This is a genomic window from Streptomyces sp. CNH189, from assembly GCF_000527195.1.
Map to the genome: position 1 here is coordinate 1 of NZ_AZUS01000010.1, position 57,671 is coordinate 57,671.

Consider the following 57,671-nt stretch of genomic DNA (forward strand, 5'->3'; position numbering starts at 1 on the left):
GTGTTGCTGCCCATCCGCGCGAAGATCAGCGCCAGTCCCGTGTTGAACAGGAACTGCAGCGCCAGCGCCGGCACCACCAGCAGCCACGACAGGCTCGGGTAGCTGCCGAAGCCCACCATGATCACGACCAGCACGATCATCGAGAACAGCAGCTGCTGGAGCTGCTGCAGCGCNAACGAGACCGGCAGCGACGCCCGCGGGAAGTGCAGCGCCCGCACCAGCCCCAGGTTCCCCGAGATCGCCCGCACGCCCGCCAGCACCGAGCTCTGCGTGAACGTGAACACGAACACGCCCGTCACCAGGAACGGCACGTACACGTCGCTCGGAATGCCCCGCCGGGCGCCGAGCAGCAGGCCGAAGATGAAGAAGTACACCGCCGCGTTCAGCAGCGGCGTCGCCACCTGCCACAGCTGGCCCAGCTTGGCCCTGCTGTACTGGGCGGTGAGCTTGGCCTGCGAGAAGGCCAGGATGAAGTGCCGCCTGCCCCACAGCTGACGGACGTACGCGCCGAGAGGCGGGCGGGCGCCGCTGACCGTGAGGCCGTGCCGGGCGGCGAGGGCCGCGAGGTCGTCCTCGCCCGGTGCCGGGCTCGCCTGCGCGGCGGGCGGTGTGTGGAGGGCCTGACTCACATCCGCTGCTTTCGCTAGAAGGGGGGTGGGCAACGGGTCCGACGTCGGAACGGGACCGTATCGTCGTGTCGTGAGCGTAGGTCGAATACACGTCGGAACGCAACCGTTTCGTCGATACGGGGGCGGCCTATGCTGGACCACATGACGAACGCAGACGAGCCCGAGCCCCGTCCGCGCCGCCGGGCCCCCGCCGGGGCCGCCGTCCTGCGCGAGGACGTCACGGAGGCCATCCGTGCGGCCGTCTTCGAGGAGCTCGCCGCCGTCGGCTACGCCCGGATGTCGATCGAGGGCATCGCGCGCCGCGCGGGCGTCGGCAAGACCGCCGTGTACCGCCGCTGGCGCTCCAAGCTGCACGTGGTCCTCGACCTGGTGTCCGCGCTCGCCGTCCAGGGCCTGCCGGTGCCGGACACCGGCTCCCTGGAGGACGACCTGCGCCTGCTGTACGAGGTCACCTCCCGTGCCCTGCGTCACCCCGTCGCCTCTCAGATCCTCCCCGACCTGCAGGCCGAGGCCGCCCGCAACCCCGACATCGCCGAGGCCGTGCAGAAGGCTTTGCGCGAGGGCCAGGACGGGGTGGCCAAGGGCATCGTCACCGCGGCGCAGGCCCGGGGGGAGATGCGCGCGGACGCCGACCACGGCCTGGCCCTCGACCTGGTCTCCGGGCCGCTCTACTGGCGCTCGGTGGTCATCCGCAACCCGAAGCTGCCCAAGGGCTACCTGCCCGCACTGGCCCGCGCCACGGCCCAGGCCCTCAAGGCCCTCTGACCCGGGCCCGGGTCCTCACGGCCCTCTGCCCCCCGGCCCGGCGTACGGGCCACTGGCCCGGACTTCGGACCCGCCGGTCCTGGCCTGGTCTCCACGCCCCAGGACCCCGGTCCGGGGTGCGGGCTCGCCGACACGGCCCCGGATTTCAGGCCCGCCGACCCGGCCCGGATTTCCGGTCCGCCGGCCCCGGACCCCTGCTCAGGCCCGTCGGCCCTCGGTCCTCACCCCGTGCCCGGCAGCAGGCGGCGTAGGCGGCCGCGTAGGACGTGGGTGGTGGCCTGGGCGCCGGCCGTCACCCGGAGGGACAGTGCGCCCGCGTGTGTGGCGTAGGGGCGGATCAGGACCACCCCGTACCGGCGGCTCGGTACGGCGCCGGGGCGCAGCAGGCCGGGGCCGGTGAGGGCGTGGGCCGAGACGGTCCGGACCGCGCCGTTGCGGAAGCGCAGCCGCAGCCGCAGGTCCCAGGCGCCGGTGGCCAGGGCGGCCAGCCGGTCGAAGGGGACGGGGACCAGGGCGGTCCACAGGGTGTCGGAGGACGGCCGCAGCGGCAGGGTGCGGCGCAGCGCCGTGCCGGGCCGGTCCCGGTGGCGCCACTCGACCTCCACCTCCACCGGACCGGCCCGCGCCACCGCGCCGTACAGCTCGTGCAGGCGCAGCCGCAGCAGGCGGGTGCGCGGGCGCAGCTCCGCGTCGACGGCGAGCGGCAGCAGCCGGGTGGGCCGGGCCGGCAGGGACTCCAACGAGACCCCGGGCAGGTCCTCCGACCAGCACGGTGTGCCGTCCCGCGCGCGGGCGTACGGCGGGCACAGCCGGGCCGGGCGGGCGGCCAGCTCCCGCAGCCGGGGCAGGTCGCAGGGTGCGGGCGAGGCGAGCAGCACCCGGGCGATCAGCGTGCCGGGGGAGACCGGGTCGCGGGCCAGGTCGGCGGCGTCGTACCCGGCGAGGTGGTCGCGGGTGTGCGCCCACCACTCCCGCCGGTAGGCCTCGTCCCGCAGTGGCAGCTCGCGCGCGTACATCCGCAGGTCGTGGTCGAGGAACTTGGCCCGGGCGGCGCGCGCCAGCCGCTTCTCCCCGGCGTCCAGCAGGATCGTGTGGGCCGTACGGCAGGCGTGCGTGCGGGCGCGCCAGTTGGCGGCGTCCGCCCGGTCCAGCGAGATCGACAGCCGGGGCGCGGACCGGCGCACGTGCCAGACGTACACCCGGTCGGGGACCAGGGCGACGCGCGGTCCGGCGGCCCACACCCGGGCGGTGAACACGAAGTCCTCGTAGGGGAAGCGGCCGTCCGGGAACCGGATGCCGTTCTCGCGCAGGAAGGCCGTGGCGTACAGCTTGTCGACGCTCAGGGTGTCGCGGACCAGGCGGGGGCGGTCGGCCGGGTGGGCGAGGACGGCGGGGGAGGCGTACAGGGCGGGCTCCCACGGCACCTCGCGGCCCGAGGGCAGCTCGCGGCGCACGCACAGACCGCCCGTGACCTGCGCGTCCGCCCGCGTCGCGGCGGCGAGCAGCGCGTCCACCGCGCCGGGCGGCAGCACGTCGTCGCTGTCCAGGAACATCACGTACGGCGTGCGCACCGCGTCCAGGCCGGTGTTGCGCGGGGTGCCGCAGCCGCCGCTGTTGACCGGCAGCCGGATCACCCGCAGCCGGGGCTCGCCCGCGGCCAGCCGCTCGAGCAGGCCGGCGCTGCCGTCCGTGGAGCAGTCGTCCACGGCGACGACCTCGCGCACGGCGGGTCCCTGGGCGAGCGCGGAACGCACCGCGTCGGCCACATGGGCGGAGTCGTCGTGGCCTATGACGACGACGGAGACGGCGTCGGCGTCGGCCGGTGCGGGGTCGGGGTGCATGGCTTCCTCGGGGCGCGCTGCGGGGAGGTCCCGTACAACGTCACCCGCGCCGCGCCGATCCGCACCCCGTGGGCGTCCCCGCGGGCGTCAGGCCCCTTCGGCTGCGGCCTTGTCCAGCGCGGCGGTCAGCTGCGCGAGGGTGGTGCTCAGGGAACGCATCTCCTCGGCCCGCAGTCCGGTGGCGGCGGAGATCCGGCGCGGCACCTCCACGGCCCGCCGGCGCAGCGCGACGCCCTCGTCGGTGAGCCTGACCTCGACCGACCGCTCGTCGCGCGCGCTGCGCTCCCGGTGCACGAGACCGGCCGTCTCCAGCCGCTTGAGCAGCGGGGAGAGCGTGCCGGAGTCCAGGCGCAGGCGTTCGCCGAGCGCCTTCACCGGCAGGGTGCCGTGCTCCCACAGCACCAGCATGACCAGGTACTGCGGATAGGTGATGCCGAGGTCCTTGAGCACCACCCGGTAGACGCCGTTGAAGGCGCGCGCGGCGGCGTTGAGGCTGAAGCAGATCTGCTGGTCGAGGCGGAGCCAGTCGTCCGTGACGGCCGGCGCGTCCGTCGCGGCCGGGGGGCTGGGTGTGGCTGTCATGCGTCCAGGGTAACGCCGGGCGGGCCATTTGGTTGTGCCCAACTAAATTGTGTGCTCTACTTGAGTGCACGGAGGCCGGGTCCCCAGGAACCGGCCGGTCACCCGCCGAAAGGAAAAGTTCCCCATGGACGCGCTCTACACCGCAGTCGCCACCGCCACCCACGGTCGCGAGGGCCGCGCCGTCACCTCCGACGGCAAGCTGGACCTCGGACTGAGCGCCCCCGCGGAGCTGGGCGGCGACGGCAAGGGCACCAACCCCGAGCAGCTGTTCGCCGCCGGGTACGCGGCCTGCTTCGGCAGCGCCCTCGGCGCCGTCGGCCGCGCCGCGAAGGTGGACGTCAGCGAGGCCGCGGTGACCGCCGAGGTCGGCATCGGCAAGCAGGGCGAGGGCTTCGCGCTCGCCGTGACGCTCCGCGTCGAGCTGCCCGACGGCCTCGACGAGGAGACCGGCCGCAAGCTGGTCGAGCAGGCCCACCAGGTCTGCCCCTACTCCAACGCCACCCGCGGCAACATCCCGGTCGAGCTCGTCATCGAGTAGTCCCGCCGCCCGCTGCCGACCCGCGCCAGCACCTCGCCGGTCCGCCGGCTCCAGGCCACCACCACCGCCTCCTCGGGCACCCGCTGCCGGGGCGTCAGCAGCAGCCAGCGCACCCGGTACCGGCGGACCACCGTGTCCCGCACGGCCCGGGTCGAGGCGGGGTCCAGGTAGGCCCGCACGTCGGTCAGCCGCCGCAGCCGCTCCCGTTCGTCCAGCGAGGCGTCCGGCCAGGCGGGTGCGGCGAGGTTCGGTCCGTACCCGGCGATGGCGTGGACGGCGTAGTAGCCGTCGGTGATCACCACCTCGCCCGGGGCGATGTGCCGTGCGGCCCAGTCGTACGAGGGCCAGTCCGGGGGCTGCCGGAAGCCGGCCGACGGCGGCAGCAGCGCCCCGGCGTGCACGGTCAGGAGTCCCGCGACGGCCCCCGCCGCCGCGACCCCGCCCAGCAGCCGGCGCCACACCGGCCACGGGCGGGGCGCCGCCAGCTCCACCGCCAGCGCGAACTGCAGCGGCACCAGGGTCAGCCCTAGGGCCCGGCCGTAGGTGTAGTGGCCGCTCACCCAGCCGTACGCCACCACCAGGCAGTCCAGCGCGAACATCAGCACCAGCGGGTCGCGCCGTGAGCGCCGGACCCGCAGCCACAGGGCCGGCAGGCCGAGCAGCGCCAGGCCGAACTGGCCCGCCAGGTCCAGGTACAGCCGCCGGTGCATCGCGTCCACGCTCGTGTCCCCGGCCAGTGCGAACACGTCGAAGTACGGCCAGCACACCGCCACCAGCAGCGCCACCGCGCCCGTCAGCGCCCAGCGCCCGGCCAGCGCCGGCGACCAGCGCCGCTGCCACCCGGCGACCAGGGCCAGCGCTCCCAGCGCCGCCGCGACCGCGGTGATCGGGTGCACCAGCAGGATCAGCCCGTACAGCAGGCCGAGACCCGCGTAGCCGGACAGCGGGCGCAGCCCGCCCGGCCCCACGTACCGCACGGTGCCCGCGTCCCGGGCCCGCGCGCCCGTCAGCGCCCAGGCCCAGAAGGCCAGCCCGATCGCGAACGCCGACGGGTAGGGCAGGTTGCCCGTCATCGACATCAGGTTCAGGTAGCCGCTCCACCAGGCCCGCTCCACCCCCCACAGCAGGGTCATCGCGGCCAGCGCCAGCACCGGCGCCCAGGGGCGCGGGGTGAGCACGCGCACGAAGCGGCCCAGCCCGGTGAGCAGCACCAGCAGGTTCAGCGGCCCGGTGAGCCGCAGCACCTCCCAGCCGCCCAGCCCGGTCAGCCGGGCCAGCACGCCCTGCGCCACCGCGTACGGCGAGTAGTACGGGCTGCCCCGGCCCGGCAGGTCCGCCATCGGGTGCCGGGGCCGCAGCAGATCCTCCTTCAGGCGCTCCACCACCGCCGCGTGCTGACCGGCGTCGCAGCACAGCGGCACCCGCCAGAACGCCAGGGACATCACCAGGAAGAACAGGAAGCCGGCGCACTGGTACGGCGTGGGGCGCCAGGACCCGCCGCCGCGCAGCGCCGTGGCGCCGTCCACCGTGCGGCGCCGGACGAGGACGCCGGCGCTCACCGGACGAGAAGGGAAAGGGGCATTCGAGGCATTTGCCCAATGTTCCCGGCCCGCGCGCCGGACTGACCTTCCCTCACCTCTTCGAGTGACCCCCGGTCAGCCCACGGGTTCCACGGCCGCACCCCGCGCGGGCACCACCGCCCGCCGCAGCACCGGCTCCAGCAGCAGCGGCACCCCCAGCACCGGCAGCAGCCAGGCCAGGGTGATCAGCCGGTCGCCCCAGATGTTGATGTCCGGATGCCCCGCCTGGTTCAGCAGACCCGTGCAGGCCGCCCCGGCCAGGAAGACGCCGAACGCCGGCCGCCGCAACGCCCCCAGCGCGCCCGCCGCCAGCGCCGCCACGAACAGCGGCTCCCACATCTGCCGCCGCGCCCATTCCATCCAGAAGTTCCCCTGAAGCTGGAAGAACTCCGCCCACGGCCGCTCCCGGTCGGGGCGGGCGAAGTGGTCGGTGAGCAGGTCCTGCACGCTCTCCGAGGTCGACGGGTAGTCCAGCAGCCGGGCCAGCAGCAGCGTGCCGAGCGCCCCCGCGCATCCCACCGCGGCGAGCGCCACGGGACCGCGCCCCGACGGCACGCCCCGCCACCGGCGCCGTACGGCGACCGCCGCGCCCGCGGCCGCCAGGCACAGCCCGAGGAACAGCGCCTGGGAGTGCTTCACGGTGAACAGCGCGAGCAGCGCGCCGCCCACCAGCGCCAGGCCCGTCCGCGGCCGGGTCCCGCCCAGCACCAGGGCGCAGCCCCACAGCGCGGCCAGGGTGAGGTCCAGCAGCAGTCCCTCGGTCATCGGGCGCATCGCCGTCGTCCCGCACGGCAGGACGAGGAACAGCACCTGTCCGGTGAGCGCGAGCGGCACCGGGACCGCCAGGGCGCGCAGCACGAGGTACGCGAGCACCCCGCCCGCGCAGGTGATCACCACGCCCGCGGCCCACACCCCCCAGGTCACCCCGAGCAGGGTGACGAACGGCAGCAGGAACACCGGGTAGCCGGGCCGCACCTCGAAGATCCGCATGAACCGCTCCGGCATGAACGGCACCGTGTGCCCGGCGGTGTCCTCGGCCGCCAGGCGCGCCTTCACCTGCCGCCACTCCTGCTCCCGGCACTCCTGAAGGACCCGGGGCGCGGGATCCGGGGCGTGGAAGCGCACCACGTCCACGTTCTGCGCGCGGTGCGCCATCGCCGCCCGGCCCGCGCAGTAGTGGTCGATGGTGGCCTCCGCCGCCTCCCGCTCGTCCGCGCCGCCCAGACTCAGCGCGTACGACACGTAGTTCTTGCTGTCGGGGGTGTCGCGGCCCTCCACGTTGGCCAGTTGCAGCAGCGCGAACAGCGCCGCCAGCAGCAGCACCCAGGTGCGCGGCGTCACGACGGCGTCAGCAGGTCACGGCCGCCGGCCTGGGCGGGCAGCAGGCCGGGGCCGGCCGGCGGGTCGGGCATCGGCTCGCCCAGCATCAGCGTGCGCACCACCCGTTCGGCGGCCCCGCCGTCGTCGAACTCGCAGAACCACTCCCGGAACGCCGCCCGCAGCCGCGCCGACTCCGCGTCCGCCCAGGTCCCGGACGCGAAGAGCCACGCCAGCTCCCGGTAGGTACGCGTCACATGGCCGGGTGCCTCGGCCGTGACGTCGACGTACGCGCCCCGGCTCGCGCGGAAGGCGTCCCAGTCGTCGGCGTGGATCACGATCGGCCGGTCGAGCAGGGCGTAGTCGACCATCACGGCCGAGTAGTCGGTGACCAGGACGTCGGCCGCGAGCAGCACGTCCTGCACCTCCGGCTCGTCCGTGGCGTCCACCAGCACGCCCCGCCGGTGCAGCTCCGCGAGACCCAGCCCGCGGGCCGGCCCGTCGGCGAGCGAGGGGTGCAGCCGGACCACGAGGGTGCGGCCCTCGCCCAGGTCGGCGGCGAAGCGGGCCAGGTCGATCCGCTCCACCAGGCCGTCCCTGCGGTAGTCCCGGCGGGTCGGCGCGTACAGCACCACCGTGTCGCCGTCGGGGACGCCGAGCCGCTCCCGCGTCGCGCGGGCCCGCTCCTCGTCCCCCCGCACCAGGACGTCGTTGCGCGGGGAGCCCGACCGCAGCGAGGTGAAGTGGCAGGGGAAGGCCCCCTCCCACACCCGCTCGGAGTGGCGGTTGGCGACCAGGCTGTAGTCCCAGCGGTCGGCCCGGCGCAGCATCCGCGGCACGTCGAAGTGCAGCCGGGCGCCGGGCTTGCCCAGCAGATCGGCGCCCATGTACTTCAGCGGGGTGCCCTGGTGGGTGTGGACGTGCACGCTCCCCGGGCGTTTGGCGAGCGTCCACGGCCAGTTGACGTTGTTGACGAAGTAGGTGGCCCGCTCCGTCACCCGGCGGTAGCCGGGCGAGTCGAGCAGCACGTACGGGGTGTCCGGCGGCAGGGCCGCGGCCCGCTCCTCGTCCGCGACCACCCACACGCCCCGGACGTGCGGGGCGAGTTCGCGCGCGGCCCGGTAGACGGCCGCCGGGTCGCCGTACATCCCGCGGTGCGAGAACGCCGAGTACACGGCGAGGTCCGGATCCAGCGGGCGGCGCAGCCGCGACCGGGCGCGCACGGCCCGCGCCGCCGTCGCCGCCCGCACCTGCCCGGCCCGGCGGGCCAGGTCCCGGCCGGTCCGCTGGGCGCGCCGCCGCAGCACGTAGCCGGCGTAACCGCCCTCCAGCGCCCGCAGTTCGGCGGGGATCCGGACGCCGGGCGGCCGGTGCGCGTGGAACATCTCGGCGGTGCGGCGGAAGAACTCCGCCCGGTCGGACGGCGGCAGCCGGTCCGGCTTGGACAGGATGTCGAGGCAGTGCTCGCCCATCTTGGCGTGCAGGAACGGCCGCCAGTGCGCCAGCGCCGGGCGGGCGTCGACGAAGCGGAACACCCGTGCGTACTGCTCGTGCACGTCGAAGTGCTTGCGGCTGGTGGTGGACAGGATGTTCCCCTGGCGGCGCTGCCGGTAGTACAGGCAGATCCGGTCCAGGGTGGCGATGCGCTCCGCGCTGAGCAGCACCGGGAAGGTCCAGGGCGTGTCCTCGTAGTAGCCGGGCGGGAAGGTGAAGCCCTCCCGCTCCACGAAGTCACGGCGGTAGACCTTGTTCCACACCACCATCAGCAGTTCGAGGATCCCGGGCCGCTCGGCCGCCGTGAAGGTGTTCCCGGCGGCCTCGGTCAGCACGTGGGACAGGACGTTGCGGCGGGTGCCGCCCCACCAGTAGGTGCGGGCGTAGTCGAAGACCAGCACGTCCGGGTCGCCGGTCTCGTCGAGCCGGTCCGCCAGGGCGCGCAGCGCGCCCGGGGTGAGGGTGTCGTCGCTGTCCAGGAAGAACAGGTAGTCGCCCGTGGCGTGCGGCATCGCCGCGTTACGGGCCCGGCCGAGGCCCACGTTCTCCGGCAGGTGCAGCACGTGGAGGCGTTCGTCGCGGGCCGCGTACGCGTCGAGGATCTCCCCGCAGGCGTCCGGGGAGCGGTCGTCGACGGCGATCACCTCGATGTCGCGGTACGACTGCCCGAGCACCGAGTCGAGACAGGCGTGCAGATACGCCTGCACCTTGTACACGGGGACGATGACGCTGAAGCGGGGCACGTCAGCTCCTCACCAGGGTGGCGGCCGCGGGGGCGGGGACGCGCTCCCCGAGCGGGATCACGGGCGGCAGGGCCTCGGGCGGCTCACCGAGCAGCACCCGGCGCACGACCCGCTCGGCGGCCCGCCCGTCGTCGAAGGGGCAGAACCGCTCCCGGAACGCCGCCCGCAGCGCCGCCGACTCCGCGTCCGCGTACGTGCCGTCCCGGAACACCCGGGCCAGCTCCTCGGGCGTCCGGGTGACCGGGCCCGGCGGAGCGGCCGTCAGGTCGAAGCAGACGCCCCGCGTCTCCCGGTACACGTCCCAGTCGTCGGCGTGGACGACGATCGGGCGGTCCAGGTTGGCGTAGTCGAACATGATCGACGAGTAGTCGGTGATCAGGGCGTCCGCGGCCAGGCACACGTCCTCCGAGGAGCGGTGGCCGGACACATCGATGACGCGGCTGACGCGGCCGGCCCGGCCCCCTGCCCCGGGCCCGCCCCGGTCGTAGAAGTAGTGCGCGCGCAGCAGCACCACCACGTCCTCCCCGGCCGCCTCGCAGAACGCCTCCAGGTCGAGGCCGGACTCGAACCCGGTGTGGTGGTCGCGGTGGGTGGGCGCGTACAGCACGGCCCGCGCGCCCTCCGGGACGCCCAGCTCGGCGCGGATCCGGGCCACGTCGTCGGCGCCGGCCGTCACGTACACGTCGTTACGCGGATAGCCGTACTCCAGGTGCTCGTACGAGCCGGGGAAGGCGCGCTCCCACACGCGGGTGGAGTGCGGGTTGGAGGAGAGGTTGTAGTCCCAGCGGTCCACCCGGCCGAGCAGCTTGGTGAAGCTGCCGGTGGCGGCCGCCACCACCGGGTACGTCGACTGGTCCACGCCCATGGTCTTCAGCGGGGTGCCGTGCTGCGTCTGCAGGTGCACGCTGCCGGGGCGTTTGACCACGCCCTCCGCGAAGTTGGCGTTGTTGACCAGGTACGTGGCGCGGGCGAGGAGCTCCCAGGCGCGGTGGCTGCCGAGGACCGCGTACTCCACGCCGTCGGGCACGGTGTGCGCCTGGTCGGCCTCCACCAGGAACACGCCCCGCAGGTGCGGGGCGAGTTCCCGGGCCTTGGCGTGGATCGCGGCCGGGTTGCAGGCGTAGCCCCGGCCCCAGTACGCGCAGTAGACGGCGAGGTCCGGGTCGAGGGGGCGGCGCAGGTGCAGGCCGTAGTGCAGCCGGGTGCGCAGGCCGCGGGGGCGGGGCAGCGCCGCCGCCGCCCGGGCGGCGGCGCGCCGGGTGTCGCGCAGCGCGGCGAACGCCTCGTAGGACCCGGCCGCCAGCAGCCGGTGCTGCACGCCCAGGCTGCCGCCCGGCGGCCGGTAGCCGTCGGGGCGGTGGCGGCGGTGGAGGGCGCTCGCGCGGTGGAAGAACGCCCGCCGTCCGGCGGGCAGCCGCCGGGGGTGGGCGGCGGTCTTCAGCACGGTGGCGAAGAGCTGCTCGAACAGCGGCGCCGACCGCTCGGCCGGCAGGGCCGCCGCGGCGGCGAGGTCCAGCACCCGCTCGGCCTGGTCCAGCAGGTCGGCGTGGTGCGGCCCCGGCAGCCGCAGCCGGTCGCCCTGACGGCGCGCCCGGTGCCGCACCAGCACCCGGCGCAGCACCGCGAGGCGCTCCGCGTGCAGCATCGCCCGCCCGCCCCAGCCGATGTCGGTGAAGTACCCGGGCGGGAAGACCAGTTCGTGTTCGGTGACGAAGGCCCGGCGCCAGGCCGTGCTCCAGGCGGGCAGCCGCACCCCGGTGAGGTGCGGGGCGCGGGACGGGGCGAAGGCGCCGTCCGGGGCGCCGGCCAGCAGGGGCGCCGCGGGAAAGGCCGGCTCCCCCTCCCACCAGGGCACCCGCTCGTGCTCGAAGGGCAGCACGTCCACCGGGCCGGTGTCCGCCAGCAGGGCGTCCAGGGCCGCCAGGGCGCCCGGCAGCAGCAGGTCGTCGCCGTCGAGGAACAGCAGATACGTCCCGGTCGCCGCCCGCACGCCCGCGTTGCGCGCCCCCGCCAGCCCCTCGGACGGCGGCGCGTGCACGGGCGCCACCCGGGAGTCCCGCTCCGCGTGCCCGGTGGCGACGTCGGCCGCCGGGGACCCGGCCGTGTCGCAGACCGGGATCAGCTCGAAGTCTCCGAACGACTGGGCGAGGACCGAGTCCAGCGCCTGGCCCAGCCGGCCTGCGACCCCGTGGGTCGGGACGATGATGCTGAAGCGGGGCATTCTGCTCTTTCCGTTGACGGGGGCGTGACGGCGGCCGCTCAGCGGGCGGGCCGCCGCCCGGGCCGCCCCGTCGGCCGCCGGGCGGGCGGCCGGGCCGGGGCGGGCCGCGACGAGCCGGGGGGCATGGGTACTCCCAGTGGGGCAACGACGGCCGGCGGGGTCGGTGACGGTCAGAAGACGGCCGGTTGCGGTGGCAGCGACACCGCAGCGGCCTCCAGCGCGGCCGCGGCCGACGGCACCGGGCGCCGCCGCTCCGGCGGGACGGGAGGTGCCGACTCCGTCTCCCCGCACAGCACCCGGCGTACGACCCGCTCGGCGGCGCGCCCGTCGTCGTGCGGGCAGAAGCGGTCCCGGAACGCCGCCCGTTGCCCCGCCGAACGGGCCCCGCACCAGCGGCCGCCGGCGAAGATCTCGATCAGCTCGTCCTCGCTGTCGGCCACCGGGCCCGGCGGGAAGGTCCACGGATCGACGTAGAGGCCGCGGGCCGCCGCGTACGCCTCGCGGTCCCCGGCGTGCAGCACGATCGGCCGGTCCAGGCCCGCGTAGTCGCACATCAGCGGGGAGAAGTCGGTGACCAGGGCGTCCGCGGCCAGGCACAGCGTCGTCACGTCGGGGTGCGCGGAGACGTCCACCACCCGGTCGGAGGCGGCCTCCAGCGGCCCGTCGTGCGGCCGGACCGCGCGGGACAGGATCACGAACCGCGGACCGAGCCGCCGGGCCACCCGCTCGAGGTCGAGCAGCGGGAACGGGGTGCGGCGGTAGTCGCGGGGAGCGGGCGCGTACAGGATCGCCACCGCGCCCGCGGGCACGCCCAGGCACTCGCGCAGCACGGCCACGTCCGCCGAGGTCGCCGTGTGGAACCGGTCGGTGCGCGGCCTGCCGTACTCCAGGGTGGTGTAACGGCCCGGGTACACCCGCTCCCAGGTCAGCGTGGAGTGCCGGTCGCCGGAGACCACGTGGTCCCACTGGTCGACGCCCCTGAGCAGCCGGGCGAAGTCCGTGTCCCGGGCCGCCGCCGGGCGCTCCTGGAGGTCGATCCCCGCGTGCGCCAGCGGGGTGCCGGGCGGCGTGTGCACCAGGACCTGCCCCCGGCGCTTGACCAGCCCGGGCACCACCTCGCGGTCGGTCACCAGGTAGGCGCTGCGGGCCAGTGCGGTGAGATGCGCGGCCGTGCCCGGCACGATCCGGCGGGTGGCGGTGGGCAGGGTGTGGTGGAGCGCGGGGCGGGTGACCCAGGCGGTGCGGACGTGCGGCGCGTGGTCGCGCACCGCGGACTCCAGGGCCGCCGGGTCGCCGCCGTAGGGGCCGTCCTCGCGGACCGTGAACAGCACCCGCCCGGTGTCCAGCGGCAGCAGCCGCTGGACGCGGTAGTGCGTCCGCAGCAGGGCGGCGCGCACGGCGCGCAGCGACCGGCGGGACAGTCGGCGCGCCCGGCGGCCGAGGGCCGCGGCCAGCCGCAGGGCCCGGTAGGTGCGGTGCAGGCCGAAGCGGACCAGCGCGTGCCGCACCCGGGCCCGCGCGGGGACGGAAGGCCCGGGCGTCCGGTGGCGCCGGTACTGGTCGCGGGCCCGCCGTAGGAATGCGGCGCGTGAACCGCGGGGCAGCCGGTCCGGGCGGGTGTACACCGTCAGCAGGTGGTCGACCATGCGCCGGAACAGCACCGGCCGCCAGCGCTCCAGGGCGGGGTGCCCGTCGAGGTGCGCGAAGACCCGGTCGTACTGGTCGAAGACCTCGAAGTGGCGTTCGCTGGTGGTGTGCAGGATGCCGCCGGTCCGCCGCTGCCGGTAGTGGACGCACACCCGGTCGAGGGTGGCGACCGTCTCCGCCGTCATCAGCACCGGGTAGGTCCACGGGGTGTCCTCGTAGTAGCCCGGCGGGAAGGCGAATCCGGCGCGCTCGACGAACTCCCGCCGGTAGGCCTTGTTCCAGGCCACCGCCAGCAGGTTCAGCAGCCCCGGCCGGTCGGCGAGCGCGAACGGCGCCGGGCCGTGCTCGGTGAGCTCGGCGGCGACCTGGTTGCGCACGGTCTCGCCCGTCCAGTAGGTGCGGGCGTAGTCGTAGACCAGGACGTCCGGGTCGCCGGTCTCCTTCAGCCGGTCGGCGACGGCCAGCAGCGCGTCCGGGGTGAGGGTGTCGTCGCCGTCCAGGAACACCAGGTAGTCCCCGGTGGCGCGGGCCGCCCCCGCGTTGCGGGCCGGGCCCAGGCCGACGTTGGCCGGCAGGTGCACCGGACGCACCCGCGGGTCGCGGGCCGCGAACTCGTCGATCACCGCTCCGCAGGCGTCCGGCGAGCAGTCGTCCACGGCGATCAGTTCGAGATCCGGGTACGACTGGGTCAGCACCGACTCCAGGCACTCGCGCAGATACGCCTGAACCTGGTACGCGGGGACAATGACACTGAACCTGGGCAAGGGGCATCCAACGGTCGGTGCGGGCGTTCTGCCCGGCAACGCCCGTTGGCCCGGCTTGGTTACGCCGCCTGCGGCATCCGGGGGAATCCGGTAGCACGAAGGGGCGGACCTTTGCCGGTCCGCCCCTCAACTTGGTGCTTCGTGTGCCTACTTGACGGCGCCCGCCATCACACCGGAGACGAACTGCCGCTGGAAGGCGAAGAACACCACCAGCGGGACCACCATCGAGATGAACGCGCCGGGTGCCAGCACGTCGATGTTGTTGCCGAACTGCCGTACCTGCGTCTGCAGGGCGACCGTGATCGGCTGGTTGGCCGAGTCGGTGAAGATCAGCGCGACCAGCATGTCGTTCCACACCCACAGGAACTGGAAGATGCCGAGCGCCGCGATCGCCGGCCCCGCCAGCGGCATCACGACCCGGACGAACAGCCGGAGCTCACCGGCGCCGTCCAGCCGCGCCGCCTCCAGCAGTTCCCGGGGGATCTCCGCGAAGAAGTTCCGCAGCAGGAACACCGCGAACGGCAGGCCGAAGCCGACGTGGAACAGCACCACACCGGTCAGCGATCCGAAGATTCCCAGGTTGCCGAAGAGTTCGGCGATCGGGATCAGCGCCACCTGCACCGGCACCACCAGCAGGCCCACCACGGCGAGGAACCACCAGTCGCGGCCCGGGAAGTCCATCCAGGCGAAGGCGTACCCGGCGAGCGAGCCGATCACCACCACCAGCACGGTCGCCGGGACGGTGATGTACGCCGTGTTCAGCAGCGAGCCGGTGATGTCGTCGTTCTCGAGGAGGGTCCGGTAGGCGCCGAAGGTGAGCTGGGAGGGCTCGGTGAACACCGTCCACCAGCCGTCGGCGGCCATGTCCTCGGGGGTGCGCAGACTGGCCAGCAGCAGCCCGAGCGTCGGCACCAGCCAGAACAGGCCGACGACGATCAGGAAGACACGGACCGCTCCACCGCTCACCCACCGCGCGAGCCGGGACCCGAGGGACTGCCGCGCCTCGACGGGCACGGCGGGGGGCACGCCCGCCTTCGTGACGCTTCCGGCGTCCGCGCTCATCGCCGCACCTCCCGCCTCAGCCGCCGTACGTTGAACCACATCACCGGGATCACCAGCAGCAGCAGGAACACCGCGATGGCGCTCGCGATGCCCGGCTGGTCCTCGGAGAAGCCCTTGCGGTACAGCTCAAGGGCGAGGACGTTGGCGTCGTCCTGCGACGAGCCCGGCGCGATGATGAAGACCAGGTCGAACACCTTGAGCACGTTGATCATCAAGGTGACGGTGACCACCGCGAGGACCGGCGCCAGCAGGGGCACCGTGACCCGCCGGAACACCTGCCACTCGTTGGCGCCGTCCACCCGGGCGGCCTCCAGCAGCTCCCGCGGCATGCCCGCGAGACCGGCCGCGATCAGCACCATCGCGAACCCCGCCCACATCCAGATGTACGAGCCGATGATGGCCGGCGTGACCAGCGACGGGCCCAGCCAGTCCAGGCCGTTGTACGGCTCGGTGAAGTTGTCCGCCGGGAGCCGCAGACGCGCCCCGTCGGCCTTCGACGAGAACGAGAAGGTGCCGTCGCCGGCGGCCGTGGCCGTCTCCACCACCGAGCCGTCCTTCACGGCCTCGATCCGCATCCCGGCGTACCCCAGTTCGGCGGAGTCCACCTGGTTCAGCGTGCCGACGCCCTCGCCGCGGGTGAAGTCCTGCCAGGTGCTGCCGGTGATCCGGTCGTCCTCCGGCTTCGGCGCCGCCGCGGGCTTCGCGCCGTCCGGCATCAAATCCGGGGCGACGCCCACCAGCGGCAGCGTGACCGTGTCGCCGGCGCTCACCGTGTCCTTGGTGACGAACGCGCCGCCGCCGGCCGGCTCCAGCGGCGACTCGCGGCCCGGGTGCGCCTTCGGGAACGCCGAGGACTGGGCGAAGGTGTCGTGCACCCCCACCCAGACGGCGTTCGCCACGCCCTTGTCCGGGTCCTGGTCGTACACCAGGCGGAAGATGATGCCGGCCGCCAGCATGGAGATCGCCATCGGCATGAAGACGACCAGCTTGAACGCCGTCCCCCAGCGCACCCGTTCGGTGAGCACCGCGAAGACGAGGCCGAGCGCGGTCGCCACCGTCGGCGCGAACACCACCCAGATGATGTTGTTCTTCAGCGCGGTGCGGATGCCGTCGTCGGTGAACAGCGCCTGGTAGTTGTCGAATCCGGCGAAGCCGTCGCCGGACTGGTCGTAGAAGCTGCGCACCACCGAGTACCCGATCGGGTAGACCACGAGCGCCCCGAGCAGCACCAGGGCCGGCAGCAGGAACAGTGCCGCCACGGCCTTGCGGGTGCCGGTGACGCTCTTGCGCGACCTGGGGGCGGCAGGGGCCGTCTTCCGGGCCCCCGCCGCCGTGTCCGTCGTCATCGCCGGATCAGTTCCCGTACGCCGCGGCCGCGTCGGCCTCCAGCCTGGCCTGGGTGCCGGCGACGTCCGCCGGGTTCTTCAGGAAGTCCTGCAGCGCCTTCCACTCGCCCTTGCCGGGGGTGCCGCCGAAGGCCTGCGGGGCCTGGTCGGACATGTCGAAGCGGAAGTCGTCCCCGGCGTCGATCAGTGCCTTGGCCATCTTCCGCTGGACCTCGTTGGGGTACGCCGAGGCGGGCACGTTCTTGTTCGGCGAGAGGTAGCCGCCCAGCTTCGCCTGGACGCTCGCCGCGTCCGGGGAGGCCAGGAACGTCACCAGCGCCTGCGCCGCCTCGGAGTCCTCCAGGATCACCGCCGCGTCGCCGCCGGACACCACCGGAGGGGTGTCACCGACCGCGGGGAACGGGAACACCTTCGCGTCGGTGCCCACCTTCGCCTTGGTCTCGCCGATGTTGACCTGCACGAAGTCGCCCTCGTAGACCATGCCGGCCTTGGGCTGGTCACCGCCGGTGAAGGTCTGCGTCACGGACGCCGGGAACTCCGTCTGGAGGGCGCCGTTCGGGCCGCCGGCGAGATAGTCCTTCTTGCCCCAGACCTGGGCGAGGGTGGTCAGGGCCTCCTTGACGGAGGGGTCCGTCCACTTGATCTCGTGCTTGGCCAGCTGGTCGTACTTCTCCGGCCCGGCCTGGGAGAGGTAGATGTTCTCGAACCAGTCGGTGAGCGTCCAGCCGTCGGCCCCGCCGACCGAGAACGGGGTGACGCCGGAGTCGTAGACCATCTGCGCGGTGTTGAGCAGCTCGTCCCACGTCTTCGGCTCGGCCGCGCCCGCGTTCTCGAAGACCTGGGCGTTGTACCAGATCAGCGACTTGTTGGCGGCCTTGTAGTAGACGCCGTACTGCTTGCCGTCGACCTTGCCGATGTCCTGCCAGCCCTGCGAGTAGTTCTTGGTGAGCTCCTTGGTGGCCTCCGGGCCGAGCGGCTTCGCCCAGTTCTTCTCCACGGCCTGCTTGACGGCGCCCGGCTGCGGCAGCATCGCCACGTCCGGCGGGGCGCCGCCCGCGATCTTCGAGCCGAGGAAGTTGATGATCGGGTCCTGGGCGGGCACGAAGGTCACCTTGGCACCGGTGCGCTTCTCGAACTCCGCGAGGACCTGCTTGAAGTTCTTCTGCTCCGCACCGGTCCACACGGCGGCGACCTCGAGGGTCTGGCCGTCCAGCTTGGGCAGGGTGACGGTGGTTCCGGTGTCGCCGGACCCCTTGTCCCCGGCGTCACCGCCGCCGCCCTCGTCGTCGCCTCCGCAGGCGGTGAGGGAGACCGCCAGCACACCCGCGGCCAGGGCCGCGGCGGCCCTGACGGCCCGTCGGGTGGGGGGAGGTGTCACGTGGTGGTCGGGCGACCTGCGTATCCGGATGATCCTGCTCGTCCTGCGCATCACTGCCCCGTTCTCGTACTCCGTCGTACTCCGCCGAACGTTCGAGCGCTGTCCCGTGCGGTCTGGTCTACGCCCGGGGCGTGGGGGTGGCAAGAGTGCGTCCCGTGTCAAGTCGGCGATCGTGACCACGTCGTGACCAGGCGTCACATGCGGTGCGGGGGCGGCGGGCGGCCGGCCTCCGCGGCGCCGGGTGCGGGCGGTCCGCCTCCGCAGCGCCGGGTGCGGGTGGTTCGTGGCTGGGTGCGCAGTTCCCCGCGCCCCTGGGGGCGCTGCCACCATGGCCGCTGCGAGGGCCCCGCTGCTTCGGGCGGGCGGGCAGGCACGCCGCCGCTGCGGGCAGTCGTGCCGCTGGGGCGGCACGGGTGGGCGCAGCGGCACCTCTGCAGCGCCGGGTGCGGGTGGTCTGTGGCTGGGTGCGCAGTTCCCCGCGCCCCTTGGGGCGCTGCCACCACGGCCGCTGCGATGGCCCCGCTACTGCGGGCGGGCAGGCACCTCTGCAGCGCCGGGTGCGGGTGGTCTGTGGCTGGGTGCGCAGTTCCCCGCGCCCCTGGGGTGCTTGCGGCTGCGGCGCGGGTGGGCGCAGCCGCACCCTGTCAGCGCCGGGTGCGGGTGTCCGTGGCTGGGCGCGCAGTTCCCCGGGCCCCTGAGGGGGGCTTCCGCCGCGCCCCCTGCAAGGGCAAGGTGTCCTACAGAAGCGACGGCACCCGAGGTGACGCGACCTGGCGGGCCGCCCGGTCGAGGGCGCTGGCGAGGAGCGCCAGGTCCGTGGGGCCGTTGCCGAGTTCGCGGACCTGGCGGCGGGCCGGCGGGTCGCCCATGCGGTGCCACTCCAGGGGCACGACCGTCGGCCGCAGCGTCGCCGTGCGCGGGATGCGGCCGGTCACCCGGCCGCCCTGGAACGCCGTCTCCCGTCCGTCCCGGTGGGCCAGCCGGCCGCGCCCCGGCGCGGGATCGTCCGGCCCGCGCCCGACGACCGGCGCGTCCAGCGCGACCCGCAGCGACGCCTGCTTCACCGGCTCGGTCTGCGCGGTCCGGGGACACGGCGCGGTCGCCGCGACCAGATGCACCCCGAGCCGCTCGCCGTCCCGGGCCACCGCCTCCAGCGCACGCATCACCGACCCGGCGGCCGGCCGCCCCGGCGAGCCGAGCGCGGGGGAGACCAGCGCGTCGAGGTCGTCGACGACCACCACCAGCCGGGGCAGCGCGGGCGCTGCCTCCGTCTTGCGGCGGTCCGCGCCCGGCCGCAGCCGCACGGTGGCGCTGGGCGGGCTGTCCAGGTCGCCGTTCCCCTCGGTCCCGGCGGCGGCACCGGCACGGGAGGCGGCGGTGCGCTGGGCGACCATCCGGTCCGCCAGCTCGCGCCCGGTGTGCCACTCGGCGAAGTCGGAACGGCCCAGCAGCTCCGCCCGCCGCTTCAGCTCGGCGCTCAGCGACTGGGTGAACTCCCGCATCCGCACCGGGTCGTCGGCGCCCAGGTGGGTGCTGACGTGCGGCACGTCGGTGCACACCCGCAGGCCCTCGCCGTGCCCGGTGCCGGTCACCGGGCCGTTCCGGCCGTCGACCAGGACGATGCCGAGCCGGTCGGGACGCTCGGCCGCGGCCAGCGAGGCGACGACCGCGCGCAGCAGCTCCGTACGGCCGCTGCCGGACGGGCCCTCGATCAGCAGGTGCGGTCCGTCGGCGGCGAGGTCGGCGGTGACCGGGCCGCGCGGTCCGGCGCCCAGTATGGCGGTGGCGCGTCCGCCGAGCGCCCGGGTGTCGTCGGCCGCGTCCGCCCAGCGGGCCATCAGCGAGGCGGGGGTGGCGCGGGCCAGGCCCAGTTCGTCCAGCAGCCGCGCCGACGGGGGCAGCGGCGCCGACACGCGCGCGTGCGGCCCGCCAGCGGGCCCGTCGGTGCGCAGTGGCGCCAGCGCCCGCGCGAACCGCTCGGCCCAGGCCGCGGAGACCGCGTCGACGGTGGCGAGGGTGCCGTGCCCGACCGGTCCGGGCGCCGTGCCGTCGCCCGCGCGGGCCACCCGCAGCAGCCTGAGCGCGGTCGCCACGTCCCCGCTGAGCAGGGCGACGGCCCCGCAGTCGCGGAACGCCGGCGCCACCGCGCAGGCCGCCTCGTACGTCTCCGTCACCGGGGACGCGGGCGAGGCGGCGGGCGTCTCGGCGAGACACAGCAGGTGGATCCCGGCCCGTGGCCCGTCCGCCGCCAGCCGTGCCAGCGCCCCCCGCACGTCGGCGCCGCCGGGGTCGCCGTCCACGACGACCACCGTGTACGGGCCCGCGCCCGCAGGGGCGGCCGTGTGGTCGTGGTCGGCGAGGCGGCGCAGCAGTTCGTCGGTGCGGGCCGCGGCCTGCTCCCGGTCGTGGGCGAGGAGCAGCCGGCAGTCCTGGCCGTGTCCCGGGCGCAGATGCGGCAGCCAGCCCAGCCAGGACCACTCCTCGGTGCGCTCCGCCGACGGGCGGGCGGGATCCGCGGCGACCAGCACGATCTCCAGGGAGTCGGGGGAGTGCAGCGCGGCGAGCTGGGCGAGCACCGCGCGGGCCAGCCCGGTGAGGCGCTCGCGCGGGCCGGCCAGCCCCAGCGTGCCGACCTCGCGCAGACCCACGGTCACGGGGACGACGGGCAGCAGACCGGAGCCGTCCGGCGCGGGCCGGTCCGCCGTGCCGAGCCGCACCGCCAGCGCCTCCGGGTGGTCCGGCCCGCGCTCCCACAGCCGGGAGCCGGGGCCGAGCGCGGTCAGCAGCAGGGTGGCCGGGTCCGGCCAGGTCTCGGGCCGTAGGGGAGCGAGGGGGAGCGGCGCGTGCTCAGGCTCCTCCTCGTACGTGTCGTAGGGGGCCGTGTCGGGCTCGCGCTCCTGCCGTCCGCCGGTGAGCCGCCGTGCCCAGGCGCCGATCCCGCCCCGCCTGCGCGCACGCGGGGGCTCGGGGACGTCGGTGCCCCGTACGGGGGTGCCCTTGCGGGTGCCGCCGAGGGCGTCGTCGTAGGCGTCGGGGTGGGGGTCGGGATGGACGTCGGGCTGGACGTCGAGGTGGGGGCCGGCGGTGGTGCCGTCGCCGTAGCGCCCGTCGCGGGCGTCGCCGGTGGTCCGGCCGGTCGGTCCGGCGGGCGGGGGTCCGGCAGGGGCGGTGGGGGCCTCGTCCCGGGCCGCGTCGTGCACGGGGTCGGCGTACAGGGGCGACGCGTGTCCCTGGCCGGCGTGCGTCTCGTCGGCCGGGCCGGGCCGCGACACCCGCCGTCCCTTGGGCATCCGGGGCACGTCACCGTGTGTCGCGATCCGCACGGTGCGCGGTGCCGGGGCCGCGCCGCCACGCCGCTCGGCCTCGGGCGGGCCGCTCTGCTCCGGCACCAGCGGAACGGGTCCGGGCCCGGCGGTGGTGCGGCCGTCGGTGCGCGCGGGGGCGGCCCGGTCCGCGGAACCGTAGGCGTGGTGGGTGCGGCCGTGCGGCCGGGATTCCCGCGCGCCGCCCGGGAGGCCGCCCGTACCGTCCCCGGGACCCGGCGCCCCCACGGCGCCGCCCCCGGCCGAGGTCCGCCCATCGGCGACTGCGTCCGTACGGTCCTCCGTGTCCGCCGCGCGCGGCCCCGGCACCCGTACGTGCCCCTCGCCGTCCGGGGTGGTGGCCGTCCGCGCCGACGGGCCCTCCGCCGGGGTCAGCCGCAGGGCGGACTCGCCGATGCGCAGCAGCGCGCCCGGGGTGAGCCGCACCGGGCGGGGGCCCACGGGACGGCCGTCCAGGGTCGTGCCGTTGGTGGAGCCGAGGTCGGCGACCGCGACGCGGCCGTCGGCGCCGACCGTCACCGCGCAGTGCAGCCGGGAGACGTCCGGGTCGTCGAGCGGCACGTCGGCGTCGGCCGAGCGGCCTATGCGGATCTCCCCGCCGTGCAGCAGATGCACCCCGCCCGCGTCGGGGCCGGCGACGACATGCAGCCGGGTCGGGGTGGTGTCCAGCTCGGGATGCGGCTCGGGATCGCCCGGGGCGCCCACCGCCAGCACCGCGCCGTCGATCAGCGGGGGCTCGCCCAGCGTGCAGCGCTGGGCGTCCAGGCGCTGGTCACCGGCATGGAACACGGGCGCGCCCGACGAGCCGGAGGTGCCGTCGCCGCCGGAGACCGCCGAGGCCAGCGCGGAGGCGACCGCGGCGAGTGCCGTGCCCGCGGGCGCCGTGACCAGCACGTCGCAGCTCGTGGCCCGCTCCCGGACGGGGGAGGAAGGGCCCAGCGGGTCTACGACGGTCAGCCGGATCTGCATCGCCGTCAGCGGTCCCTTCTGCGCGGGCGCCCGCGACACGGGGGACGAAGCCGCCCCGCGGTCCCCCTCCGCGGACTTCCCCCACCGCCACACGCGCACGTACGGCCAGTACTGCCCGCATCCTCGCACCTGTCACCGACAGCGCGCCCGCCCCCGAGCGTCAAATGATCTTGATTGGTCGGCTCTGCCCGTAAAAATGCCTGACCAGTGACGTCCGGATGATCACTCCGGGCCGACTTGAGATCGGTCACGTCCGACCCGCGGCAACCAACGGACAGAGTCGGGCGTCTTTCCTGCAGACTCCGCGCACAGGCGGAAACCGCAGAACCGTCGAACAGGAACGGGAACCGGTGCGTAAGAACCAGCACAGGACGACGCAGAAGTCGGCCGGCCGGTATCCCGTGCGGCGGCACTACAGTGGGTCGGAACATTCCGCAGCAGGGTGGACCACGGTGTACGCCAGCCAGGCAAGCAGCAGGGAGCGCATGACGTGCGGCCGGTAGGGAGCAAGTACCTGCTCGAGGAGCCGCTCGGACGCGGCGCCACGGGCACCGTCTGGCGAGCGCGCCAGCGGGAGACCGCGGGCGCCGAGGCGGCCGTGCCGGGCCAGCCCGGCGAGACCGTGGCGATCAAGGTCCTCAAGGAAGAGCTGGCGGGCGACGCCGACATCGTGATGCGCTTCCTGCGGGAGCGCTCGGTTTTGCTGCGGCTGACCCACCCCAACATCGTCCGGGTCCGCGACCTGGTGGTCGAGGGTGAGCTGCTGGCCCTGGTCATGGACCTCGTCGAGGGCCCCGACCTGCACCGTTACCTGCGGGAGAACGGCCCCCTCACCCCCGTCGCCGCGGCCCTGCTGACCGCGCAGATCGCCGACGCGCTGGGTGCCAGCCACGCCGACGGCGTCGTGCACCGCGACCTGAAGCCCGCCAACGTCCTGCTGAAGCAGCAGGGCGACGAGCTGCACCCGATGCTCACGGACTTCGGCATCGCGCGCCTCGCCGACTCGCCGGGCCTGACCCGCACCCAGGAGTTCGTCGGCACGCCCGCGTACATCGCGCCGGAGTCCGCCGAGGGCCGCCCGCAGACCTCCGCCGTCGACATCTACGGCGCCGGCATCCTGCTGTACGAGCTGGTCACCGGCCGTCCGCCGTTCGCCGGGGCGTCCGCCCTCGAGGTGCTGCACCAGCACCTGAGCGCCGAGCCGCGCCGCCCGTCCACCGTGCCCGACCCGCTGTGGACGGTCATCGAGCGCTGCCTGCGCAAGAACCCCGACGAGCGGCCCAGCGCCGAGAACCTGGCGCGCGGCCTGCGGGTCGTCGCCCAGGGCATCGGCGTGCACGCGAACTCGGCGCAGATCGCGGCCGCGGAGAGCGTCGGCGCGCTCCTCGTCCCCGACCCCACGCCCGCCCAGGTGCCCGGCGTCCCCGGCGCCTCGGACCCCACGCAGGTGCTGCCGCAGAACCCGAACGGCGCCTACGACCCCAACGCGGCGACCAGCGTCCTGCCGCAGACCGGCCCGCCGCCCGGCGCCGCCGACCCCACGGCCGTGATGCCTCCCGTGCCGCCCGGCCCGCCCGGCCCGCCCGGACAGTCCGGCGGTCCCGAGGACCCGCACCCGTGGCAGAACCAGCTCCGCGCGGCCCGCGACCGCAACGAGCAGACCCAGGTCCAGTACCTCGACCCCGGCCAGGACCCGCTGCGCCGCCGCCCCCAGCGGCAGGTCGCCCGGCCCCCGCAGCAGCCGCCGCAGCGCCAGTCGCAGCCCCAGCCCGGCCCGGGGTACGGCTACCCGCAGCAGCCCCAGCCCCAGCAGTACGCCCCGCCGCCGGAGCGCCAGCGGCGTCAGCAGCCCCAGCCGCCGCAGCGGTACGCGCCGCCGCCGGAGCCGCAGCGCCCCGTGCGGGAGCCGCGCCAGCCCCGGCAGCGCGGCGCCAACCCGATGCGCATCCCCGGCCTGGGCTGCCTCAAGGGCTGCCTGTTCACGCTGCTCATCCTGTTCGTGGCGAGCTGGCTGATCTGGGAGCTGAGCCCGCTGCAGGACTGGATCGGCGCGGGTAAGGGCTACTGGGAGCAGCTCAGCGACTGGTTCGGCTCGATCACGGGCTGGATCGAGGACCTGGGCGGGCCCTCCGACCCCACGAACTGAGCGGGCCTGCCGATTTGTCGACACCTGGGGGCCGATTTCCGGGTCTCCGGTGAAGGTCACCTGTCCGGACGCGTAGCTTTGGCGACAACACGCGTCGGTAGGAGCAGTCTTGGCACGGAGAATCGGCAGCCGGTACACCGCCCATCAGATCCTCGGGCGGGGCAGCGCCGGCACGGTGTGGCTGGGCGAGGGCCCCGAGGGGCCCGTGGCCATCAAGCTGCTGCGTGAGGATCTCTCCTCGGACCAGGAGCTCGTCGGCCGCTTCGTGCAGGAGCGGACGGCGCTGCTCGGTCTGGAGCATCCGCACGTGGTGTCCGTGCGGGACCTGGTGGTCGACGGCAACGACCTCGCGCTGGCCATGGACCTGGTCCGGGGCACGGACCTGCGCACCCGGCTGGACCGGGAGCGCAGGCTGGCCCCCGAGGCGGCGGTGGCGATCGTCGCCGACGTCGCGGAGGGGCTGGCGGCGGCCCACGCGGCCGGGGTGGTGCACCGGGACGTCAAGCCGGAGAACGTGCTGCTCGACATGCAGGGCCCGCTCGGCCCCGGTGGCTCGCACCGCGCCCTGCTCACCGACTTCGGTGTGGCCAAGCTCATCGACACCCCGCGCCGCACCCGGGCCACCAAGATCATCGGCACGCCGGACTACCTGGCCCCGGAGATCGTCGAGGGCCTCCCGCCGCGCGCGTCCGTCGACATCTACGCCCTCGCGACGGTCCTGTACGAGCTGCTCGCGGGCTTCACGCCGTTCGGCGGCGGCCACCCGGGGGCCGTGCTGCGCCGCCACGTCACCGAGACGGTCGTCCCGCTGCCCGGCATCCCGGACGAGCTGTGGCAGCTCCTCGTGCAGTGCCTGGCGAAGGCCCCGGCGTCCCGGCTGCGCGCCTCCGAGCTGGCCGCCCGGCTCCGGGAGCTGCTGCCGCTGCTGGCCGGGATGCCGCCGCTGGACGTGGACGAGCCGGACACCGAGGCGGCGGAGGAGGCCGCGGAGGAGCTGTCCGGCGCCGCCCCGGTGACCGGCCGGCCGGTACGCCGCCGGGGCGCGGTCCCGCTGGTGCCGGGCGCGAAGCCGTCCGACTCCAACCGCGACACGCACACGTCGATGCGGGTGCCGGCGCCCGACGAGCTGGCCGGGGGAGCCCACGGCACGGCCCGGGCCCCCCGCGCGGCCGGCGCCCCCCGCCCCGGCTCCGCCCGCAACCGCGCGGTCACCCGCCGACGCCGCCTGGTGGTGGCGGTGGCGGCGCTGATCCTGACGGCCGCCGGAGTAGGCACCTACCTGGCCACCTCGAACGACACCACCCCCCCACCCCCCGACACCCAGACTTCGGCCCCGGCCGTCCCGTAGCCCTCCAGGGGCGCGGGGAACTGCGCAACGGGGGTCCGGGGGCAGAGCCCCCGAAACGTGAGGGCAAGGGGCGGCACCCCGCCCGCCCCCGCCCGCTCCTGTGACGCAGGTGAGGTGACTCCCCCCCCAGGGGCGCGGGGAACCGCGCAACCGGGGTCCGGGGGCGGAGCCCCGAAACGGGAGAACGACGGGCGGTACCCCTCCCGGCACGCCTCCGCCCGCCCCCAGCCACGCGGAGGAGGCGACTCCCCCAAGGGGCGCGGGAAACCGCGAACGGGTCCCCAGGGGCCGAGCCCCCGGAAGACGGGCGGGAGCCGGGCGCCCCCCGCCCGGCATGGCCCACGGCGGGAAACCGTTACGCTGGAGGGCGTGGCAGTCGTCGATGTATCCGAAGAGCTCAAGTCCCTCTCCTCGACCATGGAGTCGATCGAGGCCGTCCTGGACCTCGACAAGCTGAGGGCAGACATCGCCGTGCTCGAGGAGCAGGCGGCCGCGCCGTCCCTGTGGGACAACCCGGACGAGGCGCAGAAGATCACCAGCAAGCTCTCCCACCTCCAGGCGGAGGTACGGAAGGCCGAGACGCTGCGCGGCCGGATCGACGATCTCGCCGTGCTCTTCGAGATGGCCGAGGAGGAGGACGACCCGGACACCCGCGAGGAGGCCGAGTCGGAGCTCGCGTCGGTCAAGAAGGCGCTCGACGAGATGGAGGTCCGTACCCTCCTCAGCGGCGAGTACGACTCCCGCGAGGCGCTGGTCAACATCCGCGCCGAGGCCGGCGGCGTCGACGCCGCCGACTTCGCCGAGAAGCTGCAGCGCATGTACCTGCGCTGGGCCGAGCAGCACGGCTACAAGACCGAGCTGATCGAGACCTCGTACGCGGAGGAGGCCGGCATCAAGTCGACCACCTTCTCCGTGCAGTCGCCCTACGCCTACGGCACCCTCTCCGTCGAGCAGGGCACGCACCGCCTGGTGCGCATCTCCCCGTTCGACAACCAGGGCCGCCGCCAGACCTCGTTCGCGGGCGTCGAGGTGCTCCCCGTGGTCGAGCAGACCGACCACATCGAGATCGACGAGTCCGAACTGCGCGTGGACGTGTACCGGTCCTCCGGGCCCGGCGGACAGGGCGTCAACACCACCGACTCGGCGGTGCGCCTGACCCACCTCCCCACCGGCATCGTCGTCTCCTGCCAGAACGAGCGCTCGCAGATCCAGAACAAGGCGACCGCGATGAACGTGCTCCAGGCCAAGCTGCTGGAGCGGCGCCGCCAGGAGGAGCAGGCCAAGATGGACGCCCTCAAGGGCGACGGCGGCAACTCCTGGGGCAACCAGATGCGTTCGTACGTGCTGCACCCGTACCAGATGGTCAAGGACCTGCGCACGGAGCACGAGGTCGGCAACCCCGAGGCCGTGTTCAACGGCGAGATCGACGGCTTCCTGGAGGCCGGAATTCGCTGGCGCAAGCAGCGGGAGAAGTAACCCCTCCACCGAACACCGATTTGTCGACAAGGCAACTGCCGCTGAATGAGCGGCAGTTGCCTTGTCGTGTCGGGGATGTCCGGGATTTACATCACACTCACAGGTTCCGTGTCTCGCAAAGCGTGCGGAGTCGGACATCGCGGTCGCAACGGCCTTGACGTTCTTTTGGAAAGTGGGAAGGGTGAAGCGTGGCATGCGCATTTCTGGGGCGCATGTGAACCGGGGGGCGTTTCAGCACAGTTACCTCCGTTGATCACGGCCCCGGGCGCCGCCTCACTGACGATGAGCTACTGGGGGTAGCAACCACATGACCAAGAAGACGCGGATCCGTGTCGCACGCATCGCGGCCGGTGCCGTGATAGCGGCCGGTGCCTCGCTGACGGCGGCCGGCGCCGCCTCCGCCCTCGAGATCGGCGTGAGCGCCGAGGCGAACGACGCGGGCCTCGGCCTCGGTATCGGCCTGAGCGCCGGCGAGGACGACCCCACCGAGCCGGAGGAGCCGCCCACCGAGGTTCCGACCACGCCGGAGGAGCCCACCGAGGTCCCGACCACCCCGGAGGAGCCCACCGAGGACCCGACCGAGGACCCCACGGAGGACCCGACCGAAGACCCGACCGAGAACCCCACAGAGGACCCGACCGAGGAGCCCACCGAGGCGCCCTCCGAGTCCGCCCCCGGCGGCGGCCTCGACCCCGACGGTGGTGCCTCGCCGCAGGAGGAGGGTTCCTCCTCCCTGACCGACACCGGCGAGGAGGCCCCGGCCGCCTCGGCGCAGGGCAGCGGCAAGGAGCTCGCCGAGACCGGTGCCGCCGAGACCACCTTCCTGGTGATCGGTGCCGCCACGATGATCGCCGGCGGTATCGGTTTCCGGGTGCTCCCGCGCCTGATGACCGGCCGCGGCGGCGCCGCCGCCTGACGGTGGCCGCGCGCGTACGCACCGTACGCACGACATGAGACGAGGGCCCGGAGCGCCAGTGCGCTCCGGGCCCTCGGCCGTGTCCTGTGCCTCCGGGTCAGACGGTCTGGTGGGCGAGCAGCGCCACCGCCGCGATCAGTACCGCCAGCAGGGCGATCAGTGTCATCGGGTTCAGCCCCGCGAAGAAGTTGTTCTCCTGTTGCAGCCGCTCGCGGTTCGCACGGCACACGGGGCACCGGCCCTCGCTCACGGGCGCGGCGCAGTTCGCGCACACCAGCCGGTCGTACGTCATGCGCTCGCCCTCCTCGCACCGGTTCCTGGGGTTCAACGCCCACCACCGCGTGAACGTTCCCCTTCCACTGTGCCAGGTTCCCGCGGAAGCTGCGCCGGGTCGCTCCCGGAGAGGACGGTTCATGAGGATGCGCGGCTGCGGCGCCGTCGGGGTTGCTCGCGCCCGCGCGGCGGAGCCGCACATGTCACAGCCCCGCGCCCCTGGGGATGCTGCCCTCACCCGGCACCGGAACAAAAGGGCGCAAGTCCTGCGCAACCCCTGCCGGTGCCTGCGCGGGCCTCCCCGGGTCGCGTAAGGTCACGCTCATCTACCCCCGGCTACCCGTGGTGCATCCGTGATCCGATTCGACAACGTGTCCAAGGTCTACCCCAAGCAGACCCGCCCAGCCCTCCGGGACGTCTCCCTGGAGGTCGAGAAGGGCGAGTTCGTGTTCCTCGTCGGGTCCTCCGGCTCCGGAAAGTCCACCTTCCTGCGGCTCGTCCTCCGCGAGGAGCGGGCCAGCCACGGTCAGGTGCACGTCCTCGGCAAGGATCTCGCCCGCGTCTCCAACTGGAAGGTGCCGCAGATCCGGCGCCAGCTGGGGACCGTGTTCCAGGACTTCCGCCTGCTGCCGAACAAGACGGTCGCGGAGAACGTCGCCTTCGCGCAGGAGGTCATCGGCAAGTCGCGCGGTGAGATCCGCAAGTCCGTGCCGCAGGTGCTCGACCTCGTCGGGCTCGGCGGCAAGGAGGACCGCATGCCGGGCGAACTCTCCGGCGGTGAGCAGCAGCGCGTCGCCATCGCGCGGGCCTTCGTCAACCGGCCCAAGCTGCTGATCTGCGACGAGCCCACCGGCAACCTCGACCCGCAGACCTCCGTCGGCATCATGAAGCTGCTCGACCGGATCAACCGGACGGGCACCACCGTGGTGATGGCGACGCACGACCAGAACATCGTGGACCAGATGCGCAAGCGCGTCATCGAGCTGGAGAAGGGCCGTCTCGTGCGCGACCAGGCACGCGGCGTCTACGGCTACCAGCACTGACGCTCCACGGAAAGGCTTGATCAGACGCCATGCGCGCCCAGTTCGTCCTGTCGGAGATCGGCGTCGGTCTCCGCCGCAACCTGACGATGACCTTCGCCGTCGTCGTCTCCGTCGCCCTGTCGCTCGCCCTGTTCGGTGGTTCACTCCTGATGAACGACCAGGTGAACACCATGAAGGGCTACTGGTACGACAAGGTCAACGTCTCCATCTTCCTCTGCAACAAGAGCGACGCCGAGTCCGACCCCAACTGCGCCAAGGGCGCGGTGACCGACGACCAGAAGACCCAGATCAAGACCGACCTGGAGAAGATGTCGGTCGTCGACACGGTGTCGTACGAGTCGCAGGACGAGGCGTACAAGCACTACAAGGAGCAGTTCGGCGACTCGCCGCTGGCCAGCTCCCTCACGCCCGACCAGATGCAGGAGTCCTACCGCATCAAGCTGAAGGACCCGGAGAAGTACCAGGTCATCGCGACCGCCTTCGACGGGCGGGACGGCGTGCAGTCGGTGCAGGACCAGAAGGGGCTGCTGGACAACCTCTTCGGGCTGCTCGAGGGCATGAACATCGCCGCGCTCGCGATGATGGCGCTGATGCTGGTCGTCGCCCTGATGCTGATCGTGAACACGGTCCGGGTGTCCGCGTTCAGCCGCCGGCGCGAGACGGGGATCATGCGTCTGGTGGGCGCCTCCGGCTTCTACATCCAGGCGCCGTTCATCATGGAGGCCGCGGTCGCCGGCCTCATCGGCGGCACCCTGGCGTGCTCCTTCCTGCTGCTGGGCCGGTACTTCATCATCGACCACGGACTCGCCCTGTCGGAGAAGCTGAGCCTGATCAACTTCATCGGCTGGGACGCCGTCCTGACGAAGCTTCCGCTCATCCTCGCGACAAGTCTGCTGATGCCGGCGTTGGCCGCGTTCTTCGCGCTGCGCAAGTATCTGAAGGTGTGACTCTTGCCAACAGGGGCGCGCGGCCAACCGGCCGTGCGCCCCTTCGCGTTGTCCTAGACTCACCGGCATGTCAGGTCGTGACCCGTTCTGTCGGCACCGCAGCGTCCGCCGCGGCGCCGCCCTGACCTTGGTGTTCGCGAGCGTCCTTGTCGCCGGCGCGGCCACGGGCAGCCTCCCCGGCACCGACCGCCGGGACGCCGCGGACGGCGCCGCGCGGTCCGCGCCCGTCGGGCACCACGCCGAGGTCGCCCGGGCGGCCGAGGAGGCCGCCGCCCACGGGGCCTCCCCCCTGGAGGCCGCGGAGCGCGCCGTCAGCCGCAGCGGGGACCGCTGGGCCGCCGTCTACTCCCCGGACGAGTACGAGGAGTTCGAGGACACCCTCGACGGCGCCTACACCGGCGTCGGCCTGTGGGCGCGCGAGAGGAACGGGCAGATCGAGGTGACCCGGGTCGGCAGCGGCACGCCCGCCGCCGGGGCGGGCATCCGCCCGGGCGACCGGCTGCGCAGTGTCGACGGCGAGAAGGTCGACGGCCGGCCCGTCACGGAGGTCGTCTCCTTGCTGCGAGGCGACACCGGGGGGAAGAGCACCGGCACCACCGTCCGGCTCGGCCTGGAGCGTGGCACGCGCGCGTGGAGCGAGACCCTGCGGCGCGCCCGGGTTTCCCGGGACACGGTCACCGTCCGCTCCCTCGCCTCCCGGGTCAGGGTCATCGAGGTCGGCGCCTTCACCAGGGGCTCGGGGGAGCGGGTCCGCTCCGCCGTGCGCGAGGCACCCGCGGGCGCCGGCATCGTCCTGGACCTGCGGGGCAACCCCGGCGGTCTGGTCGCCGAGGCGGTCACGGCGGCCTCCGCCTTCCTCGACGGCGGGCTGGTCGCCACCTACGACGTCGACGGCGAGCAGCGCGCCCTGCACGCCGAGCCCGGCGGCGACACCACCCGACCCCTGGTCGCGCTGGTCGACGGGGGGACGATGAGCGCGGCCGAGCTCCTCACCGGAGCCCTGCAGGACCGAGGCCGGGCGGTCGTGGTCGGCTCCCGCACCTTCGGCAAGGGCTCGGTGCAGATGCCGACCCCGCTCCCCGACGGCTCCGTCGCCGAACTGACCGTCGGCCACTACCGCACCCCCTCCGGGCGGGGTGTCGACGGCGAGGGCCTCACCCCCGACCTGGAGGCCGACGAGCAGGCGCTTCAGCGGGCCGAGACGGTGCTCGGCGGACTCGGGCAGTAGCCCGGCGGCGATAATCGGCTTCCCCCGGGCCCCCTCCGTAGTGCGAAAATGGGCGGCACTATGGCTAAGGAAAAAGGGCGCAAGCTGATCGCGCAGAACAAGAAGGCGCGGCACGACTACCTCATCATCGACACCTACGAGGCGGGCCTGGTCCTCACCGGCACCGAGGTGAAGTCCCTGCGCCAGGGCCGGGCGTCGCTGGTGGACGGCTTCGTCCAGCTGGACGGCAACGAGGCGTGGCTGCACAACGTGCACGTGCCGGAGTACAGCCAGGGCACCTGGACCAACCACACCGCGCGGCGCAAGCGCAAGCTGCTGCTGCACCGCGAGGAGATCGACAAGCTGGAGGCCAAGTCCCAGGAGACGGGCCACACCATCGTGCCGCTCGCCCTGTACTTCAAGGACGGCCGGGCGAAGGTCGAGATCGCGCTCGCCAAGGGCAAGAAGGAGTACGACAAGCGGCAGACGCTGCGTGAGAAGCAGGACCGCCGCGAGACCGAGCGGGCCATCTCCGCGGTCCGCCGCAAGCAGCGGGCCTGAGGGCCGGCGGCTGCGCGGGAATAGGCTGGCATCGACCCGCGTTGGTCACGTACGATGGCACTGCACCTCACAGCGGGTGCGCGCCCCCTCCTCCGGGAGGGTTTGAAAAAACAACATGGGGATGATCGGTTTCGACAGCGGCTGTCGAAGCAGGGGAAGCGTGTCGAGGAAGCGGCCATGATCTCGTAAACCACAGGCCGAAAAAAATAATCGCCAATTCCAAGCGATCCATCTCCCAGGGCGAGCTCGCCCTCGCTGCCTGATCTTCAGGTAGCGAGCAGCGGCTCCCCCACTTAAGGGAGTGTCAGCCCGGGGGTGTTCCCGACCCGGATCCTGGCATCAGCTAGGGAACTAAACCTTGATCCCGGTCACGGGGTGAAGAGGGAAACCACACAGTGACTGGGCCCGTCGGAGACTTGTCGGCGTGATCTCCGGGGCCGAGAAAAGCACAGCCGACTGCACACGGAGAAGCCCTGGTTCCGCACCGTTGGACGCGGGTTCGATTCCCGCCATCTCCACTTACCCCATGTGGGCACAGGCCCCGTCGCGGCAAGCGGCGGGGCCTTTGTCATGCGCCCACATGAGCGCACCCCGGGGATGTGGGGTCCGCGCCCATATCGGAGGGTGGTTCACGCTTCTACCTTCGCTCTCCATGACACAGACCAGAGCCGCACTGCGCCCCACCGTGCTGACGGCCCTCCTGGCCGCCCTCCTCTCCGTCCTGCTCGCCCCCGCGCCCGCCTCCGCCGCCTCCCTCCAGGAGGTCACCGGCTTCGGCAGCAACCCGGGCGCCCTGAAGATGTACCGCTACGTCCCCGACGGGCTGCCCGCCGGCCGCCCCGTGGTCGTCGCCCTGCACGGCTGCACCCAGAACGCCGCCGGGTACGCCTCCGGCACCGGCTGGACGGCGCTCGCCGACCGCTGGGGCTTCTCCGTCGTCCTGCCGCAGCAGCAGAGCGGCAACAACCTCACCCAGTGCTTCAACTGGTTCGAGCCCGCCGACATCCGGCGCGGCCAGGGGGAGGCCGCCTCGGTGGCCCAGATGGTCGACCGGCAGCTCGCCGACGTCTCCGGCGACCCGTCCCGCGTCTACGTCACCGGCCTGTCCGCCGGCGGCGGGATGACCGCCGTGATGATGGCCGCCTACCCGGAGAAGTTCGCCGCGGGCGGGATCGTCGCCGGGCTGCCGTACGGCTGCGCGCAGGCCGCCGGGTCGCCCTTCGTGTGCATGTACGTCGGGGCCACGCAGACCCCGGCGCAGTGGGGCGACCGGGTGCGGGCCGCGCGGCCCGGGTACACCGGCCCCTGGCCCGCCCTCACGGTGTTCCACGGCACGGCCGACTACACGGTGCGGCCGGCCAACATGACCGGCCTGGTGGACCAGTGGACCGACGTGCAGGGCGCCGACCGCACCGCCGACGTCAGCGACACCGTCGCCGGGCACCCGCACCGCGTCTACCGCGGCCCCGGCGGGAACGCGGTCGTGGAGACGTATGGTCTCACCGGCATGGGACACGGCCAGCCGGTCGACCCCGGGAGCGGGGAGACGCAGTGCGGGGCGGCCGGGGCGTACTTCCTGGACGTGAACCTGTGCGCCGCCCACCGGCTGGGGAAGGCCTGGGGCCTGGGCTGACCGGGCTCCCGGCGCCCGCGCGGTGCCGTGCTCGCCCGCTCCGTCGGCCGGGGCGGCAGCAGGGGGGTGCCCGGTACGGCGGCTTCCGAGAGCTTCCGCACCGGCAGCCGCACCACGCGGGTGCCCAGCTCCGCCGCCGTCCCGGTCACCGAGGCGACCGGGACGCGGGCCGCCGCCGCGAGCGGGGCCGGGTGCCGCGCGACCTGCCCGCGCGGCAGCCGTTCCGCCACGGCGCGGGCGGCGCCCCGCCAGGTGCCGCACGGCGGCACCGGCCGGGGCGAGCCCGTGCCGGCCGGCGGCCGCGGTGAAGCCCGCCAGGTGTGGCGGACCTGTGGCCGTCAAGGGGACGGGCGGAGTTCACTCGTGCGGTGCGACGAGGCGAACCAGCGCAGTGCTCCGGCGGCCAGGAAGGCGGTCAGCGCCGCCGCCGCGGGCACGACGTAGCCGGTGGTGGCCGAGACGTGCTCGACGACCCAGCCGCCCGCCGCGCTGCCGCCGGCGATCCCGCCCAGCAGCCCGGTGACCGCGAGCGTCATGCCCTCGTTCAGCCGCCCCTCGGGGGTGTGCTCCTGCACCAGCGTCATGGTGGTCACCATCGTCGGGGCGGTGGCCATCCCCGCGACCAGCAGCGCCCCCGCCAGGACCAGCAGCGAGCCGGTGAGGCCGGCGGCGAGCAGCGGGAGGGTCATCAGCGCGGCCATCGCGGCCAGGCACCACACCAGCCGGGACCGCGCGGGCCCGGCGGGGCGCACCGCCCCGTACAGCAGACCCGCCGCGCAGGAGCCGGCCGCCTGGAGCGCGAGCACCGCGCCGGCCGCCGCACGGTGCCCCTGCCCGTCCGCGAACGCGATCGTCACCACCTCCATGGAGCCGAACACCGCGCCGGTCGCCAGGCAGATCAGCAGCAGGGGGCGTATGCCGGGGGCCCGCAGGGGTGCCCGGCCCGCGGTACGCCGGACGGCCGGCGGCTCCGTCGAGCGCTGCGCGGTGAACAGCGCGACGCCCGTCAGCAGCAGCACCGCGCCCACCAGCGTCCCCGCCTCCGGGAAGAACGTCCCGCACAGCACGGCCGCGAGCACCGGGCCGAGCATGAAGCACAGCTCGTCGGCGGCCTGCTCGAAGGAGTTCGCGGTGTGCAGCTCCTCGGGTCCGCCCTTCAGCAGGTGCGCCCAGCGGGCCCGGGACATGCCCCCGGTGTTCGGGGTGGTGGCGGTCGCGGCGTAGGAGGCGAACAGCGTCCAGTCGGGGGCGTCCCGGCGTACGCAGAGCACCAGCGCGAGCGAGCCCAGCACGGCGAACAGTGTGGCCGGCAGGGCCACCCGGGCCTGCCCGTACCGGTCCACCAGGCGTGCCGTCCAGGGGGCGACCACCGCCGTGGCCGCGAGACCGGTCGCGGTGACGGCGCCGGCCAGGGCGTAGGACCCGCGGCTTCCGGCGATCATCACGATCGCGCTGACGCCGAACATGCCCATCGGCAGCCGGGCGATCAGGTTGCCGGCGGTGAAGGCGCGGGTGCCGGGCAGGGCGAACAGACGGCGGTACGGGCCGGGCTCGCGCCGGGCACGCGGGGCGAAGTCGACGGCGACGAGGGTGTCGGCGGTGACGGTGAACAGGCGGGTGTCCCGCGAGGTCGGCTGGGGCATGGCTCCACCGTCGTCCCCGGCACTCCGCCCGGTCCAACACCTTCTCGGTGCCGATTCACGCACTGGTGTTGTAGGTTCGCCGGATGCCCGCCCCCGCCGCCGTCGATCCCCGGCTCCTGCGCGCCTTCGTCACCGTCGCCGAGGAGCTGCACTTCACCCGGGCCGCCGCGCGCCTGTACATCGCCCAGCAGGCGCTCAGCCGGGACGTACGGCGCCTGGAGCGGGAACTGGGCTGCGAGTTGTTCGTCCGCAGCACCCGCCGGGTGACACTCACCGCCGACGGCGAACGCCTGCTGCCGTACGCCCGCGCGGTGCTCCAGGCGCAGGACGACCTGCTCGCCGCCGCCGGACGGAGCCGCCCGCTGCTGGTGGACCTCAACTCGCCGGGTCTGGAGACCCACCGCGAGGTGCTGCACCGGGCCCGGGAGCGCGCCGCGGGTCACGAACTGATGGCCCGCTACGAGAGCGGACTGACCTGGGCGGCCGGCGAGCTGCTCGCGGGACGGATCGACGTGTCGTTCGGCCGGTTCGCGGGGCTGGCCCCCGCGCTGCGCACCGGGCTGGAGCAGCAGCCCGTGCGCTACGAGCCGATGGCCGTGGTGCTGCCCGAGGACCACGCGCTGGCGGCGCTGCCCGAGGTGCCGCTGGCCGCGCTGGCGGGTGAGACGGTGTACGCGGGTGCGGGCAACCCCCGTACCCCGGAGTGGACGGACCTGGCACGCCTGCTGTTCGACGGGCGGGGGATCACGCTCGCACCGCCCGCGCCGTTGGCCGTGGGGGAGGAGGAGTTCCGGCGGATCATGGCCCGGACGCGGAATCCGATCCTCGCGGTGGTGAGTTTTCCGCCACTTCCCGGAACGGTTTCGCGGCCCCTGGTGGAGCCGGTGCCGCTTTCACCGGTGTCGCTCGTGTGGCGAAAAGGAATGATCCATCCCGCTTTGACCGAACTGTGTCGTTCCGCGGCTGAAGTCGCAGTCGAACGTGGCTGGTTGCGACGCCCCGAGGACTCCTGGCTGCCCGAAAACGACGCCGCTGTCATGGGAGCGCACCCAATGTCTCGCTGCTGACACAAAAGGTCTCCCTGCAAACACACAACCTCCGCGTGCGCTACATTCGATGCTTCGAGCACGGTGTGATAAACGGGGCGCTCGGAGCGGGTGGGGGCCCGGTCCGCCGACGGGTGCTCGGGTCGTACGCGCGCCGATGGTTCCGTTTGGGGGGAAGTGCGAGCGCGTGGACAAGTGGCGAGAAGACGCCCAACCGGGGCGGCCGCAATCGGCGGACGCCGCGCGGCAGTTCGCGGAAGGGGACGAGGACGCCCGTGAGACACGGGTGCTCCCCCTGGCGGAACGACCTGCCGAGCCCGGCGTGAGAGACGGCGTGGACAGCCTCCGCGCCGGTTCCGGTTCCCTGGACGAGCGCTGGGCCCGCCTCGGCGTGTTCCCGTCCGGGAACGGCATGGACGACGACCGGACGCAGATACTGCCCCCGTCCGCGACCGACGACAGGACCCAGATGCTGCCCCCGTCCGGCACCGACGACAGGACCCAGGTGCTGCCCGGGACGGGCGGCCGGCCCACGCCGTCCGGCGGCGGGGACGGCTTCAGCGCCTTCGGCAAGGCACCCGCGCCCGCAGAGCGCCGGTCCGAGGGCGGCGGGGACGGTTTCAGCGCCTTCCGGAAGACGCCTCCGCCCGCCGAGCGCCGGGCCGACGACGCCTACGACTCCGAGCGCACCACCGCCCTGCGCGTCCCCCGCCCGCCGGCCCCGTCCGCCGGGCCCACGGTCCCCGCGGACACCGGCACCACCGTCCGCGACCCGTGGCAGGAGGACACCGGCGCCGACGCCACCCACGACCCGCACGAGGTGACGGTCCAGCTCGACGCCGTGCAGATCGGTGCCGGCGGTGTGCTGAGCCGGACACCCGGTGCGGGCGCGGCCCCCGAGGCGGCCCCCGTCTTCGTCGACGAGTCGGGCCGCCGCAACCGGCTCTACCGCCGCATCGGCCTGGCCGTCGGCCTCGCCTGCGCGGGCTACGCCGTCGTCATGGTCGCCACCCTGCTGTCCGGCAACTCCGACGCCCCCTGGATGCCCGTCCCGGGGCAGGAGGGCAAGCCGGCCGAGCAGGTCGAGACCACGCCGAAGCCCTCGGCGGCCGACCCCACGCCCAGCGCCGGCACCAGCCTCCAGCCGGGCAGCGGCGCCCCGAGCCTCGGCGCCTCCGACGTGCCCACGCCCGGCGTCTCCGCCCCCGTGGCGGGCGGCACCGGCGGCACGGTGAAGCAGCCGGACGGCGGCGCCCCGGCGACCACGCCGGCCGGACGCGCCAGCTCCCAGCCGGCCACCGGCGGCACCGGCGGCGGAGCCACCACCGACACTCCCCCGGCGGGCGGCGGCGGTACCACCACGCAGCCCTCCGACCCGGTCACCACGGAGGCACCTCCTCCCGACCCCACCGCCACCACGGGCGGCGGCGAGGCCGGCGGTACCGACAACCTCGCCGCTCCCCCCGCCGACCAGCCGGTCGCCGCCGAACCCGCCGCGGGCGCGGACGCCGCCCCCGCGGCCGCACCGTCCCCGGAGAACGTCCTCTGATGGCATCCCCGTCCCACCGCCGCCGGGCCGCCCGCCCGTCCCGGCGCGGCGCACTGCGCCGCCGTGTACCGCTGCGTCTGCTGCTCCCGCTGCTGGTCCTCGTCGCCCTCGCCGCCATGCTGATGCTGCGCGGCTACGTGCACAGCGAGATCCTCGCCGACCACCGGGTGCAGGACCCTGCCCCGACCACCCAGGTCCCCGAGGAGATACTCGAGGGCGGCCCGGTCATAGACGTCCGCAACGGCAAGGCCACGTCCCTGAGCGTGCCTGACCACCGGCTGGTGCTCACCTTCGACGACGGCCCGGACCCCACCTGGACGCCGAAGGTGCTCGACGTGCTGAAGAAGCACGACGCGCACGCCGTCTTCTTCGTCACCGGCACCATGGCCTCCCGCTACCCGGACCTCGTCCAGCGGATGGTGGACGAGGGCCACGAGATCGGCCTGCACACCTTCAACCACCCCGACCTGTCGCTGCAGTCCAAGAAGCGCATCGACTGGGAGCTGTCGCAGAACCAGCTCGCCCTCACCGGCGCGGCCGGTATCCGCACCTCGCTGTTCCGCCCGCCGTACTCCTCCTTCTCCGACGCCATGGACAACGCGTCCTGGCCGGTCACCGAGTACATCGGCAGCCGCGGCTACCTCACCGTCGTCAACAACACCGACAGCGAGGACTGGAAGCGGCCCGGCGTCGACGAGATCATCCGCCGCGCCACCCCGAAGAACGGCCAGGGCGCCATCGTCCTCATGCACGACTCCGGCGGTGACCGCAGCCAGACCGTGGCCGCGCTCGACACGTTCCTGCCCGGACTGAAGGACAAGGGCTACGAGTTCGACAACCTGACCGAGGCCCTGGACGCGCCCAGCGCGCACAGCCCGGTCGCCGGGCCCGACCTCTGGAAGGGCAAGGCCTGGATCTTCCTGGTGCAGGCCTCCGAGAAGATCACCGGCGTGCTGGTGGTCGGCCTGGCCGTCATCGGCACCCTGGTCATCGCCCGCTTCGTGCTGATGCTGCTGCTGTCCGGCGCCCACGCCCGCCGGGTGCGCCGCAAGGGCTTCCGCTGGGGCCCGACGATCACCGAACCGGTGACGGTGCTGGTCCCGGCGTACAACGAGGCCAAGTGCATCGAGAACACCGTCAACTCCCTGATGGCCAGCGATCACCCGATCGAGGTGCTGGTCATCGACGACGGGTCCACCGACGGCACCGCCCGCATCGTCGAGGCGATGGGCCTGCCCAACGTCCGGGTCATCCGCCAGCTCAACGCGGGCAAGCCCGCCGCCCTCAACCGGGGCCTGGCCAACGCCCGGTACGACATCGTCGTGATGATGGACGGCGACACGGTCTTCGAGCCGTCCACCGTCCGTGAACTCGTCCAGCCCTTCGGCGACCCGCGGGTCGGCGCCGTGGCCGGCAACGCGAAGGTCGGCAACAAGGACAGCCTCATCGGCGCCTGGCAGCACATCGAGTACGTGATGGGCTTCAACCTGGACCGCCGGATGTACGACATCCTGCGCTGCATGCCGACCATCCCGGGTGCCGTGGGCGCCTTCCGGAAGTCGGCGCTGGAGCCGATCGGCGGCATGAGCGAGGACACGCTCGCCGAGGACACCGACGTCACCATGGCGCTGCACCGCGCCGGCTGGCGCGTGGTCTACGCGGAGAACGCCCGCGCCTGGACCGAGGCCCCGGAGACCGTGCAGCAGCTGTGGTCGCAGCGCTACCGCTGGTCGTACGGCACCATGCAGGCCATCTGGAAGCACCGCCGGGCCCTCATCGACAAGGGTCCCTCGGGCCGCTTCGGCCGCGTGGGCCTGCCCTTCGTCTCCCTGTTCATGATCGTGGCCCCGCTGCTGGCCCCGCTGATCGACGTCTTCCTGCTCTACGGCCTGGTCTTCGGCCCGACCCAGCAGACGATCCTCGCGTGGCTGGGCGTGCTGGCCATCCAGGCGGTCTGCGCCGCGTACGCGTTCCGGCTGGACAAGGAACGCATGACCCATCTGATCTCGCTGCCGCTGCAGCAGATCCTCTACCGCCAGCTCATGTACGTCGTGCTGCTCCAGTCCTGGATCACCGCGCTCACCGGCGGCCGGCTGCGCTGGCAGAAGCTGCGCCGCACCGGTGTGGTGGGGGCGCCCGTGAACGGAGCCGTGCCGAGTGCGCAGGCGCCCAGCGACGACCGGAGGCCGGTGGCATGACCCACGGACACCCGACCGGCACCGGCCCGGTCCCGCAGGAACCGGCCGGCCCCTACGGCACGCCGTACGGCGGGCAGGCGGGCGTGGCGGCGCAGTCGCCGTACCCGTTCCCCCAGCAGCACGTCACCGAGCCGGCCGCGGAACGGGAACCGGAGCCCGCGGCGGTCCCGGCCCCGAAGAAGCCGGGCCGGGACCGGTATCTGGACCTGCTGCGGTCCATCGCCCTGGTCCGCGTCGTCGTCTACCACCTTTTCGGGTGGGCCTGGCTGACGGTGCTGTTCCCGTCGATGGGCGTGATGTTCGCGCTGGCGGGCTCGCTGATGGCGCGGTCCCTGAAGCGGCCCGCGTGGAGCGTGATCCGGTCGCGGGTCCGCCGCCTGCTGCCGCCGATGTGGATCTTCGCCGTTGTGGCGCTGACGCTGCTGTTCGCCAGCGGCTGGAACCCCGGCGACGACCCCGACCAGGGCGGTGGGTCCTGGGGCCTGGTGAAGCTGTTCAACTACCTCGTCCCGATCGGCGCCCCGCCGTACCCCGCCGAGGCCGGGGACCTGGGGCCGCTGACCGGTGGTACCTGGTCGGACGACGCGGTGGGCCCGCTGTGGTACCTGCGCGCCTACCTGTGGTTCGTTCTCGCCTCCCCGCTGCTGCTGTGGGCGTTCCGCAGGGCGCCCTGGCCGACGCTGCTCGCCCCGCTCGGCCTGACGGCCGTCGTCGGCTCCGGGCTGGTCACCATTCCCGGCGAGACCGGCAACGCGGTCACCGACTTCGCGGTCTACGGCTCCTGCTGGGTGCTGGGCTTCGCCCACCACGAGGGCATGCTCAAGCAGGTGCCGCGCTACATCTCGGTGTCCTGCGCGGCCCTGGTGATGGCGTTCGGACTGTGGTGGGCCTCGGGCCACCTCGGCGACGAGGGCTGGGACCTCAACAACATCCCGCTCGCGCAGGCCGCGTGGTCGTTCGGGTTCGTGGTGATCCTGCTCCAGTACTCGCCGTCGTGGCAGGAGCTGCCGGGACGGCTGGCCAACTGGGACAAGCTGGTGACCCTGTCCAACAACAGGGCCGTCACCATCTACCTGTGGCACAACCTGCTGATCGCGCTCACCTTCCCGATCGTCGACCTGCTGTACAAGCTGCCGTTCATGCAGAGCGAGCGGGGGGCGGAGGCCCTCAACAGCACGTACGAGCTGTGGGCGTTCGCGTTCGTGTGGCCGCTGATCGGCCTGGTGGTGTTCGCGACAGGCTGGGTCGAGGACCTCGCCGCGAAGCGCCGCCCGCGGCTCTGGCCGAACGGCGCGAAGGGCAAGCGCGCCGAGACCACCGGCCGGACGCGCCGCCGCTGATGTCACGGGTCGCCCCGGCCGCGCCTTTCGCGCCGGGGCGGCCCGTGCGAGACTGCCCTCTGTTGCTGAAGTGAACGGTGGGCCAGGGGGCGCAAGCGGATGAGCAAGCGGCAGACACAGAAGATGCTGCAGTTGATGGCGAGCGGGGAGCCGGTGGAGCTCACCAGTCCCATGGCATCCGTGAAGAAACTCGCCCGACTCGCCTTCGTCGCCCAGCAGTTCGGCTACGAGTACGCCGACGTCCGGCAGGGCGGCGGGAACAACAGCCAGCTGAAGATGCTGATCGTCCCCGACCCCAGCCCGCAGGCCCAGGCCCGCGCCGCGCAGAACTGGGCGCAGTACCCCAACGCCGGGGACGGGGTGTCCGTGCCGCCGCTCGTGCCGGACGCCTTCGAACTGCTCAAGGCGCGCATCAACTTCGACCTCACCGGCAAGAGCGCCGAGAAGCGGATGGGCTACGGCGCCCTCGGTGTCTCCATCGGCAGCGTCATCATCGCCTACCGGCTCGGCGGCACCTCGGACGACTTCGTCATCGCGGCCGTGATCTGGCTGGCCCTCATGGCGATCCTGGGCATCGGCTTCGTCGTCACCCGCAAGCGCAACGCCAAGTTCGCGGCGCGGCTCCAGGCGGCCGGCTTCGCCCCGGTGACCGACGAGACGGGCCGGGTGCGCTACCTGCCCCCGGGCGGTCAGATGCCGGGCCACGGCAACCCCTTCGGAGCCGGCCCCTACGGCCCGTACGGGGCGCAGGCCCAGGGTGCCCCGGCCCCGCAGCAGCCGGCTCCGGGCCACCCTCAGCAGCCCCCGGCGTACGGCCAGCCGTTCCCGCAGCAACAGCAGCCGGCCCCGGGCTACGCCCAGCAGCCTCCCGCCTACGGCCGGCCCGGTCCCTACGGCGGCCAACAGCCCGGCCCCTACGGCCAGCCCGGCCCGTACGGTGTCCCGCAGCAGGCGCCCGGCCCCTACGGGGCCCCGCAGCAGCAGCCCGGCCCCTACGGGCAGCCCCCGCAGCACTGACCCCCCGCAGCACTGACCCCTCACGGCGCCCCCGGTGACCGGTGACGGACACCTCTCACCCCGCCCCCGGCGGGGGTGAGAGCAACGTTCCCTGCCGGTCACCGCGTGCCACAGGCCGGAAACGCTCCCTGCCTACCTTCGGGACCAGCCCTCGCGGCACCGCCGCGCCCCGGAGAGCAGTGGAGGCCCCATGACAGCCCGCAGCGGCCGTTGGATCCAGCAGTGGGACCCGGAGGACGAGACCTTCTGGAACCGCACCGGCGAGCGGATCGCCCGCCGCAATCTCCTCTTCTCCGTCCTGTCCGAGCACATCGGCTTCTCCGTCTGGACCATGTGGTCCGTGCTGGTGCTCTTCATGGGCCCGGAGTACGGGCTGACCCCGGCCGACAAATTCCTGCTGACGTCGATGGTCACGCTGGTCGGCGCCGTCGTCCGGGTCCCGTACACCTTCGCCGTCGCGGTGTTCGGCGGGCGGAACTGGACGATCGTCTCGGCGGGCCTGCTGCTCGTGCCCACCGTCGCCGCGTTCGCGGTGATGGAGCCGGGCACCTCCTTCTCCACCTTCCTGCTGGTCGGCCTGCTGGCCGGCATCGGCGGCGGCAACTTCGCCTCCTCCATGACCAACATCAACGCCTTCTTCCCGCTGCGGAAGAAGGGCTGGGCGCTCGGGCTGAACGCCGGTGGCGGCAACATCGGCGTCCCGGTGATCCAGCTGGTCGCCCTCGCGATCATCGGCGCGAGCGGCGGACCGCGGGTGCTGCTCGGCCTGTACATCCCGCTGATCGTCGTCGCCGCCGTGCTCGCCGCGCTCTACATGGACAACCTGGCCTCGGTGAAGAACGACACCGGCGCCGCCAGGGACGCGGCGCGCGACCCGCACACCTGGATCATGTCGTTCCTCTACATCGGCACCTTCGGCTCGTTCATCGGCTACAGCTTCGCCTTCGGGCAGGTGCTGCAGAACCAGTTCGACCGCACCCCGCTGGAGGCCGCGTACGTCACCTTCGTCGGCCCGCTGCTGGGCTCGCTGATCCGGCCGGTGGGCGGCTGGCTGGCCGACCGCTACGGCGGCGCGCGCATCACCCTGTGGAACTTCGTCGCCATGGGCGCCGCGACCGCCGTGCTGATCGCCGCCTCCATGCGGCAGTCGCTGGTGCTGTTCACCGTCGCCTTCGTGGGGCTGTTCGTGCTGACCGGCCTCGGCAACGGGTCGACGTACAAGATGATCCCCGGCATCTTCCAGGCCAAGGCCCAGGCCCTGGGGCTCGCGGGGGAGGAGGCGGCCGCGTACGGGCGACGGCTGTCCGGCGCCTCCATGGGGCTGATCGGCGCGGTGGGCGCGCTCGGCGGTGTCGGCATCAACCTCGCCTTCCGCCAGTCCTTCCTCTCCTACGGCTCGGGCACCGGCGCCTTCGTCGCGTTCCTCGCCTGCTACGCGGTCTGTTTCGCGGTCACGTGGGCGGTATACCTTCGCCGGCCCGCCGCCCGCGCGGCCGGGACGGACACCGCCCCGCAGGAGAAGCCGCAGCTCAGCTATGCCGAGGTCTGACGGACGGTGACGTAACACTGGTGACATGAAGCCGAACCGAGCCTGTCATGGATCATTGACAGGCTCGGTTCGGCACGGACGTGGAGCCGCACCTCCGTGAGGACGCCGACTCGAGCCGGGACGAGAGCCATGGACGACGAACGAGAGCAGTCACCCGACCACGGGCCCCTCGCGGGCTTCACCGTGGGCGTGACGGCGGCGCGCCGTGCCGACGAGCTGGGCGCGCTGCTGGAGCGGCGCGGTGCCGCCGTGCTGCACGCCCCCGCCCTGCGGATCGTGCCGCTCTCCGACGACAGTGAACTGCTGGCCGCGACGAAGGACATCATCGGGCAGGCCCCGGACATCGCGGTCGCCACCACCGCCATCGGGTTCCGCGGCTGGGTGGAGGCGGCCGACGGCTGGGGACTCGGCGAGGACCTGCGGGAACGGCTGCGCGGGGTGCGGATCCTGGCGCGCGGCCCCAAGGTGAAGGGCGCGATCCGGGCAGCCGGGCTGACCGAGGAGTGGTCGCCGGCGTCGGAGTCGATGGCGGAGGTGCTGGACCGGCTCCTCGAGGAGGGCGTGGACGGGCTGCGCATCGCCGTGCAGTTGCACGGCGAGCCGCTGCCCGGGTTCGTGGAGTCGCTGCGGGCCGGGGGAGCGGAGGTGGTGGGCGTGCCGGTCTACCGGTGGCTGCCGCCGGAGGACATCGGCCCGGTGGACCGCCTGATCGACGCGGTCGTCGCCCGCACCCTGGACGCGGTCACCTTCACCAGCGCGCCCGCGGCCGCCTCGCTGCTCTCCCGTGCGGAGGAACGCGGCCTGGCGGACGACCTGCTGGCCGCCCTCGGCCACGACGTGCTGACCGTCTGCGTGGGACCGGTCACCGCCCTGCCGCTCCAGGCCCGGGGCGTCGACACCGTACAGCCCGAGCGCTTCCGGCTCGGCCCGCTGGTCCAGTTGCTCTGCCGCGAACTGCCGTCCCGCGCCCGTACCCTGCCCGTCGCCGGGCACCGGATGGAGATCCGGGGGCACGCGGTCCTGGTGGACGGCGAGCTGCGGCCCGTACCGCCGGCCGGGATGTCCCTGCTGCGGGCGCTGTCCCGGCGGCCCGGCTGGGTCGTCTCCCGCGCGGAGCTGCTGCGCGCGCTGCCGGGCACGGGCCGCGACGAGCACGCGGTGGAGACCGCGATGGCCCGCCTGCGCACCGCCCTGGGCGCCCCGAAGCTGATCCAGACGGTCGTGAAGCGCGGCTACCGCCTCGCCCTCGACCCGGCGGCGGACACCAAGTACGACACGGCGGGCTGACCCGGGCCGTCAGCCGTCCAGGCGGCCCTCCGCCAGGTCACGGACCGTGCGCTCCAGGCGCTTCCTCCGGGTCTCGGGGGTCGCTGCCCGGAGCAGGGGGAGCAGGGCCAGGTAGCGGGCGGTGCGGTCCAGCGCGTCGAACGCCGTGCGGGCCTGCGGGTTCGCGGCGAGGGCCTCGGCCAGGTCGTCCGGGACCTCCGCCGTCCTCTGGGAGGCGTACGCCCGGTCCCAGCGGCCGTCCTCCTGGGCCCGCCGGACCTCGGCGAGGCCGGGCTCCCGCATCCGGCCCTCCGCCGCGAGCGCCGCGACCTTCTCCACGTTCACCCGTGACCACAGGCTTCGCGGCCGGCGAGGCCCGTACTTCTGCAGGTAGTACCGGTCGTCCAGGCGCCGGCGCTGTCCGGAGATCCAGCCCCAGCACAGGCCCACGTCGACCAGTTCGTCCTCGGTGACCGAGGCGGTCCCCGACGCCTTCTTCGCCACCTTGACCCACACCCCCTCGCGCCGGGTGTGGTGCTCGGCCAGCCACGCCTCGAAGGCCGCCGCGTCCGGGAACGCGCGGACCTCCAGCCCGTCAATCTCCTCCATGCGGGAAGGCTAAGCCGAAAGGTCGCGGCGGGAGGGGTTCCGGGGGCCCGGACGGGCGGGCACTGTGGAGGGAGAACGGTTTCCCGGATCGCGCACCGGCCCCCCACGCGCGCGGGGCCCCCTAGGCGGTGGCAGGACATGGCACTGGGTACGGTCACGGCGTCCTACGAGCTGAGGTTCGACACCGGGCGGGTCTGCCTGGACCTGCTCGCGACCACCCATCCCGAGGAACGGCTCGACTCGGTCGACGCGCTGTGCGCCTGGATCACCGGCGCGGGACTCGTCCCGGAGGGCACCGGACTCGCCCACGCCGACCCGGGCTGGCTCGCCGCGTTCCGCGAACTGCGCGCGTATCTGGTCCCGTTGGTCCGCGCCGCCGGCAGCCCTTCGTACGCCCCCGCGCTCACCCGGGTCAACGAACTCGCGCGCGCCGCACCGCCGGCGCCCCGCGCGGTGCCCGGCGCCGACGGGACCCTGGTGCGCCGGCTGGACGGCCCGCCCGGCCAGGACGCGCTGCTCGGGGCGGTCGCGCGGGACGCGGTGGACCTGCTCACCGACCCGGCGGCCCGCGCGAGCCTGCGGCAGTGCGAGGGCGACCACTGCCCCATCGTCTACGTCGACGCCTCCCGGGGCCGCCGGCGGCGCTGGTGTTCCAGCGAGGTCTGCGGCAACCGCGAGCGCGTGGCCCGGCACCGCCGCCGCGCGGCGGCCCTCACCCGCGCCTGAGCACCGGCGCCCGATTGACTCCCTTATCCCGTTCGCGGTTTTCGCGCCCCGAGGATGCCAAAAATTGCTCAAGTGATGCGCGTCACGCGACTGTTCAGCCTCATTGGTCCCCGCTGACGGCTCTTCACCCGCCGTGTGTCGGAAATGTGAAGGAGAAGCGGGGGGAATGTGCGTTCATGTCCCGGTCGTCGTGACGTCCCGCAGAAAACTGCCGTCTCCCTTTGAACACCCCACCCGCTTCCTGCGTACCGGTTGTCGAGCGACCGACTGGGGGATCCCCCGGACACCGGAGGTGGGCGTGCGCAAGGATGCGGCCGTGGCCAATGAACGTGGAACGAGGGCCCGACATCGCATGTCTTCACAGCCCTCGGAACCTGACGAGGAGCTGATGCGTGCGCTGTACCGCGAGCACGCAGGCCCCCTGCTGGCCTACGTCCTCAGGCTGGTCGCCGGAGACCGGCAGCGCGCCGAGGACGTCGTCCAGGAAACGCTCATCCGTGCCTGGAAGAACGCCGGTCAGCTCAATCGGGCGACCGGTTCGGTACGCCCCTGGCTGGTGACGGTCGCCCGGCGCATCGTCATCGACGGCCACCGCAGCCGGCAGGCCCGGCCGCAGGAGGTCGATCCGTCGCCGCTGGAGGTCATCCCCGCGGAGGACGAGATCGACAAGGCGCTGTGGCTGATGACGCTGTCGGACGCACTCGACGACCTGACCCCGGCACACCGGGAGGTCCTCGTCGAGACCTACTTCAAGGGGCGTACCGTCAATGAGGCGGCCCAGACACTCGGCATACCGAGCGGCACCGTACGCTCCCGGGTGTTCTACGCCCTGCGGTCGATGAAGCTGGCTCTGGAGGAGCGGGGGGTGACGGCGTGATGAGTGTGTACGGGGGAAACCAGGGATTCGGCACGGGCGGGACGGGTATGTCTGGTGCCATGGAGGGATCACCGGTGCCGAACGAGCACGAGACCGTCGGTGCCTACGCCCTCGGGATCCTCGACGACGCCGAAGCCAGCGCCTTCGAGGCGCACTTGGCGACGTGCGAGTGGTGCGCCCAGCAGCTCGACGAACTCGCCGGCATGGAACCGATGCTGGCCGCGCTCGCGGACCTGCCCGAGGCCGCCGGCTCGCCCGCGATCGGTGAGTCGCTGTCCGCGAAGCCCTCGCCGCGCGTCGTGGAGAAACTCGTCGACGAGGTGGCCGAGCGCCGTGCGCGCAAGCGCCGCCGCAACTTCTACATGGTGGCCGCCGCCGGCGCGCTGATCGTCAGCGGCCCGTTCGTGGCCGTCGCCGCCAGCGGCGGGGACAGCGGCAGCGGCGGCGGGGGCGGCACCAGCCGCACGCTCGCGGCCAACCCGGCGAAGGACATCTTCGACAAGAGTTCCGAGAAGATCACGGCGACCGACCCCGGCACCGGGGTGACCGCCACCGTGGCCCTGGAGGACAAGCTCTGGGGCACCGAGATCGTCACCGAGCTGAAGAACGTCAAGGGTGACCAGAAGTGCTCGCTCATCGCCGTCGGCAAGAACGGCGAGCGTGAGACGGTGAACTCCTGGTCGGTCACCGGCGAGGGCTACGGACTGCCCGACGCCACCACCGACAAGGGCAAGCAGCCGCTGTACGTCCAGGGCGGCGCCGCCTTCGAGCGCAACGAGATCGACCACTTCGAGATCGCCAACTTCGACGGCGAGACGCTCGTGGAGGTCGACGCGTAGCCTCACGGGGCCCCCTTCGCGTACGGTTGACGGCTGCCCAGCACGTCAGAAGGGGGCCCGGTGGCCGCTCAGGCTCAACAGGAATCCGCGGTCGACCCGGATCACGACTCCGGTCGCGACCGGGAGATCCGTGTGGAACAGGAACACCTGGACCGGGTGTACCGACGGCTCGAGGAGAAGATCACCGAAGCCGAGTTCCTCATGCGCGACGCCGCCCAGCGCGGCCACGTCGGCACGCCCGGCGCCCTCGCCGAACGGGACGCCCAGGTCTTCCGGGCCGGCGTCCACCTCAACCGGTTGCACAACGAGTACGAGGACTTCCTCTTCGGCCGGATCGACCTGCTGCTCGGCAAGGACGGCAGGAAGGGCCCGGACGGCGCGTACACCGCCGTCGAGCCCGCCGAGGGCGCCGTCCGGCCCGACAACACCGCCGACATCGCCGAGACCCTGCACATCGGCCGGATCGGCGTCCTCGACGAGGACTACGCCCCGCTGGTCATCGACTGGCGGGCGCCCGCCGCGGCCCCCTTCTACCGCTCCACGCCGGTCGACCCCGGCCGGGTCGTGCGGCGCCGGGTGATCCGCTCCAAGGGGCGGCAGGTGCGCAGCGTCGAGGACGACCTGATGCGCCCCGAGCTGACGGCGTCCCTCAACGGCCGCGAGCTGGCCGTGATCGGCGACGGCGCCCTGATGGCCGCGCTCGGCCAGGCCCGTACCCACTCCATGCGGGACATCGTGGCGTCCATCCAGGCCGAGCAGGACCTGGTGATCCGCGCGCCCGCGGCCTCCGTCACCTATGTGGAGGGCGGCCCCGGCACCGGCAAGACCGCCGTCGCCCTGCATCGCGCCGCCTACCTGCTCTACCAGGACCGGCGGCGGTACGCGGGCGGCATCCTGATCGTCTCCCCGACCCCGCTGCTGGTCGCCTACACCGAGGGCGTGCTGCCGTCCCTCGGCGAGGAGGGCCAGGTCGCCATCCGCGCCATCGGCTCCCTCGTCGACGGCGCCGAGGCCACGGTGTACGACTCCCCGTCGGTGGCCCGGGTCAAGGGTTCCTCCCGCATGCTCAAGGTGCTGCGGAAGGCCGCGCGGGGCGCCCTGGAGCGGCAGGAGGCGCCCCAGCGGCTGCGGGTCGTCGCCTTCGGACGGCGGCTGGAGCTGGAGGCGGAGGAGCTGGCGGAGGTCCGCCGCACCGCCCTCGGCGGCACCGCACCGGTCAACCTGCTGCGCCCCCGCGCCCGCAAGCTGCTCCTCGACGCCCTGTGGGAGCGCTCCGGCGCCGGGAACCGGCACACCGACCCGGAGCTCGCCGCCGAGCTGCGTTCCTCCTTCGACGAGGACATCACCTCCGAGGACGACTTCGTCGCCTTCCTGGATGCCTGGTGGCCCGAGCTGACCCCGGCCGCCGTCCTGGACGCCATGGCCGACGAGCGGCGCCTCGGCCGCTGGGCCCGGCGCGTGCTGAACCCGGGGGAGGTGCGCAAGGTGGCGCGCGCCCTCAGGCGGGACGGGCGCTCCGTGCACGACATCGCGCTGCTGGACGAGCTCCAGGCGATCCTGGGCGCTCCCGCGCGCCCCCGCAGGAAGCGTGAGATCGACCCGCTGGACCAGCTCACCGGCCTGGAGGAGCTGATGCCGGTGCGCGAGGAGACCCAGCGCGAGCGGGCCGAGCGGCTGGCCCAGGAGCGCGTGGAGTACGCGCACGTCATCGTCGACGAGGCGCAGGACCTCACCCCGATGCAGTGGCGCATGGTCGGCCGCCGCGGCCGGCACGCCACCTGGACGGTCGTCGGCGACCCGGCCCAGTCCTCCTGGTCCGACCCCGACGAGGCCGCCCAGGCCCGCGACGAGGCCCTGGGCACCCGTCCGCGCCGCCGCTTCGAGCTCACCGTGAACTACCGCAACCCGGCGGAGATCGCCGAGCTGGCGTCCAGGGTCCTCGCCCTCGCCATGCCGGGCTCCGAGGCGCCCCGGGCGGTGCGTTCCACCGGTGTCGAGCCGCGCTTCGCCGTGGTCCGGGACACGCTGGGCGACACCGTGCGGGCGGAGGCCGCCCGGCTGCTCGAGCGGGTGGACGGCACCGTCGGCGTGGTCGTCGCCATGCAGCGGCGCGAGGAGGCCCGGCGCTGGCTGGACGGGCTCGGCGACCGCGTGGTGGCGCTCGGCAGCCTGGAGGCCAAGGGCCTGGAGTACGACGCGACGGTCGTGGTCTCCCCGGCGGAGATCGCCGACGAGTCCCCGGCGGGGCTGCGTGTGCTGTACGTCGCCCTGACGCGTGCCACGCAGCAGCTCACCGTGGTGTCGGCGGACCGCGACGTACCGGACGCCGGCGGGGTCCCCGACCTCCTGCGGGACTGACCGGTGAGGGGCGCGGAGGGGGTGCGGGAAATATCCCCGGGTCATGGGAATGGCCTCGCGCCATCCGTTTGTTAGCCTGGATGTGGCACCGGCCCGATCCAAGCCCCCGGGCCCAACCTTAGTCGCTTCGAGCGACCACTTGCCGCGAGGCGAGCATGGCGGGTCGGTGTCACAAGCGTTCGAGAGGCCCACGTCACGACAGTGACGTGGGCCTCCTTTGTTGCCCGGCTCGCTCTCGTATGGTGGAACTCGTTTTCCGGCTGGCGGCAGAGGCCGGTGAACAAAACGTCCGCAATCCCAGGCGGCTACCACGTACTCGGTGGTAGGTGCGACGATCGGACGGCACGATTCGCGACACGGTTGAAAAGCAGAGGAACGGCCATGGCAACGGCGCCCAGCGTCTCCTACTCGATGACCATCCGGCTGGAGGTGCCCGCGGGAGGAACCGCGGTGTCCCAGCTCACCGGGGCCGTCGAGTCCCACGGAGGCTCGGTGACCGGCCTCGACGTGACGGCGTCGGGCCACGAGCGGCTTCGCATCGACGTCACCATCGCGGCCACGTCCACCGCCCACGCCGACGAGATCGTCGAGCAGCTGCGCCGCATCGAGGGCGTCACCCTCGGCAAGGTCTCCGACCGTACGTTCCTGATGCACCTCGGCGGCAAGATCGAGATGGCGTCGAAGCACCCCATCCGCAACCGTGACGACCTGTCCATGGTCTACACGCCCGGCGTGGCCCGGGTCTGCATGGCGATCGCCGAGAACCCCGAGGACGCCCGCCGTCTCACCATCAAGCGCAACTCCGTTGCGGTCGTGACGGACGGCTCCGCCGTGCTGGGCCTGGGCAACATCGGCCCCAAGGCCGCCCTGCCGGTGATGGAGGGCAAGGCCGCCCTGTTCAAGCGGTTCGCCGGCATCGACGCCTGGCCGCTGTGCCTGGACACCCAGGACACCGACGCGATCGTGGAGATCGTGAAGGCGATCGCCCCCGGCTTCGCGGGCATCAACCTGGAGGACATCTCGGCGCCCCGCTGCTTCGAGATCGAGGCGCGGCTGCGCGAGGCCCTCGACATCCCCGTCTTCCACGACGACCAGCACGGCACCGCGATCGTCGTGCTCGCCGCCCTGACCAACGCCCTGCGCGTCACCGGCAAGACCATCGAGAGCATCCGGGTCGTCATGTCCGGCGCCGGCGCGGCCGGCACGGCCATCCTGAAGCTGCTGCTGGCCGCCGGCGTGAAGAACGCCGTGGTCGCCGACATCCACGGGGTGGTGCACGCCGGCCGCGAGGACCTGGTCGACGCCGTCCCCGGTTCGGCCCTGCGCTGGATCGCCGACAACACCAACCCGGAGAACCTCACCGGCACGCTGAAGGAGGCCGTGCGCGGCGCGGACGTCTTCATCGGCGTCTCCGCCCCCAACGTCCTCGGTGCCGAGGACGTCGCGGCGATGGCCGAGGGCGCGATCGTGTTCGCGCTCGCGAACCCCGACCCCGAGGTGGACCCGGCAATCGCCCGCCAGACGGCGGCAGTTGTGGCCACCGGCCGCTCGGACTTCCCCAACCAGATCAACAACGTGCTGGTGTTCCCGGGTGTCTTCCGCGGCCTGCTGGACGCGCAGTCCCGCACCGTCAACACGGAGATGATGCTGGCCGCCGCGCAGGCCCTGGCCGACGTGGTCACCGAGGACGAGCTGAACCCGAACTACATCATCCCCAGCGTCTTCAACGAGAAGGTCGCGGGCGCGGTCGCCGGCGCGGTCCGGGACGCCGCCAAGGCCGCCGGGGCGTGACCGTCGCGACGGCCGGTCGCTGTGAGGATCGCCACGGGGGTGGTTTGGACCGGCGCGTCGCGGAACCCGTAGTCCTGGGCGCCCTCTAGGGTGGCGGCCAGACCCGGGCTCCGGCCCCTGCTGTCCGCTGCCGGAAGCGGACGGAGCGTCACCGTGCGGAGGCCGTGGCGCTCTTCGTGTGACTCCCTCGGGTGTTCTCACGACTCCTGCGGGTGCCGGATTGGCATTACCGCCGCAGGTAGAGGCAGGATGCGTCCCTGGGCGCGAGGGTCCGACGAGGGACCCGGGTCCGGGGACTCACCGAGGAACCTGGCAGCATCGGCTTTCGCCGTGCCCGACATGCGGCTCCGCCGCGTGGCACGCCTCAACGGCAAGAAGAACACGGGAGTAAGAACATGAACCGCAGTGAGCTGGTGGCCGCGCTGGCCGACCGCGCCGAGGTGACCCGCAAGGACGCCGACGCCGTGCTGGCCGCGTTCGCCGAGGTCGTCGGCGACATCGTCTCCAAGGGCGACGAGAAGGTCACCATCCCCGGCTTCCTGACCTTCGAGCGCACCCACCGCGCTGCGCGCACCGCGCGCAACCCGCAGACCGGTGAGCCGATCCAGATCCCCGCGGGTTACAGCGTGAAGGTGTCGGCGGGCTCGAAGCTCAAGGAAGCGGCCAAGGGCAAGTAAGGCGCTCCGCGCGCCTGCGCGCTTCAACGCCGTTCGGCCGGGCGCCCCTGACGGGTGCGGGTCCGACGTGGTTGTCGCGCAGTTCCCCGCGCCCCTTCGGGGACGCCGGCGTGAACGTCGATGGGGCGGTCACCCTTTCCGGGTGACCGCCCCATCGGCGTTCGTGGGCCGGGGTCAGCCGAGGGCCTTGCCCGGGAGTTCCACCTTGGCGCCCAGCGCGGAGAGCTTCTCCATGAAGTTCTCGTAGCCGCGGTTGATCAGGCCGATCCCGTGGACGCGGGAGGTGCCCTGGGCGGCCAGGGCCGCGATCAGGTACGAGAAGCCGCCGCGCAGGTCGGGGATCTCGAGGTCCGCGCCCTGGAGTCTCGTCGGGCCCGAGACGACCGCGGAGTGCAGGAAGTTGCGCTGGCCGAAGCGGCAGTTCGAGCCGCCCAGGCACTCGCGGTACAGCTGGATGTGCGCGCCCATCTGGTTGAGCGCCGAGGTGAAGCCGAGGCGGGACTCGTAGACCGTCTCGTGGATGATGGACAGCCCCGTGGCCTGCGTCAGCGCCACCACCAGCGGCTGCTGCCAGTCGGTCTGGAAGCCGGGGTGCACGTCGGTCTCCAGCGCGATGGACTTCAACTGCCCGCCGGGGTGCCAGAAACGGATGCCCTCGTCGTCGATCTCGAAGGCGCCGCCGACCTTGCGGTAGGTGTTGAGGAACGTCATCATCGAGCGCTGCTGCGCGCCGTGGACGTAGATGTTGCCCTCGGTGGCGAGCGCGGCGGACGCCCAGGATGCGGCCTCCAGACGGTCCGGCAGGGCGCGGTGGGTGTAGCCGCCGAGCTTGTCCACACCGGTGATGCGGATCGTCCGGTCGGTGTCCATCGCGATGATGGCGCCCATCTTCTGCAGGACGCAGATCAGGTCCTCGATCTCCGGCTCCACCGCCGCGTTGGAGAGCTCGGTGACGCCCTCCGCGAGGACCGCCGTGAGCAGCACCTGCTCGGTCGCGCCGACGGACGGGTACGGCAGGGCGATCTTGGTGCCGCGCAGCCGCTGCGGGGCCTCGAGGTACTGGCCGTCCGCCCGCTTCTCGATCCGCGCGCCGAACTGTCGCAGCACGTCGAAGTGGAAGTCGATGGGGCGTCCGCCGATGTCGCAGCCGCCGAGGCCCGGGATGAACGCGTGTCCGAGCCGGTGCAGCAGTGGGCCGCAGAACAGGATCGGGATCCGCGAGGAACCGGCGTGGGCATCGATGTCAGCGACGTTGGCGCTCTCCACATACGTGGGGTCGAGCACCAGTTCGCCGGGCTCGTCACCCGGACGGACCGTCACACCGTGCAGCTGCAGCAGGCCCCGGACGACCCGGACGTCACGGATGTCCGGAACGTTGCGCAGCCGGCTCGGTGTGCTGCCCAGCAGTGCGGCCACCATGGCCTTCGGTACGAGGTTCTTCGCACCGCGGACCCGGATCTCGCCCTCCAGCGGGGTTCCGCCGTGGACAAGCAGTACGTCATCGACGTCGTTGACGGTCATGAATCTCGCGTTCCGTGGAGTGGGGCAGGGGCCAGAAGGGAAAGGGTAATCGCCCTGTACCCCCCTTCTGTAAGCCCAAGGAGCCCTTGGGCACGTCATGGGTCTGTCACAACACGAACCGTTCAGCGACGGCCACGGGCGGTCACCGCGAGCCCTCGCGCGCCGGGCGCGCTCCCGGCCGCCCGCCCGCGCTCCTTCACCTCCGCCGGACAACGCCTCACCAGGCCGCTCTTCCGTACCCCGGTCGCGTTCACCCCGTCACCCGCATTGCCTCCCCGCGTACGGGGAAGATGCGGGATCATGTCTGGCATGACCGAGGTGTCCTCGCTCACAGGGCGGCTGCTCGTGGCCACTCCCGCTCTGGCGGACCCGAACTTCGACCGCGCGGTGGTGCTCCTTCTCGACCACGACGAGCAGGGCTCCCTCGGTGTCGTCCTCAACCGGCCGACCCCGGTGGACGTCGGCGACATCCTGGAGGGCTGGGCGGACCTGACCGGAGAGCCCGGCGTGGTGTTCCAGGGCGGCCCGGTGTCGCTGGACTCGGCGCTCGGTGTCGCCGTGGTGCCGGGCGGGGCGGCGGGGGAGAGCCCGCCGCCGGGATGGCGCCGGGTGCACGGCGCGATCGGGCTGGTCGACCTGGAGGCCCCGCCGGAACTGCTCGCCTCGGCGCTCGGCTCGCTGCGTATCTTCGCCGGATACGCGGGCTGGGGCCCGGGCCAGCTGGAGGACGAGCTGGTGGACGGCGCCTGGTACGTGGTGGAGTCGGAGCCGGGTGACGTGTCCTGTCCGTCCCCCGAGCGGCTCTGGCGCGAGGTGCTGCGCCGGCAGCGCAACGAGCTGGCGATGGTCGCCACGTATCCGGACGACCCTTCGCTCAACTGAGGCGCGCGGGCTTCAGTACCCTTGGCGGCATGAGCACTCTTGAGCCCGAGCGCGGGACTGGTACGGGGACCCTCGTCGAGCCGACGCCGCAGACCTCCCACGGCGACGGTGACCACGAGCGCTTCGCCCACTACGTCCAGAAGGACAAGATCATGGCGAGCGCCCTCGACGGTACTCCCGTCGTGGCGCTGTGCGGCAAGGTGTGGGTGCCCGGCCGGGACCCGAAGAAGTACCCGGTCTGCCCCATGTGCAAGGAGATCTACGAGTCCATGAGTGAGGGCGGCGACGACAAGGGCAAGGGCGACAAGTAGCCCGCCGGGGCGGCCGTCGGTCCGCTCCCCCTGACGTCCGCCGGACGCGCAACTTCCACGAGGCCCCCGGGGCGCGCTTTGCGTGCCCCGGGGGCCTTTGTGCCGTGTGCGCGTTGCGCAGGGTGCGCCGGCCGGTCACAGAGTGGTGGAGACCTCTTGTGGCCCGGTTCACCCAGTCCCTAGCCTCCGATGAGTTGTGCACAGCGAAACCGCCATTGCATATGCTGCAACGCGCTCGGAGGAGTACTCCATGAAGCTGTCCGCCCGCATGGTCGCCGTCGCGGCCGTCCTCGCCACCGCCGCCTGCGCCCCCCAGACCTCCGGCACCTCCTCCTCCGACAAGGACGAGAAGACCGGCACCCTGCGCGTCTGGCTCTTCCAGGAGGTCAACAACACCCCCAAGGAACAGGTCGTCGACTCCGTCCTCGCCGAGTTCGAGAAGGCGCACGAGGGCGCCGAGGTCACCGTCGAGTACATACCCGTCGAGACCCGCGCCCAGCGCATCAAGGCGGCCTTCAACGATCCGGGGTCCGCCCCCGACCTCATCGAGTACGGCAACACCGACACCGCGGGCTATGTGAGGGACGGCGGACTCGCCGACCTCACCCGGGAGTTCGGCGCCTGGGACGAGGCCAAGGACACCGACCCGACCGCCCGGCAGTCCGTCACCGTGGACGGCAAGGTCTACGGCGTCCCGTACTTCGTCGGCGTCCGCGCGCTCTACTACCGCACGGACGTCTTCGAGGAACTCGGCCTGGACGTCCCGAGGACCCAGGCCGAGCTGATCGCCACCGCGAAGCAGATCCGCGCCGCCCGGCCCGAGCTGTACGGCCTCGCGGTCGGCGGCGCCTACACCTACGGCGCGATGCCCTTCATCTGGGCCCACGGCGGCGAACTGGCCACCGGCAAGGGAGGCTCGTACGCCTCCGCCATCGACGGAGCCGCCGCGCGCAAGGGCATCGAGGCGTACACCTCGCTGTTCGGCGACGACAACTGCCCGGCCGCCAAGTGCGCCGCGATGACCGGCAACGACACGATCACCGCCTTCGCAGCGGGCAAGGCGGCGATGGCGATCGGCGGCGACTTCAGCCACGCCGCCGTGGAGGCCGGCACGGTCAAGGGCAAGTACGCCGTCGTGCCGCTGCCGGGCGTCGAGGCGGGGTCGATCGCCCCCGCGTTCGCCGGCGGGAACAACCTCGGCGTGCTGAAGTCCACCTCGCACCGGACCCTCGCCGTCGACCTGATGCGGCGGCTCGCGTCCAAGGAGGCGCAGGGCGAGCTGTTCGACGCCATGGGCTTCCTGCCGACGTTCTCCGACGTGCGGCAGCAGGTGGCCGCGAAGGAGGCCTTCGTGAAGCCGTTCGTCGAGACGCTGGCCGCGGACACGAAGTTCGTGCCGGCGTCGCCGGCGTGGGCGCAGATCGACGCGGGGCAGGTGCTGCCGACGATGTTCCAGGAGGTCGTGTCCGGCAAGAAGGACGTGGACTCCGCCTCGGCGGACGCTGCGAAGAAGATGAACGACGCGTTCGGTTCGGTCGGGTGAGCGGGCCCATTGGGGTGGCGGTTCTGAAGCGTCGGCGGGCTCCCGTCCGTGGGGGTTTCTCGCGCCCACGCGGCGGTAGCCGCAGATCCGGTACGGCCCCGCGCCCCCCGACAGGGCGCGCCCGGACTCCTTGGTTGTATCTCGCGCCGGCGCTTGTCGTGCTCGGGGGGCTGCTCGCCT

44 protein-coding genes and 1 other RNA gene (1 of these 45 running past the window's edge) are annotated in these 57,671 nt (G+C 73.3%); 29 read left to right on the plus strand and 16 right to left on the minus strand.

Translation table 11 applies throughout. The features are described from left to right. Window positions 1-629: ABC transporter permease (locus B100_RS0115285; RefSeq protein WP_024885315.1), on the minus strand; the 629-nt coding region annotated here is incomplete at its 3' end. A gap of 129 nt (window positions 630-758) precedes the next feature. Here B100_RS0115285 and B100_RS33965 point away from each other — a divergent pair. Further along, window positions 759-1,394, plus strand: coding sequence for a TetR/AcrR family transcriptional regulator (locus B100_RS33965; protein WP_037722859.1), 636 nt, complete (start codon window positions 759-761; stop codon window positions 1,392-1,394). A gap of 221 nt (window positions 1,395-1,615) precedes the next feature. Here the strand turns inward: B100_RS33965 and B100_RS0115295 are convergent, their stop codons facing one another. Together B100_RS0115295 and B100_RS0115300 are read right to left on the minus strand one after the other, a co-directional pair. Next, entirely contained in the window at window positions 1,616-3,235 is a 1,620-nt protein-coding gene (locus B100_RS0115295; RefSeq protein ID WP_024885316.1) for a glycosyltransferase family 2 protein, read from the minus strand. A gap of 87 nt (window positions 3,236-3,322) precedes the next feature. After that, a complete protein-coding gene (locus B100_RS0115300; RefSeq protein ID WP_024885317.1) occupies window positions 3,323-3,817 on the minus strand; it encodes a MarR family winged helix-turn-helix transcriptional regulator in 495 nt (164 codons plus the stop codon). 124 nt (window positions 3,818-3,941) lie between these two features. Here B100_RS0115300 and B100_RS0115305 point away from each other — a divergent pair, with 124 nt between their 5' ends. Further along, window positions 3,942-4,355, plus strand: a complete 414-nt coding sequence (locus tag B100_RS0115305; protein WP_024885318.1) for an organic hydroperoxide resistance protein — start codon at window positions 3,942-3,944, stop codon at window positions 4,353-4,355. Here B100_RS0115305 and B100_RS0115310 read toward each other — a convergent pair. The 9 genes from B100_RS0115310 to B100_RS0115350 all read right to left on the minus strand — a co-directional run bounded on the left by B100_RS0115310 (window position 4,304) and on the right by B100_RS0115350 (window position 22,199). Continuing rightward, window positions 4,304-5,914 carry a hypothetical protein gene (locus B100_RS0115310; RefSeq protein WP_024885319.1) on the minus strand — a complete coding sequence of 537 codons (1,611 nt, stop codon included), beginning with the start codon at window positions 5,912-5,914 and terminating at the stop codon, window positions 4,304-4,306. The two genes, B100_RS0115305 and B100_RS0115310, sit on opposite strands and share 52 nt — an antisense overlap. 96 nt (window positions 5,915-6,010) lie before the next feature. Further along, the gene (locus tag B100_RS0115315) at window positions 6,011-7,276 is read right to left on the minus strand and encodes a hypothetical protein (protein ID WP_024885320.1); all 1,266 of its coding nucleotides are present in this window, start codon (window positions 7,274-7,276) and stop codon (window positions 6,011-6,013) included. Then, entirely contained in the window at window positions 7,273-9,489 is a 2,217-nt protein-coding gene (locus tag B100_RS0115320) for a bifunctional glycosyltransferase family 2 protein/CDP-glycerol:glycerophosphate glycerophosphotransferase (protein ID WP_024885321.1), read from the minus strand. The genes B100_RS0115315 and B100_RS0115320 overlap by 4 nt, the downstream gene beginning before the upstream one ends. A gap of 1 nt (window position 9,490) precedes the next feature. Next, window positions 9,491-11,710: a CDP-glycerol glycerophosphotransferase family protein gene (locus tag B100_RS0115325; protein WP_024885322.1), complete on the minus strand. Its 2,220-nt coding sequence runs from the start codon at window positions 11,708-11,710 to the stop codon at window positions 9,491-9,493. A 170-nt stretch (window positions 11,711-11,880) separates the two neighbouring features. Then, window positions 11,881-14,121 (minus strand): bifunctional glycosyltransferase family 2 protein/CDP-glycerol:glycerophosphate glycerophosphotransferase, encoded by a 2,241-nt coding sequence (locus B100_RS0115330; RefSeq protein ID WP_024885323.1) that lies wholly within the window; start codon window positions 14,119-14,121, stop codon window positions 11,881-11,883. Window positions 14,122-14,268: 147 nt separating this feature from the next. Then, the gene (locus B100_RS0115335) at window positions 14,269-15,183 is read right to left on the minus strand and encodes a carbohydrate ABC transporter permease (protein WP_024885324.1); all 915 of its coding nucleotides are present in this window, start codon (window positions 15,181-15,183) and stop codon (window positions 14,269-14,271) included. After that, complete coding sequence (locus B100_RS0115340; RefSeq protein ID WP_024885325.1) at window positions 15,180-16,529, minus strand: carbohydrate ABC transporter permease; 1,350 nt, start codon at window positions 16,527-16,529, stop codon at window positions 15,180-15,182. Before B100_RS0115340 ends, B100_RS0115335 begins: the two co-directional genes overlap by 4 nt. 7 nt (window positions 16,530-16,536) lie before the next feature. Continuing rightward, window positions 16,537-17,958 carry an ABC transporter substrate-binding protein gene (locus B100_RS0115345; RefSeq protein ID WP_024885326.1) on the minus strand — a complete coding sequence of 474 codons (1,422 nt, stop codon included), beginning with the start codon at window positions 17,956-17,958 and terminating at the stop codon, window positions 16,537-16,539. Window positions 17,959-18,644: 686 nt separating this feature from the next. Continuing rightward, window positions 18,645-22,199, minus strand: coding sequence for an FHA domain-containing protein (locus B100_RS0115350; RefSeq protein ID WP_024885327.1), 3,555 nt, complete (start codon window positions 22,197-22,199; stop codon window positions 18,645-18,647). Window positions 22,200-22,689: 490 nt separating this feature from the next. Here B100_RS0115350 and B100_RS0115355 point away from each other — a divergent pair, with 490 nt between their 5' ends. The 4 genes from B100_RS0115355 (at window position 22,690) to B100_RS0115370 (ending at window position 28,085) form a co-directional block, all read left to right on the plus strand. Further along, entirely contained in the window at window positions 22,690-24,345 is a 1,656-nt protein-coding gene (locus tag B100_RS0115355) for a serine/threonine-protein kinase (protein ID WP_024885328.1), read from the plus strand. A 109-nt stretch (window positions 24,346-24,454) separates the two neighbouring features. Continuing rightward, a complete protein-coding gene (locus B100_RS0115360) occupies window positions 24,455-25,693 on the plus strand; it encodes a serine/threonine-protein kinase (RefSeq protein ID WP_024885329.1) in 1,239 nt (412 codons plus the stop codon). A 369-nt stretch (window positions 25,694-26,062) separates the two neighbouring features. Then, window positions 26,063-27,169 (plus strand): peptide chain release factor 2, encoded by a 1,107-nt coding sequence (prfB, locus tag B100_RS0115365; RefSeq protein ID WP_024885330.1) that lies wholly within the window; start codon window positions 26,063-26,065, stop codon window positions 27,167-27,169. 307 nt (window positions 27,170-27,476) lie between these two features. Beyond that, entirely contained in the window at window positions 27,477-28,085 is a 609-nt protein-coding gene (locus B100_RS0115370) for a PT domain-containing protein (protein WP_024885331.1), read from the plus strand. A 97-nt stretch (window positions 28,086-28,182) separates the two neighbouring features. On the opposite strand, the gene B100_RS0115375 is transcribed toward B100_RS0115370, so the two are convergent. Then, the gene (locus B100_RS0115375) at window positions 28,183-28,377 is read right to left on the minus strand and encodes a hypothetical protein (RefSeq protein ID WP_024885332.1); all 195 of its coding nucleotides are present in this window, start codon (window positions 28,375-28,377) and stop codon (window positions 28,183-28,185) included. Between the two features lie 334 nt (window positions 28,378-28,711). Here B100_RS0115375 and ftsE point away from each other — a divergent pair, with 334 nt between their 5' ends. From ftsE to B100_RS0115400, 6 genes are all read left to right on the plus strand, one after another. After that, window positions 28,712-29,401: a cell division ATP-binding protein FtsE gene (gene ftsE / locus B100_RS0115380; protein ID WP_006132401.1), complete on the plus strand. Its 690-nt coding sequence runs from the start codon at window positions 28,712-28,714 to the stop codon at window positions 29,399-29,401. Between the two features lie 29 nt (window positions 29,402-29,430). Beyond that, complete coding sequence (gene ftsX / locus B100_RS0115385) at window positions 29,431-30,348, plus strand: permease-like cell division protein FtsX (protein WP_024885333.1); 918 nt, start codon at window positions 29,431-29,433, stop codon at window positions 30,346-30,348. Window positions 30,349-30,415: 67 nt separating this feature from the next. Beyond that, a complete protein-coding gene (locus B100_RS0115390; protein WP_199785253.1) occupies window positions 30,416-31,576 on the plus strand; it encodes a S41 family peptidase in 1,161 nt (386 codons plus the stop codon). Window positions 31,577-31,636: 60 nt separating this feature from the next. Next, window positions 31,637-32,116, plus strand: coding sequence for an SsrA-binding protein SmpB (smpB, locus tag B100_RS0115395; RefSeq protein WP_024885335.1), 480 nt, complete (start codon window positions 31,637-31,639; stop codon window positions 32,114-32,116). Window positions 32,117-32,233: 117 nt separating this feature from the next. After that, window positions 32,234-32,637: a transfer-messenger RNA gene (gene ssrA, locus B100_RS35045) on the plus strand. A 131-nt stretch (window positions 32,638-32,768) separates the two neighbouring features. Then, window positions 32,769-33,749 (plus strand): extracellular catalytic domain type 1 short-chain-length polyhydroxyalkanoate depolymerase, encoded by a 981-nt coding sequence (locus B100_RS0115400; protein WP_199785254.1) that lies wholly within the window; start codon window positions 32,769-32,771, stop codon window positions 33,747-33,749. Between the two features lie 338 nt (window positions 33,750-34,087). Here B100_RS0115400 and B100_RS0115405 read toward each other — a convergent pair whose 3' ends face one another. Next, entirely contained in the window at window positions 34,088-35,392 is a 1,305-nt protein-coding gene (locus tag B100_RS0115405) for an MFS transporter (RefSeq protein ID WP_024885337.1), read from the minus strand. An 83-nt stretch (window positions 35,393-35,475) separates the two neighbouring features. Here B100_RS0115405 and B100_RS0115410 point away from each other — a divergent pair, with 83 nt between their 5' ends. The 7 genes from B100_RS0115410 (at window position 35,476) to B100_RS0115440 (ending at window position 45,378) form a co-directional block, all read left to right on the plus strand. Then, complete coding sequence (locus B100_RS0115410) at window positions 35,476-36,459, plus strand: LysR family transcriptional regulator (RefSeq protein ID WP_024885338.1); 984 nt, start codon at window positions 35,476-35,478, stop codon at window positions 36,457-36,459. 313 nt (window positions 36,460-36,772) lie between these two features. After that, complete coding sequence (locus B100_RS36465) at window positions 36,773-37,987, plus strand: hypothetical protein (RefSeq protein ID WP_024885339.1); 1,215 nt, start codon at window positions 36,773-36,775, stop codon at window positions 37,985-37,987. Beyond that, on the plus strand, window positions 37,987-40,185 hold the full coding sequence (locus B100_RS0115420) for a bifunctional polysaccharide deacetylase/glycosyltransferase family 2 protein (protein WP_024885340.1): 2,199 nt from the start codon (window positions 37,987-37,989) through the stop codon (window positions 40,183-40,185). Before B100_RS36465 ends, B100_RS0115420 begins: the two co-directional genes overlap by 1 nt. Then, window positions 40,182-41,525 (plus strand): acyltransferase family protein, encoded by a 1,344-nt coding sequence (locus B100_RS0115425; protein ID WP_024885341.1) that lies wholly within the window; start codon window positions 40,182-40,184, stop codon window positions 41,523-41,525. Before B100_RS0115420 ends, B100_RS0115425 begins: the two co-directional genes overlap by 4 nt. A gap of 99 nt (window positions 41,526-41,624) precedes the next feature. Continuing rightward, window positions 41,625-42,542: a membrane protein gene (locus B100_RS0115430; RefSeq protein ID WP_024885342.1), complete on the plus strand. Its 918-nt coding sequence runs from the start codon at window positions 41,625-41,627 to the stop codon at window positions 42,540-42,542. Between the two features lie 190 nt (window positions 42,543-42,732). Further along, on the plus strand, window positions 42,733-44,091 hold the full coding sequence (locus tag B100_RS0115435) for an MFS transporter (RefSeq protein ID WP_024885343.1): 1,359 nt from the start codon (window positions 42,733-42,735) through the stop codon (window positions 44,089-44,091). Between the two features lie 129 nt (window positions 44,092-44,220). Further along, window positions 44,221-45,378, plus strand: coding sequence for a uroporphyrinogen-III synthase (locus B100_RS0115440; RefSeq protein WP_024885344.1), 1,158 nt, complete (start codon window positions 44,221-44,223; stop codon window positions 45,376-45,378). 9 nt (window positions 45,379-45,387) lie between these two features. Here B100_RS0115440 and B100_RS0115445 read toward each other — a convergent pair whose 3' ends face one another. Continuing rightward, window positions 45,388-45,966: a YdeI/OmpD-associated family protein gene (locus B100_RS0115445; RefSeq protein ID WP_024885345.1), complete on the minus strand. Its 579-nt coding sequence runs from the start codon at window positions 45,964-45,966 to the stop codon at window positions 45,388-45,390. A gap of 138 nt (window positions 45,967-46,104) precedes the next feature. On the opposite strand from B100_RS0115445, the gene B100_RS0115450 reads away from it, so the two are divergent. From B100_RS0115450 to B100_RS0115475, 6 genes are all read left to right on the plus strand, one after another. Further along, a complete protein-coding gene (locus B100_RS0115450; RefSeq protein ID WP_024885346.1) occupies window positions 46,105-46,692 on the plus strand; it encodes an ABATE domain-containing protein in 588 nt (195 codons plus the stop codon). 292 nt (window positions 46,693-46,984) lie between these two features. Next, window positions 46,985-47,569, plus strand: coding sequence for a sigma-70 family RNA polymerase sigma factor (locus tag B100_RS0115455; protein ID WP_078492847.1), 585 nt, complete (start codon window positions 46,985-46,987; stop codon window positions 47,567-47,569). Window positions 47,570-47,643: 74 nt separating this feature from the next. After that, window positions 47,644-48,408: a zf-HC2 domain-containing protein gene (locus tag B100_RS0115460; RefSeq protein WP_024885347.1), complete on the plus strand. Its 765-nt coding sequence runs from the start codon at window positions 47,644-47,646 to the stop codon at window positions 48,406-48,408. A 60-nt stretch (window positions 48,409-48,468) separates the two neighbouring features. Next, window positions 48,469-50,766 (plus strand): UvrD-helicase domain-containing protein, encoded by a 2,298-nt coding sequence (locus tag B100_RS0115465; protein ID WP_024885348.1) that lies wholly within the window; start codon window positions 48,469-48,471, stop codon window positions 50,764-50,766. A 381-nt stretch (window positions 50,767-51,147) separates the two neighbouring features. Next, window positions 51,148-52,557: an NAD-dependent malic enzyme gene (locus tag B100_RS0115470; protein ID WP_024885349.1), complete on the plus strand. Its 1,410-nt coding sequence runs from the start codon at window positions 51,148-51,150 to the stop codon at window positions 52,555-52,557. A 395-nt stretch (window positions 52,558-52,952) separates the two neighbouring features. Next, a complete protein-coding gene (locus B100_RS0115475) occupies window positions 52,953-53,234 on the plus strand; it encodes an HU family DNA-binding protein (protein WP_003950507.1) in 282 nt (93 codons plus the stop codon). A gap of 174 nt (window positions 53,235-53,408) precedes the next feature. On the opposite strand, the gene murA is transcribed toward B100_RS0115475, so the two are convergent. After that, a complete protein-coding gene (murA, locus tag B100_RS0115480) occupies window positions 53,409-54,755 on the minus strand; it encodes a UDP-N-acetylglucosamine 1-carboxyvinyltransferase (RefSeq protein ID WP_024885350.1) in 1,347 nt (448 codons plus the stop codon). A gap of 309 nt (window positions 54,756-55,064) precedes the next feature. On the opposite strand from murA, the gene B100_RS0115485 reads away from it, so the two are divergent. The 4 genes from B100_RS0115485 to B100_RS0115500 all read left to right on the plus strand — a co-directional run. Continuing rightward, window positions 55,065-55,637 carry a YqgE/AlgH family protein gene (locus B100_RS0115485; protein WP_024885351.1) on the plus strand — a complete coding sequence of 191 codons (573 nt, stop codon included), beginning with the start codon at window positions 55,065-55,067 and terminating at the stop codon, window positions 55,635-55,637. Window positions 55,638-55,666: 29 nt separating this feature from the next. Next, a complete protein-coding gene (locus tag B100_RS0115490; RefSeq protein WP_024885352.1) occupies window positions 55,667-55,948 on the plus strand; it encodes a DUF3039 domain-containing protein in 282 nt (93 codons plus the stop codon). Window positions 55,949-56,198: 250 nt separating this feature from the next. Further along, entirely contained in the window at window positions 56,199-57,491 is a 1,293-nt protein-coding gene (locus tag B100_RS0115495) for an extracellular solute-binding protein (RefSeq protein WP_024885353.1), read from the plus strand. A 23-nt stretch (window positions 57,492-57,514) separates the two neighbouring features. Then, window positions 57,515-57,671 carry the start of a carbohydrate ABC transporter permease gene (locus tag B100_RS0115500; protein ID WP_051490001.1) on the plus strand. It continues 806 nt past the right edge of the window, so only the first 157 of its 963 coding nucleotides appear in the window; the start codon lies at window positions 57,515-57,517; its stop codon lies beyond the right edge, outside the window.

What these genes read in the sequence shown, in the direction of transcription:
- B100_RS0115470 (WP_024885349.1), top strand. Translation starts at nt 51,148, where the DNA reads ATGGCAACGGCGCCCAGCGTCTCCTACTCGATGACCATCCGGCTGGAG.
- B100_RS33965 (WP_037722859.1), top strand. Translation starts at nt 759, where the DNA reads ATGCTGGACCACATGACGAACGCAGACGAGCCCGAGCCCCGTCCGCGC.
- B100_RS0115475 (WP_003950507.1), top strand. Translation starts at nt 52,953, where the DNA reads ATGAACCGCAGTGAGCTGGTGGCCGCGCTGGCCGACCGCGCCGAGGTG.
- B100_RS0115485 (WP_024885351.1), top strand. Translation starts at nt 55,065, where the DNA reads ATGACCGAGGTGTCCTCGCTCACAGGGCGGCTGCTCGTGGCCACTCCC.
- B100_RS0115340 (WP_024885325.1), bottom strand. Translation starts at nt 16,529, where the DNA reads ATGACGACGGACACGGCGGCGGGGGCCCGGAAGACGGCCCCTGCCGCC.
- B100_RS0115400 (WP_199785254.1), top strand. Translation starts at nt 32,769, where the DNA reads ATGACACAGACCAGAGCCGCACTGCGCCCCACCGTGCTGACGGCCCTC.
- smpB (WP_024885335.1), top strand. Translation starts at nt 31,637, where the DNA reads ATGGCTAAGGAAAAAGGGCGCAAGCTGATCGCGCAGAACAAGAAGGCG.
- B100_RS0115490 (WP_024885352.1), top strand. Translation starts at nt 55,667, where the DNA reads ATGAGCACTCTTGAGCCCGAGCGCGGGACTGGTACGGGGACCCTCGTC.
- B100_RS0115350 (WP_024885327.1), bottom strand. Translation starts at nt 22,199, where the DNA reads ATGCAGATCCGGCTGACCGTCGTAGACCCGCTGGGCCCTTCCTCCCCC.
- B100_RS0115300 (WP_024885317.1), bottom strand. Translation starts at nt 3,817, where the DNA reads ATGACAGCCACACCCAGCCCCCCGGCCGCGACGGACGCGCCGGCCGTC.
- B100_RS0115375 (WP_024885332.1), bottom strand. Translation starts at nt 28,377, where the DNA reads ATGACGTACGACCGGCTGGTGTGCGCGAACTGCGCCGCGCCCGTGAGC.
- murA (WP_024885350.1), bottom strand. Translation starts at nt 54,755, where the DNA reads ATGACCGTCAACGACGTCGATGACGTACTGCTTGTCCACGGCGGAACC.
- B100_RS0115420 (WP_024885340.1), top strand. Translation starts at nt 37,987, where the DNA reads ATGGCATCCCCGTCCCACCGCCGCCGGGCCGCCCGCCCGTCCCGGCGC.
- B100_RS0115435 (WP_024885343.1), top strand. Translation starts at nt 42,733, where the DNA reads ATGACAGCCCGCAGCGGCCGTTGGATCCAGCAGTGGGACCCGGAGGAC.
- B100_RS0115430 (WP_024885342.1), top strand. Translation starts at nt 41,625, where the DNA reads ATGAGCAAGCGGCAGACACAGAAGATGCTGCAGTTGATGGCGAGCGGG.
- B100_RS0115305 (WP_024885318.1), top strand. Translation starts at nt 3,942, where the DNA reads ATGGACGCGCTCTACACCGCAGTCGCCACCGCCACCCACGGTCGCGAG.
- B100_RS0115425 (WP_024885341.1), top strand. Translation starts at nt 40,182, where the DNA reads ATGACCCACGGACACCCGACCGGCACCGGCCCGGTCCCGCAGGAACCG.
- B100_RS0115370 (WP_024885331.1), top strand. Translation starts at nt 27,477, where the DNA reads ATGACCAAGAAGACGCGGATCCGTGTCGCACGCATCGCGGCCGGTGCC.
- B100_RS0115345 (WP_024885326.1), bottom strand. Translation starts at nt 17,958, where the DNA reads ATGCGCAGGACGAGCAGGATCATCCGGATACGCAGGTCGCCCGACCAC.
- B100_RS0115440 (WP_024885344.1), top strand. Translation starts at nt 44,221, where the DNA reads ATGGACGACGAACGAGAGCAGTCACCCGACCACGGGCCCCTCGCGGGC.
- B100_RS0115295 (WP_024885316.1), bottom strand. Translation starts at nt 3,235, where the DNA reads ATGCACCCCGACCCCGCACCGGCCGACGCCGACGCCGTCTCCGTCGTC.
- B100_RS0115405 (WP_024885337.1), bottom strand. Translation starts at nt 35,392, where the DNA reads ATGCCCCAGCCGACCTCGCGGGACACCCGCCTGTTCACCGTCACCGCC.
- B100_RS0115495 (WP_024885353.1), top strand. Translation starts at nt 56,199, where the DNA reads ATGAAGCTGTCCGCCCGCATGGTCGCCGTCGCGGCCGTCCTCGCCACC.
- B100_RS0115325 (WP_024885322.1), bottom strand. Translation starts at nt 11,710, where the DNA reads ATGCCCCGCTTCAGCATCATCGTCCCGACCCACGGGGTCGCAGGCCGG.
- B100_RS0115445 (WP_024885345.1), bottom strand. Translation starts at nt 45,966, where the DNA reads ATGGAGGAGATTGACGGGCTGGAGGTCCGCGCGTTCCCGGACGCGGCG.
- ftsX (WP_024885333.1), top strand. Translation starts at nt 29,431, where the DNA reads ATGCGCGCCCAGTTCGTCCTGTCGGAGATCGGCGTCGGTCTCCGCCGC.
- B100_RS0115450 (WP_024885346.1), top strand. Translation starts at nt 46,105, where the DNA reads ATGGCACTGGGTACGGTCACGGCGTCCTACGAGCTGAGGTTCGACACC.
- B100_RS0115335 (WP_024885324.1), bottom strand. Translation starts at nt 15,183, where the DNA reads ATGAGCGCGGACGCCGGAAGCGTCACGAAGGCGGGCGTGCCCCCCGCC.
- B100_RS0115410 (WP_024885338.1), top strand. Translation starts at nt 35,476, where the DNA reads ATGCCCGCCCCCGCCGCCGTCGATCCCCGGCTCCTGCGCGCCTTCGTC.
- B100_RS0115390 (WP_199785253.1), top strand. Translation starts at nt 30,416, where the DNA reads ATGTCAGGTCGTGACCCGTTCTGTCGGCACCGCAGCGTCCGCCGCGGC.